Genomic DNA, 55,963 nt, shown 5'->3' on the forward strand with positions numbered 1-55,963 from the left:
TAGCCGGCATGCACGACCTCCGCGCGGGCCCGCAGGGCACGGCCGGTGGCCGGGCGCAGGTACTGGACGGAGAAGCCCCCGGTCAGCACGTGCGGGCGCGGGTCAGGGCGAGGGGGCCGGCAGGACCGTGCCCTGCGCGACCGCGCACAGCGTCTCCACGCCGTCGGCGTCAAGGGTGAGCAGGTCACAACGGACGACGGCCCGGCGCCGGCCGGCATGCACGACCTCCGCGCGGGCCCGCAGGGCACGGCCGGTGGCCGGGCGCAGGTACTGGACGGAGAAGCCCCCGGTCAGCACGTGCGGGCCGAGAACGGCACCGGCCGCGAAGGTGAGGGCGTTGTCGGCGGCGTAGGAGAGGACGCCGCCGTGCAGGAACCCGTTCTGCTGGTGGAGTTCCTCGCGGATGTCGATCTCCAGTGTCGCCCCGCCGTCCCCGAAGGCGGTCAGCCGGGCGCCGAGGAGTCTGCTGAAGGGCTGGCTGTCCAGGGCCTGCCGGGCGGTGTCGAGGTCGAGTGCGGGGGACGCGGACATGGGACGTGGGCTCCTCGAGGCGGTGGGTGGGTGACCGGGGCGGGGGTCAGGGCCTGTCGGTCTCCTCCAGCAGGCCGGCGTCGTGGGCGAGCAGGGCGATCTGTACGCGGTTGTTGAGGTCGAGCTTGGCCAGGATCCGGGAGACGTGGGTCTTCACCGTGGCCACGCTCATGTAGAGCTCCGCGGCGATCTCGGCGTTGGCCAGGCCCCGGCCGACGGCGACGGCGACCTCGCGTTCGCGGTCGTTGAGGTTCTCGATGCGCGCCCGCGCACGCGTGCGCCGCATGTCGGTTCCGGTGCCGGCGGCGTGGGCCATCAGCTGCCGGGTGACCGTGGGCGACAGCACCGGGTCACCGGCCGCGACCCGGCGCACCGCGGCGAGGATCTCGGCGGGCGGGGTGTCCTTGAGCACGAAGCCGGCGGCACCCGCGCGGAGCGCCCGCAGCACCTGCTCGTCGGCGTGGAAGGTGGTGAGCACCACGACCTGCGGGGCGTCCTCGCGGCGGCGCAGCGCCTCGGTCGCGGTGAGACCGTCGACCGTCGGCATCCGGATGTCCATGAGGACGACGTCCGGCCGGGTCCGGTCGACGAGGGCCTCGACCTCGCCGCCGTCGGCCGCCTCGCCGACGATCTCGATGTCGTCGGCGCCGCCCATCATGAAGGACAGCCCGGCCCGTACCAGCGGGTCGTCGTCGACGAGGAGCAGTCTGATGGCAGTCATGGGCGGTACGTAATCACGGCCGGGCGGGGCGGCGACACACGGGCGGTCCGATCCCGCCGGGGCCGGGGCGCACCGTCCCGGCCCCGGTACCGGTTCACGCCCACGGCAGCCGCGCCCGTACCTCGAACCCGCCGGCGAGGGTGGGTCCGTGCTCCAGGGTGCCGCCCGCCAGGGTGGCGCGCTCGGTGAGCCCGATCAGGCCCTGCCCGGCGCCGGGAACGTGCGGTACGCCGCCCTCCGGAGCGGGATTGCGGACGGTCACGGCGAGGCCCTCCCCGGGCCCTCCGGTGACCGTCACGGTGACCTCCGTGCCGGGGGCGTGCTTGCGGGCGTTGGTCAGGCACTCCTGGGCGATCCGGTAGGCGGTGCGGCCGACGGAGGCGGGGACGGCGGCCGGCTCGGTGACCCGCTGGTCGAGGGTCACCTTCATGCCGGCCTGCCGTGATTCGGCGATCAGGGTGTCGAGGGCCGCGAGCGTCGGCTGCGGCCGGCCCGCGTCGTCGGAGTCGCCGACCCGCAGCACGCCGATGATCTCCCGCAGGTCCTGCAGCGCCTCGTGCGCGCTCTCCCGGATCACCCCGGCCGCCCGTGCGATCTCCTCGCGCGGTGCGTCGGGCCGGAACTCCAGCGCGCCCGCGTGCACGCTCAGCAGCGTCAGCCGGTGCGCGAGCACGTCGTGCATCTCCCGTGCGATGGCCTCCCGCGCCAGCCGCTGAGCCTGGTCGGCCCGCAGCCGTGCCTCCGTCTCGGCCCGCCGGGCCCGGTCCCTGAGGCTCAGCATCAGCTGCCGTTTGGACCGGACGAACATGCCCCAGCCGACGACGGCGGCCGTCAGCACCACGAAGAGAACGAGCGCGGCGAGGTACGGCAGGTCCGGGTCGGGACGCCACCAGAGGTAGAGCGGCACCAACACCATCTGGGCAGCGGCCACCCAGGCCACGTACCGGAAGGGCCGGTGCACGGCGAGGGTGAAGAGGGCGATCAGGGCGACTCCGCCGGAGGTCTCCGAGACGAAGCTGACCGGAACCATGGCCGCGGCCAGACCGAACGGCCACCGCCGGCGCAGCCAGACCGCGGCGCAGGACAGCGCCCCGATCACCTGGTCGGTCAGGGCCAGCGGCTCCGGGACGGAGTCGTTGCCGGCGAGGCTCTCGGCACCCGCCAGACCCACCAGAACGGCCAGCACGAAGCAGGCGAAGTCGACGACCCAGTCGCGCGCGGTACGGCGGGGACGCCGCCCGGAGCAGTGCGCGTCGGGGTCGAGTTCGTGGATGAGGGCGGACGGGAAGAACCATCGTGGCCCCGTGAACACCGGGGCGGTCTGCGCCGCCTTGTCACCAGTCACGGTCGACAAATCTACGCAGAGGTCGCCCGGCGCATCGCGTCGCGGGACGGATCGGCTACCAAAGTCGCGGCACCGCAGACTTTCGGCGCTCCGGCAGGACCGGATCACGGTCCTTGGTCGGGCCGCGCCGCGCCCCACGGCCGATGCGGGCGGACGGTGCGCGGGGCGAGAGTCGGTGGCATGAAGCAGACGCTGGAAGTGCTGGGGTTCCTCGCCGGGGTGCAGGGTGTGGCGGGTCTGGTGAGCGAGTTCGCGGGCTGGGACTGGGGGATCGTCCACCGGTTCGGGTTCCTCGACGGCAACGAGCTCTTCGCGAGCATCGCCCTGCTGGTGCTGGGCGGCGCCCTGATCGCGGCCGCGGAGAGCCGGAACGCCCGCTGACCTGCCCCGGGTCCGCCGCCCTCAGTCCCGCTCCCCCGCTCCCCGCACCACCGCGACCGGGCAGTGCGCGTGGTGCAGCAGGGCCTGGCTGACCGAACCCAGGAGGAGCCCGGCGAAGCCGCCCCGTCCGCGCGCGCCGACCACGACGAGCTGGGCGGACCGGCTCGCCTCGATCAGTGCCTCGCGCGCGCCGCCGCGCACCGTCCGCTGCTCGACCACCACGTCCGGGTAGCGGTCCCGGTGGCCGGCCAGGGCCTCGGAGAGCAGACGTTCCTCCTCCTCGCCCAGCGCTCCCGGCGGGTTGGCGTACGGCTCCGACGCGTCCTGCGGCGGGGGCAGCGGCGCGTTCCACGGGGTCCAGGTGTGCAGTGCCACCAGCGGCGCCTTGCGCAGGGCGGCCTCGGCGAAGGCGAACTCCACCGCCTTGCGTCCGGCGTCCGAGCCGTCGACGCCCAGCACGATCGGGCCGTCGGCCGCCGGCTGCTCGCGCACCACCAGGACGGGACAGCGGCCGTGGGCCGCCAGATGCACCGCCGTCGACCCCACCAGCAGGCCGACGAACCCGCCCATGCCCCGGGAGCCGACCACCACCAGCTCGGCGCCGCGCGACTGTGCCTCCAGGACCGTCAACGGCTCACCGGTCAGCACGACCTGGTCGATCTCCACCTCGGGAGCCGCCGCGCGGGCCCGTTCGACCGCCTCGGCCATGAAGCGGTCGACCATGGTGCGCAGCCCGCCCTCCGGCGGCCCCATCGGCGACGGTCCCATGGGCACGTGCATCGCGGGCCAGAGGCATGCGTGCACCACCCGCAGCCCCGCCCCTCGCGACGCCGCCTCCCGCGCGGCGACCTCCGCCGCGGCGAGCCCCGACGCGGAACCGTCCACGCCCACGACCACGAGACCGTTCACCATGCCTCCTCATGCGGCTGGGTGTTCTTGCCACGTCCAGAATCCCCCGGCCGCCCTTGGCTGTCCTGGGGCCGTTGGGGCGCGGTGAGGGCCGAACGGCCCCTCAGCAAGGGCGGCGGGGCGGGGTGGGAGGTCGACGTCCGTTCGCCGCCGGTAACCGGGGCGCGGGGGCACTGGGATGGACGCATGACGCATCAGAGCTTGGTGAACGTTTCGGAGAAGACCCTGCTCGGGAAGGCGGCCCTGGTCACCGGCGGCAGCCGGGGGATCGGGGCGGCGACCGCGCTGCGGCTCGCGCGGGAGGGCGCGGATGTCGCGGTGACCTATGTGAACGGCAAGGAGGCGGCCGAGGAGCTCGTACGGGCCGTGGAGGCACTGGGGCGCCGCGCGGTGGCGCTGCGCGCGGACGCCGGTGACCCGGAGGACGCGGCCGGGGCGGTGACCGCCGCCGCGCGGGAGCTGGGCCGGCTCGACATCCTGGTGAACAACGCGGGCGTGGGCGTGCTCGGCCCGGTGGAGACGCTGTCCCTCGCCGATGTCGACCGCGTGCTCGCGGTGAATGTGCGCGGGGTGTTCCTGGCGTCCCGCGCGGCGGCCGCCGTCATGCCGCGCGGGGGGCGGATCATCACCGTCGGTACGTGCATGACCCAGCGTGTGCCGGGGCCCGGGGGGACGCTGTACGCGATGAGCAAGTCGGCGCTGGTGGGGCTGACGAAGGCGCTGGCGCGGGAGCTGGGTGAGCGGGGGATCACCGCGAACATCGTCCACCCGGGGCCGATCGACACGGACATGAACCCGGCGGACGGACCGTATGCGGCAGGGCAGGCGGCGATGACGGCGTTGGGGCGGTTCGGGGCGGTGGAGGAGGTGGCGTCGACGATTGCCCATCTGGCGGGGGCGGGGTATGTGACCGGGGCGGAGTTTGCGGTGGACGGGGGGCATGCGGCGTGAGTGGCGCCACGGGGGGCGCGTTACAGGTCCCCCCACGTACGGCGGCCGTTGTGGTGGCCGCCGTACGGGGTTGCTCCGCCGGCGTTGCCGGGTGCCTCCCCCACTCTCGACTTCTCCCCCACCCTCGGCTGCGCTCGGGCGGGGGGACCCCCATGAGCGGGAGGTACCCCCACCGCCCACCCTCCCCCGCTCTCGGCTTCGCTCGAGCGGGGGGACCCCCATCGCCCTGGGGGCACCTCCCAGGCCCTTGAGGCACTGGGGGAGGCACGACAGCCCGCAGCTACGCGGCATGGACTGCCCGCATCTGCGGCGGCACGGTTGCCCGCGGTTACGGCTGGTCGGTCAGGGTGCCGTGGAGCCTCAGGCGGGAGATGCCGCCGTCCGGGTGGATGTCGATGCGTGCGTGAGTGGCGAGCGCGGGGTCCGGGAGGACGAAGCGGTGGTTGGTGTCGGGCTGGAGGCGGGTGCGGGGCAGGATCTCCCGCCAGTCGCCGTCGTCTCCGTCCTTCACCGACACCGACGCCCAGCCGGCGCTGTTGCCCTTCAGATACGCCGTGTCGATCTCCAGCGCCCGGATCCGCGCCCGCCCCACCAGCCGGTAGCGGATCCAGTCGTGGCCGCGGTCACGGCGGCGCCGGGTCTCCCAGCCGTCGTCCATCTTGCGGGAACGGCCGGGCGCGATGGTGTGGGTGGCCGGTGAGTAGAAGCGGTCGGAGGCGTCCTCGACCCGGCCGCCGTTCTCCAGGGCGACGACGTCGAACGTGCCGAGCGCGGCCAGCCACGCCGGGTCCGGGACGACCTCGCCGTACACGCGCAGCCGGGCGATGCCGCCGTCGGGGTGCTGCTTGAGGCGCAGGTGGGTGAAGCGCTCCTCGGACGTCACGGCGAAGCCGTTGGCCGCGTGGCCGCCGACCGGGGTGCGCGGGACCAGCGTCGTCCACTTCACCTCGTCCGAGAGCAGCTCCTCCGGTGACGGGACGCCCGCCACACAGGTGCCCTCGACGGACACGGCCTGGGGGTAGTTGCCGCGGAAGTGGGCGGTGTCCACGACGATGCCGCGGACGACGCCGGGCGCGCCGAGCCGGATCAGCGCCCAGTCGTGGTCCTCGTCCGTCGGCCAGGGGTCCTGGGCGGAGGTGCCGCGGCGCCGCCGGGTCTCCCAGCCGTCCATGATCTTGCCCTTGTGCCCGAAGTGCTCGGGGTCGAACTCGGCGCGACCGGGCAGCAGGAGATTCTCACGCTGGGCGAAGAACTCGTCGTTGGCGGCGATGACACCGGCACCGAGCCGGCGGTCGGCGAGGTCGGCGTGGTGGGTGAAGGGGAAGTCGGCGGTGCGGTAGTCCGCGTACGGGTCGCCTCCGCTGTAGGGGTGTGCGTCGCCGGTGAAGCTCTCGATCGCCGTCACGGTGATCCGGTCCTGCCTTTCGGGTGTCGGTGTCAGTGGGTACGGGTGAGCAGTCGGCCCTTCGGTTCGGTGAACTCGCCGTCGGCCACGATGCGCCGCCCGCGCAGCCAGGTGGACCGGACGACGCCGTGGAGGGTCCTTCCCGCGTACGCCGTCACGCGGTTGCGGTGCTGGAGCGCCGCCGGGTCGACGGTGAAGGTCTCGTCGGGGGCGAGGACGGCGAAGTCGGCGTCGCGGCCGGGCGCGATGGCACCCTTGCGCGCTTCGAGGCCGGCCAGCCGGGCCGTTCGCGTCGACATCCAGCGCACCACGTCCTCCAGGCCGTGGCCGCGTCTGCGGGCCTCGGTCCAGACGGCCGGCAGACTGAGCTGGAGGCCGGAGATGCCGCCCCAGGCGGTCGAGAAGTCGTCCGTCTTGAGGTCGGCGGTGGACGGGGAGTGGTCGGTGACGACGCAGTCGATGGTGCCGTCCGCCAGGGCCTGCCAGAGCAGGTCCTGGTTTGCGGCCTCGCGGATGGGCGGGCAGCACTTGAACTCGCTGGCTCCGTCAGGGACTTCCTCCGCGGTGAGGGTGAGGTAGTGGGGGCAGGTCTCGACCGTGACCCGGACGCCGTCGGCCTTGGCCGCGGCGATCACGGGCAGCGCGTCGCTGGAGGAGAGGTGCAGTACGTGCACCCGCGCGCCCAGTCGTTTCGCCTGGTCGACGAGGTGGGCGATCGCGGTGTCCTCGGCGTCGCGGGGCCGGGAGGCGAGGAAGTCGGCGTACCTCGGGCCGCCGTGCTGCGGGGCGGCGGCGAGGTGGTGCGGGTCCTCGGCGTGCACGATCAGCAGGCCGTCGAAGGCGGCGATCTCCGCGAGTGAGCGGGCCAGTTGCTCCTGGCCGAGGTGCGGGAACTCGTCCACGCCGGAGGGCGACAGGAAGGCCTTGAAGCCGAAGACACCGGCCTCGTGCAGCGGGCGCAGGTCCTTGACGTTGTCCGGCAGGGCACCGCCCCAGAAGCCGACGTCGATGTGGGCCTTGTCGGCGGCGACGCGCTGCTTGGTGCGCAGGTGGTAGACGGTGGTGGTGGGCGGGAGGGAGTTGAGCGGCATGTCGATCAGCGTGGTGATGCCGCCGGCCGCCGCCGCGCGGGTGGCGGTCCAGAAGCCCTCCCACTCGGTGCGGCCGGGGTCGTTGACATGCACGTGGGTGTCGACGAGGCCGGGCAGCAGGACGTCGTCGCCGAAATCCTCCAGGCGTGCGCCCCCGGGGACGGGTGCGTCGTACGGCCGTACGGCCGTGATCGTGCCGTCGGTGACCGCGACGGACGCGGCGCGCGTTCCCTCGGGAGTGATGACGCGCGTCGAGCGCAGCACCAGTTCGGCGTCGGACACCCGAATCCTCCTGAACTTCCACCTGACGAAATTCAACGTTCTGTTGAAGGAGTCTTCCCCTCGACCCCCAGCCCGTCAAGGGCACACTTCCCGCAGGGAGGGGTCGACGGTCAACCCTGGACGATTCCACAAAGCGGAATTAGACTTTCGACAAGCAGAACGTAGCTACGCACAAGCAGGGAGTCAACCGACCGCCGGGTAGGCTTCTGCCCTTCCTGCCCGCCCCGAAAGGAACGCGCCCGTGCCGACGTCCAGCGCCAGCACCACCGACTCCGCCCGGTCCGCCGCCAGTGGCGGCGTGCAGTCCCTCGAGCGCGCCTTCGATCTGCTCGAACGGATGGCGGACGCGGGGGGCGAGGTCGGCCTGAGCGAGCTGTCCGCGAGCAGCGGGCTGCCGCTGCCGACGATCCACCGTCTGATGCGCACGCTCGTCGCGTGCGGCTACGTGCGCCAGCAGCCCAACCGCCGGTACGCGCTCGGCCCCCGGCTGATCCGACTCGGCGAGTCCGCCTCCCGGCTGCTGGGCACCTGGGCCCGGCCCTATCTGGCCCGTCTGGTGGAGGAGACCGGCGAGACGGCGAACATGGCGCTGCTCGACGGGGACGAGATCGTGTACGTGGCACAGGTGCCGTCGAAGCACTCCATGCGGATGTTCACCGAGGTCGGGCGGCGTGTCCTGCCGCACTCCACCGGCGTGGGCAAGGCCCTGCTGTCCGGCTTCCCGCCGGAGGAGGTGCGGGCGCTGCTGGGCCGCACGGGCATGCCGGCCGCGACGGACAAGACCATCACCACGCCGGAGGGCTTCCTCGCGGCGCTGGAGGACGTGCGCCGCCAGGGCTACGCGATCGACGACAACGAGCAGGAGATCGGCGTCCGCTGTCTCGCGGTCCCGGTGCCGGACTCCCCCACGGCGGCGGCGATCTCGATCTCGGGCCCCGCGGGCCGGGTCACGGAGTCGGCGACGGAGAAGATCGTCCCGGTGCTCCAGCAGATCGCGGTGGAACTCTCCCAGGCGCTCACCACCCCCGGAACGGCCCCCGGCGCCTGACCGCCCGGCGCCTCACCCGTACGGATGTGCGTCAACCGCGCGATGACCGGCCGAACAGGTCAACGGCCTCGCGGAGTTCGCGCACGCCCGGCCCCAGAGCGCTGACCGAGCCGATCGCCCCCGCGACCAGCAGCAGGCAACGGCGCAGCCGGGGAATGTCGGGATGGTCCTCGGCGGCCAACGCGGCCAGCGCGGCGAGTTCCTCCTCAGCAATGCTCCGGTCCCGGAACTCCGCCGGATGGGCGGCCAGTTGGCGGCGTAAGCGGGACACGGCGGAGCGCAGCTCCGTCACCCGCGGGTCCACCTGACTGCCGGGCACACGCCTCTGCTCCACGCTCCGCAACACAGTCCTCCCCCTGGCACGTCGTCGTGCGCGTCCACGGCCGGCCCCTCAGCACCCCGCCGGCCGGTGCGCGCCAGTAAACGCCACCCCGGGGCCTTTGCGCCAGTCCGCTGCGTCATCGACTTGTTCCGCAGCGTGACACCGTGGCCCGGGGCATCCATTCCCGCGCCGCCCCCTCATCGCCCGGCGGGTGGGGTATGCAGGACGCATGACGGACGACGAAGCTCAGGTCGCGGGAGTGCTGCTGGCGGCAGGCGGGGGGCGACGTCTCGGCGGGCGGCCCAAGGCCCTGCTCACCCACCGGGGGCGTCCACTGGTGGAGCACGCGGCGGCGGTCCTGCGCGCGGGCGGCTGCGCGCGCGTGCACGTGGTGCTCGGCGCGCGGGCGGACGAGGTGCGCGCCCGCGCCGCCCTGCCGGACTGCGTGCTCGTCGACAACCCGGCGTGGGAGCAGGGCATGGGCACGTCCCTGCGGGCGGGGCTGGACTCCCTGGCCGGCACGGGCGCGCGGGCGGCGCTGGTCTGCCTGGTCGACCAGCCGGGGATCGGCCCGGAGGCGGTCGCGCGGGTACTCGGCGCGTACGAGTCCGACCATTCCCTGGTCTCGGCCGCCTACGACGGCGTGCGCGGCCATCCCGTCCTGTTCGGTGCCGCCCACTGGCCGGGGATCGCCGCGACTGCGACCGGCGACCGAGGGGCACGCGCCTATCTGAAGGAGCACGCGGACCGGGTGGCTCTCGTCGAGTGCGGTGACGTGGCCGAGGGGTACGACATCGACACCGAAGCCGATCTGGCGCACCTGGAATGAGCCGGGATGGCACCGGGCGTCAGGTTCCCTCGACCCGGAGAATCTCGACATCAACAAAACATTGAACTTCCACCATGAGGAAACTACTATCCACTGATCAGAAGCGCCCGACGTCCGTACGGGCGTCCGCAGCCCTGCCCGGGCCGACCGGCACCCGGTGCCATGCACGCCGAAGGAAGTGACAGCTGATGTCCGCACCAGCGCCGTCCCCGCTGGCCATCGTCGACGCCGAGGTCCTGCCCCGGCAGGAGGAGGTCCTCACCGAGCCGGCGCTCGCCTTCGTGGCCGCGCTGCACCGGCGGTTCACGCCCCGGCGCGACGAGCTCCTCGCCCGCCGCGCGCAGCGCCGCGCCGAGATCGCCCGCACCTCCACGCTCGACTTCCTCCCGGAGACGGCCGCGGTCCGCGCGGACGACTCCTGGAAGGTGGCACCGGCACCCGCGGCCCTCGAGGACCGCCGGGTCGAGATCACCGGCCCCACCGACCGCAAGATGACCATCAACGCGCTCAACTCCGGCGCGCGGGTCTGGCTCGCGGACTTCGAGGACGCCTCGGCGCCCACCTGGGAGAACGTGGTCACCGGCCAGCTCAACCTGATCGACGCCTACACGCGCAGCATCGACTTCACCGACCCGGGGTCCGGCAAGTCCTACGCCCTGCGCCCGGATGAGGAGCTGGCGACGGTCGTGATGCGCCCGCGCGGCTGGCACCTGAACGAGCGTCACCTCACCGACGCCGACGGCACCCCCGTCCCCGGCGCGCTCGTCGACTTCGGTCTGTACTTCTTCCACAACGCCAAGCGGCTGATCGACCTCGGCAAGGGCCCGTACTTCTACCTCCCCAAGACGGAGTCCCACCTGGAGGCCCGGCTGTGGAACGAGGTGTTCGTCTTCGCACAGGACTACCTGGGCGTCCCCCAGGGCACCGTGCGCGCCACCGTCCTGATCGAGACGATCACGGCCGCGTACGAGATGGAGGAGATCCTCTACGAACTGCGCGACCACGCCTCCGGCCTGAACGCCGGCCGCTGGGACTACCTCTTCTCCATCGTCAAGAACTTCCGTGACGGCGGGCCGAAGTTCGTGCTCCCGGACCGCAACGCGGTCACCATGACCGCCCCGTTCATGCGTGCCTACACCGAACTCCTCGTGCGCACCTGTCACAAGCGCGGCGCGCACGCGATCGGCGGCATGGCGGCCTTCATCCCCTCCCGCCGGGACGCGGAGGTCAACAAGGTGGCCTTCGAGAAGGTCCGCGCCGACAAGGACCGCGAGGCGAACGACGGCTTCGACGGCTCCTGGGTCGCCCACCCCGACCTGGTCCCGATCGCCATGGAGTCCTTCGACCGTGTGCTCGGCGACCGGCCCCACCAGAAGGACCGCCTCCGCGAGGACGTCGACGTCAAGGCGGAGGACCTCATCGCCGTCGACTCCCTGGACGCCAAGCCGACGTACGCGGGCCTGGTCAACGCCGTGCAGGTCGGGATCCGCTACATCGAGGCCTGGCTGCGCGGACTCGGCGCGGTCGCCATCTTCAACCTGATGGAGGACGCGGCCACCGCCGAGATCTCCCGCTCCCAGATCTGGCAGTGGATCAACGCCGAGGTCGTGCTGGACAACGGCGCGCAGGTCACCGCCGAGCTGGCCCGCAAGGTGGCCGCCGAGGAACTGGCGGGCATCCGCGCGGAGCTCGGCGAGGAGGCGTTCGCGGCGGGCAACTGGCAGCAGGCCCACGACCTGCTGCTGAAGGTCTCCCTCGACGAGGACTACGCCGACTTCCTCACCCTGCCGGCGTACGAGCAGCTCCGGGGCTGAGCCCCGGGTGACGGCCGGGCGGCCCTCCGGAGCCGCCCGGCCGTCACCCCAGATGCGCCGACCAGTCCCGTTCCGCCGCCGGCTTTCCGTGCAGGTTTGGAACGCGTTTCAGCCAGTCCGGACGCCCCCGCTGCGTCCGGGCCGCCCGCCGGGCGTTCTCCTCCGCGAGTGTCCTGGCGGAGGGGAAGTCGGTGGGCAGCCAGGCTCCCGACGACCGCACGCGCGCGTGCAGGTACGCCACATAGGCCTCCCGTGCCTCGTCGGGCGTGGCGAACCGGGAGTCGCCCGCCAGCCAGTCCTCGGGAACCTCCGCGGCGACGGACCGCAACAGCTCCTCGGTCACCTTCGGCGCCAGCTCGGCGTCCGCCGCCCGCACATCGGGCCCGTAGTGCCCGAGGGCGTGGTGACGGAAGTCGTACGCCTTGGCCGGATCGGAGCCCTCCCAGCGGTGGTGGAAGACGAGCGCCGCCCCGTGGTCGATGAGCCACAGCCGTGCCGGTGCGACACCGCGCGTCGGCCAGACCACCAGATTGGAACTGTGGACCGTCCGGTCCACGTTCACCGTCAGGGCGTCGAGCCAGACGATCCGCCCGGCCTCCAGCGGATCGACGTCGAAGTCCTGGGCGACCTCCGGCGTGAGGTCCCGCGCGCCCGACAGGTGGTCCATGCCGAGATTGACGCCGGCGCTGGCGGCGTGCAGCTCCCGCACCTCCTGGTGCGGCTCGTCGGCCGCCACCGCCGGATCGAAGTGGACCAGCACCAGCTCCGGGAACCGCAACCCGAGCGCCCGCGCCAGCTCCCCCACGATCACCTCGGCGACCAGTGCCTTGCGCCCCTGCGCGGACCCGGTGAACTTGACGACGTACGTCCCGAGGTCGTCGGCCTCGACGACGGCGGGGACGGAACCGCCCGATGTCAGGGGTGCGACGTAGCGGGCCGCGGTGACCTCTCTCAGCATCCTGCGTGCGCCCCCTGCTTCCGGCCGTCGGCGTGACACCTGAAAAGGCATCGTAACCCGGGGCAACAACCGGAAAGAGCGCCGGCCGGCCCCGCGCAATACAGGGACGGCGCATTCCCCTGAATTCGGTGACGACGCAGGTCGAGAGCCTTCCGGCCCGTCCACTACTCGATCGAGCAGTGGCCACTACCCACCTTGGAGTCCTGGTGGTGTTGCTGCGGCGGAGGACGGATGGCCATGATACCGAGGGAAGACGGACGGCCTTCCGCCTACGCGCTCAAACCTACCTTCCGACAGGTGAATGATCGCATGTGGAGCAATGTAGAGGCCCGGACAACGAAAAACAACTCCGCCGACAACGCATTTCCAGCGCAAAAAGTACCGATCTCCTCACTGCTTCCCGCCGATTCCCCCCGGCTCACCGGGGAGAACCCCGAACACGTGGAATTACTGGCGGCGGCGCGTGATCTGCCCCCGATTCTCGTCCAGCGGAGCACGATGCGGGTGATCGACGGCATGCACCGGGTGCGGGCCGCGCTGCTCCGGGGCGAGGAGACGATCGCCGTCACCTTCTTCGAGGGCGACGACGGCGAAGCCTTCCTCCGTGCCGTCGACGCCAACATCAGGCACGGACTGCCGCTCTCCCTGGCGGACCGGGAGGCCGCGGCCCGACGGATCCTCGCGAACCGGCCGCAGTGGTCGGACCGCACCGTCGCGACCGCCACCGGACTGTCCCACACGACGGTGGGGGCGATCCGGCGCCGGTCCGGTCTCCCTGCCGCGCATGACGGCAGCCGGGTCGGAAGGGACGGACGGGCCCGCCCCCTGAACGCCGCGGCGGGCAGGCGCCGGGCGAGCGAGGTCCTCGCCAGGAAGCCCGACGCACCGCTGCGGGCCATCGCCAGGGAGGCCGGCATCTCGGTGGGGACGGCCCGGGACGTGCGGGAACGCCTGCGAGCGGGCCGGGACCCGGTCCCGGAGTCGCAGCGCCGCCCCGCCCGGGAGCCCGCCCCGTCCGCCGACGGCCCGGCGGAGTCGCCGCCGCAGGACGCGGGCGGTACCCGCCGGGGCCCGGACTGGCGCTCGGTGGTGGGCAGTCTGAGCAGGGACCCCGCGGTGCGCTACGCGCAGAACGGCCGGGCCTTCGTCCGGTGGGTCGACGGCCATGTGATCGAACCCGTCGAATGGTGCGAACTCATCGATGCCGTGCCGCCGCACTGGCAGCACTCCATGGCCGAACTGGCCCGGTCCTGCGCCGGGGCATGGCTGGAGTTCGCGCGGGAGCTCGAACAGAGGGCCCGGACGACGTCCGAGCCGGGAGTGGCGTGAGCGGGGTTCCGGCGGATGTCACGGGCGGTGGGCCCGGCGAGGGGGAAAGCGTGAACAATGCCAGCAACCGTCCGCACCTGACGCTGACACGCGCAGGGCACGACCACCGTCGGCCGGAGCGTTCGGACCGCCTGCGGGCCACCGGCCACGCCGCGCAGCCGGCCGTCGCGTGGCGCATCCTCGTCGTGGACAGCGACACGGCGAGCGCGGACGCCCTGGTGACGGGCCTGCTGCGGCAGGGTCACGAGGCGGAACGGGTGGCCACGGGCAGGGCCGCCCTGGACGCGTGCGGGGACGCCCACATGGTCCTCATGGATCTCGATCTGCCCGATCTCGACGGCCTCGAGGTCTGCCGGCGCATCCGCGCCGGCAGCGGCGTCCCCATCATCGTCGTCACCGCACGCGGCAGTGAACTGGACCGGGTCCTCGGTCTGCAGGCCGGAGCCGACGACTACCTCGTCAAGCCCTACGGCTTCCGCGAACTCGTGGCGCGCATCGAAGCGGTGATGCGCCGCAGCCAGGGCCGCGCACCGGCGGCGGATCCGCCGGTGATAGCGCACGGACCGCTGCTCATCGACGTCTCCGCGCGCCGGGTCAGCCTGGACGGCCGCCCGATCGACCTGACCCGCAAGGAGTTCGACCTGGTGCACCTTCTCGCCTCTCAGCCCGATGCCGTCCTGCCGAGGCAGCGGATCATGCAGGAGGTGTGGGGGGACGCGTGGTCGCGGCGGACCATCGACACGCACATCAGCAAGATCCGCAGCAAACTCGGTTCCCCGGAGTGGATCGTGACCGTGCGCGGCGTCGGCTTCCGGCTGGGCCGGCGGCACGCCGCGTACGGCGCCCCGGAGCCCGGCGCCGCACCCGAGGTCTGAGGCCCGCCGCTCCCGGCGAGGGCGGCGCGGCTACGGAAGGACGGCGACGGTCGCCGCGTAGCACAGACCCGCCCCGTAGCCCACGAGCAGGGCGAGGTCTCCGCTCCGGGCCTGCCCCGAGGACAGCACCGCGTCCAGGGCCAGCGGGATGGAGGCACCCGAGGTGTTGCCCGCCGTCACGATGTCCTTGGCCACGACGGTGGACTCCGGCAGTCCGACCCGCCTCGCGATGGTGTCGATGATCCGGACGTTCGCCTGGTGCGGGATGAAGACGTCCACGTCGGAGGCCGTGATCCCCGCGGCGGCCAGGGCCCGCTTCGCGACGTCCGCCATCTCGTAGGCGGCCCAGCGGAAGACGCGCTGGCCCTCCTGCTTCAGATACGGGAAGGGCTGGTCGCCGATGCCGTCCCTCAGCGCGTCCCACGGCAGGCTCTGCTCGATCGCGTCCGCCTGGGACCCGTCCGCGCCCCAGACCGCCGGCCCGAATCCGGGCTTCGAGGAAGGGCCGATCACCACGGCCCCGGCGCCGTCGCCGAAGATGCAGGCCGTGGAACGGTCCCGCAGGTTCAGCAGGTCGGTCATCCGCTCCACGCCCACGACCAGGACGTGGCCGCCGCGGCTGCGGACGGAGTCGGCCGCGAGCACGACCCCGTGGACGAAACCGGCACAGCCCGCCGACACGTCGAAGGCGGCTGCCTGCGCGGCGTCGATCCGGTGCGCCATCTCGGTCGCGATGGCCGGCGTCTGCTTGAGATGGGTGAAGGTGGCGGCGATGACGCAGGTGATGTCCGCGGTGCTGAGACCCGCGGCCGCGACGGCCTTCAGAGCGGCCTGCTCCGCCATCACGCCCAGGGTCTCGTCCGGGCCCGCCCACCGCCGAGTGACGATTCCGGTACGGGACCGCACCCAGTCGTCCGAGGAATCGATGAGCCGGCACGCCTCCTCGTTGTCGACGATACGACGCGGGCGATACGAGCCCACTCCCATGATCCTCGCGTAACGGGCGCCTTCGGGGGCGTCGAGTTCTGGTTTCACCGTGCTCCTCCACGAACGATTTCCACGGAATTTCTTCGCGGGCCGGCCTGTGGGAGAATTCTCTTTCACGGTCATGGAACCGAGAAGAGCCGCGCATGCAATTCGAGGTCAGGAAACGTCAATTCCGTGCGCACTGCCGGCGGGGTTTCCGGGAAATGTCAGAGAAGCGTCAACTCCGGGAAACGCCGCACCCGTTTGGACCGTGGGCGCCGGCCGGTGGGCCCGCAGCGCCGTCCGCAGAGCGTCCGCGACCTGTTCGACCTGGCGCGTGGTGAGCTCGGCGTGCATGGGGAGGGCGAGATTGCGCCGGAACAGGTCCGCCGAGACGGGGCAGGCGTGCTTCGACGCCCCGTACGCGGGCAGCAGATGGGAGGCCCACGCACCGTGTCCGCAGCCGATGCCCCGCGCCCGCAGATCGGCGGTGACCGCGGCGCGGTCCACTCCCGGGTCCAGCGTCACCACGTACGACTGCCATGCGTGGCAGCGGTTCTGCGGCACATGCGGCAGCGCCAGCAGTTCCTCGTCCGCGAGCAGAGCCGCGTACTGGGCGGCCACGGCGCGCCGGCGCCGCAGCAGCTCGTCCGTCCGGGCCAGCTGCACCCGCAGGATCGCGGCGGCGACGTCGGAGGGCCGGCGGTCCTGGGCGAGGTCGCCGGAGGCCGGCGCCGGGAGGCGGGCCTCGTCGGCGGGGCCGGTGAGGGCTGCCGGCAGCCGGGTCCGCGCGGCGGCCCCGAGGACGGGATCGCGGGTCAGCAGTGCGGCGCCCTCACCCCGCACGGCCCCCTGGTGCCCATGGGGCGACAGACAGGCCACCGGTGCGAGAGCGCCCGCCGGGCGTCCCTTGTAGCTCGCGCCCGCCGCGCAGGTGGCGTCCTCGACGAGGAACAGGCCGTGGTGGTCGGTGACCCACCTCAGTTCCGTGTAGTCGGCCGGCAGGCCGACGGTGTCCACCGCGATCACGCCCACGGTCCGCGGGCCGATCAGGTCCGCGACCGCCCAGGGGTCGACGGTGCCCGTATCGGCGCGCACGTCGGCGAGGAGGGGTACGGCACCGGCGTCGCGCACCGCGTGGGCGGGGGCGGGGAACCCGTAGTCGGCGACGACGACCTCGTCGCCCGGCTCGACGCCGAGCCCGAGCAGGGCCAGCCCGAGCGCCGCGGCACCGTCGCTCACCACGAGCGCGTCGGCGGCCCCGTAGCGGCCGGTCAGCTCCGCCTCCAGCTCCCCCGCCGGCCGGCCTGCCTGCCCGTCGGCGCCGAACACCTCGGCGACGGCGGCCAGTTCTCGCTCGCCACGACTCGCCTGCACCAGTGGAATCACCTTCATCACCCCGTTCCCTTGGCCCACGCCTCGATGAGCTCGGTGGCCTGGTCCGCGTTGAGTCTCGGATCGCACAGGGTGGTGTAGTGCCGCAGCAGTCCGTCCTCGTTCTCCACGGGCCCGCCGATGCACTCGGTCACGTCGTCGGCCGCGACCTCCATGTGGAGGCCCGCGGCGTGCTGCCCGAGCCCCTCGACGATGTCGCGGAACCGCAGCGCCTCCGCGATCACATGGGACAGATGGCGCGTCTTGAGGCCGAGCCCGGATGTCACCGTGTTGCCGTGCATGGGGTCGCTCAGCCACACCACCGGGTGTCCGGCGTTCGCCACCGCCCGGACGAGGGGCGGCAGGGTCTGCCGGATCCGGTGATGGCCCATCCTCGGTATCAGGACGAGACGGCCGGGTTCGCGCCGCGGGTCGAGCACCTCGCACACCCGCAGGACCTCGTCGGCCGTCGCGGTCGGTCCGATCTTGCACCCCACCGGGTTGACCACGGCGGAGAGCAGGGCGACATGGGCCTGGTCCGGCCGGCGGGTCCGCTCCCCCACCCACGGCAGGTGGGTGGAGCCCAGATACAGCCGGTCCGTCTCGGGGTCGCGGCGCACCAGCCGGGACTCGTAGTCCAGCACCAGGGCCTCGTGGCTCGACCACGGCCCGTCCGCGGCAAGCGGCCGCCCGTCTCCCCGGCGGTGCGTCCGCATCGCCCGTTGCACGGCGGAGGCGGCCTCGTACGCCCACACCATGCGCCGCGGGTCGGGCTGCCGGGTCTGCGGCACGGCGAGCTCGGAATTGATCATGTGTCCCCGGAACGAGGGGATCACCAGCGCGCCGTGGGTCTCGGTCGGCTGTGACCTGGGCTTGGCGAACTGCCCTCCCATGCGGCCGACGCGCAGCACACGCCGGCCGGTGAGCTCGCTGAACCGGCTCCCCAGCCGGTCGATGACCTGGAGTTTCTGAGCCGTGTGCCGGGGGGTGCACTCGTAGAGGCTCTCCGCGCAGTCGCCCAGCTGGAGCAGGAGCGCGTCGGTCGTCAGCAGGTCCGCCAGCGACCACCGCAGCTGCTGGATCTCGGCGGCCGTCACCAGGGGCGGAGCAGACTCCAGGAAACGGCATGACGCCTCGTGGGCGGCGTGCTCCCGCCACTGTGGTTGTTGCGCCGCCGGCTTGCCCTCCCACGGCCCGCTGTGGTTGACGTCCGCCGTAACGCCTGATGGCTGCATGTGTGCTCCTGTCGAGGATCAGCACCGCCCAGTGGAGGAGTGCGGATGATGTGTCCGGTCACCCGGCACCCCTGACCCGCCGGATCACGGCGGCCGGGTCCGGGTGCGGCTTGTTCCCGCGCCAGGCCACGTGGTGGTCGGGCCGCAGGAGGACGAGGTCCCGTTCCCAGATCTGCCGGGCGCCGGCATCGGTGACCACGGTGTGGGCGACCGGGAGTCCCTGGGCGGCCGCCGCGTCGAGGAGCGGCTCCGCCCGGCCGTCGCCGGCGAAGTCGACCAGGGTGAAGGAGTGTGCGTAACGGTCGAGGATCGGGGTGCCACCGCCCAGGAGGAAGCCCGGCGGGCGGCCTCCGGGCCAGGTGGTCGGCGTGTACTCCCGGGGGCTCCACGCGGGTTCGGGGCCGTCCTCGTGGCAGATGACGGGCGAGTCGTGGTAGCGCTGGCCGAGTTCGATCCCCCGGTACTCGTTCTCACCCCGCTCGGCGTCGAGGTAGGAGCCCACGGCGGCCGGCGGGGCGCCCTCACGCAGCAGCGTCCCCGCCTTCAGATGGACGCCGAGGTGCCGGTGCGAGGTGTGCAGGGTGCGCAGGCCCACCGGGTGGCGTTCCGCCTGGTAGCTGTCGAGCAGGGCCGGGCCGCCGAAGCCCTTGACGAGAGCAGCGGTCTTCCAGGCCGCGTCGACCGCGTCGCCGATGCCGGTGTTCATCCCGTAGGCGCCGGTCGGGAACATGCGGTGGGCGGAGTCGCCGGCGAGGAGGACCCGTCCAGCGCGGTAACGGTCCGCGATCATGAATCCGGGGCGCCAGCGCGACGTCAGCAGCACCTTGTCGATCTTGAGCTCGGTGCGCATCGTCTCCCGCAGGAAGGCCGCCGGGTCCGTCGGGGGCGTGTCGAACTCATCCGGCTCCATGCCGTTGACGTGGGCCGTCCAGGTGTCGACCTCGTCCTGGGCGATGATGACGTACCGGAAGGCGAAGTAGTGCCAGAACCGGCCGTGCCGGTGCAGGGTGTCCAGGTCCCGGCTCTTGAAGTGCACCATGAAGGCACCGGGGAGCGCGGGTACGTCGAAGCCCTGCTCGCCGATGCCGGTGACCTCGCGGACCCGGCTCGACGCACCGTCGCAGCCGATGACGTAGCGGGACCGGAGCCGGACCTCCTCGTCGGTCATGACGTCGACCAGACGGCTGGTCACCCCCTCGTCGTCCTGGGTGAGGGTGTCGAACCGCAGGCCGCAGCGCAGGTCGACCAGCGGTTCGCGCCGGCAGTGCGCGCGCAGCACCGGCTCCAGCTCGATCTGGGAGATGCGCTGGCCGGGCTCGGCGGGCTGGGTGCCGTCGTTCCGCTCCGCGATGCGCCGCCGTTCCTCGTCCACCGAGGGAAGCCGCCAGGTGGTGATCGGCTCACCGGCGAGGCCCGTCGACCAGATCACGTCGGCCCGGTGTCCGGGAGCGACACCGGCCGCGCGGATGTCGTCGGCGAGGCCGAGCCGGCGGAAGAACTCCATGCTGCGGCTGTTGACGTAGTCGAGCTTGGGATGGACGGACGTCTCGAGACCCTGGTCGACGAGCACACAGGGGACGCCCTGGCGGGCGAGCGCCAGGGCGGCGACCATCCCGATCGGGCCCGCGCCCACGACCAGTACCGGTACCGGCTCCACGATTGCCCTCCAAGCGCGCTGGGTCGGTTCGACCGCTCCACGCGGTCCGTGGTCGGTCGGTGTGCTGTGCTGTGCTGGGTGTCCTGCTCGGCCGGACCCGCCCGTGATCACGCTCCCGGTGGGCGGACGCGGCGGTCAGTACGCAGTCTCGGATCGGTGCTCCGCGCGGGCATGACCCATTCACGGGATTTCCGCCGGCCGGGGACGGCATGGCGCGCGCCACCCGTCCGAACGGCGTGAACGTGTGATGGTCCGAGGTGGCGGACGGCGTCGATGGTGACGGCATGATGTCGTTGCCTCAGACCGAGTCAGTTCCCCGGACCGAAGCGTGGACGTACGACGACTTCACGAGCCCGGAGCTCGACCCCGCCCGCTGGACGATCATGTCGATCACCGGAGCCGACGGTGCGCGGCACGAGTACCGGGACCGCAACGCCCGGGTGAGCACGGGAGACGGGCGGTTCGAGCTGACCGTCAACCCGTTCACCCGCTTCCACGACACCGACCCGCGGCAGAACAACGCCAAGCAGATGTACCGGTCGGCGCGGCGGTTCGCCGTGCCGCGTTCCGGTGTGCTGACGTTCGAGGTCGAGATGGGGGTGCGGACCTACGGTCAGGTCCCCCACGACCTGCTCGACGCCTTCGGCACCGTGAACGTCTTCGATCTCGCCACCGGTGTGGTGCTGAACGCCGCCGCGACGAACGACACCGTGTACGCGGTGATCGAACGACTGGCGCTGCCGGGCGTCGCCGAGCCGCACGAACACTTCATCCACCGGGTGGTGCTGGACGTGCCGACGGAGCCGGGGCAGCCGCACCGGTACGCCATCGGCTACCGGGCCGGCACGTCGGAGGCGGAGTTCCACGTCGACGGCCGGCTCGCCTACTGGGCGCGGCTTCCGGTGCCGGTGACGGGCTTCCATGCCGGTATGGCCCTGTTCTCGGCCCGTGATCTCTCGCGCCACACGCGCGCGGAGCGGGAGCACGGACAGGGCGCGACCGGCCGGTGGGGTCCGTGGCGTGTCACGGACGGCGTCAGATGAGCACTTCACCGCCATCGATGTTGAGGTTGACGCCGTTGATCGCGCGGTTCTCCAGCAGGAACCTGATCGCGTGGGTGCAGTCCTCCATCGTCACCGGCCGCTTGGTGAGCGCGCCCGCCGCGGCGGCCTCGCGCGCGGCGGGCTTGTCGCTCCAGAACGGCGTGTCCGAGACGATGCTCGGGTGCAGGGCGTTGACCCGGACCGGCGAGAGTTCCACCGCCAGCGTCCGCACCAGCGCGCCGATGCCGCCGTTGGCGGTCGTCACGGACGTGGAGCCGGGGTAGGGCCGGTGACTGGCCAGGCCGCCGATCAGGACGGCGGCGCTGTCGTCGGTCATCCGCGGGGCGAGGGTGTGCAGCACCTCCGTGTAGCCGGTGAGCTTCACCGTCAGCAGCCGGACGGCGTCGGCCGGACGGTAGGCGCGCACCGTGTTGTGGTCCCGGTCGAGTGCCGCGAGCACCAGCCGGTCGACCCGCCCCACATCGGCGAGCGCGTCCGCGATCTGCTCCGGATCGGCCAGCTCCAGGGCGAGTCCGCGGGTGCGCCCGCCGATCTCGTGGGCGACGCTCTTGGTGCGCTCCTCCGAACGGCCGGTGATGATCACGTCGTCGCCCCGCTCGGCGCAGGACTGGGCGAAGTGCCGCCCGATTCCCGACGTTCCGCCGATGACGACGACATGGGTGCGCTCGGACATGGACGTGTACCTCCGTGGATGGGTGAGGGTCGGGGTGGACGCGGGGCGCTTCAGGCCCCGAGTGCGGCCAGCACGTCGGCCGCGGTCAGCGGCACGGCGCAGCGGCCGGCGGCGTAGCGGAGCGCCATGAGGTGGTCGTCCAGCGTGAGGTCGGCCAGGGCGTCCGCCACGAGGAAGGGCTGGATGTCTCGGCTGAACGCGTCGCAGGCGGTGACGAGACAGCCCATGTGCGCGTAGACACCGCAGACGACGAGCTGGTCCCGTCCGGACCGCCGCAGCCGTTCCTCCAGGTCGCTGCGGAAGAACGCGCTGTAGCGCCACTTCGTGAGCACCGTGTCGCCGGGCTCCGGGGCGATGTCGTCGACGATGCCGCGGTCGTGCTCCTCGGCAGCCATACCGGGGCCCCACAAGTCGTGCAGCAGTCCCCGGTCCTTGCGGCTCATTCCGCCCGGCTGCGCCGTGTACATCACCGGCACCCGGGCCGTGCGCGCCGCGGCGAGCACCTTGGTGACGTTGCCGAGGAGGTCGGTCAGCGGCGACCGGCCGGCCGGGAAGGGGCGCAGGAAGTACCGCTGCATGTCGTGCACCAGGACGACCGCGCGCTCCGGGTCGGGCCGCCAGGCCACCGCCGTGGTGGGCAGTTCGCTCCGACCGGGCATGCGGTACGGCGCGATCGGGTTCATCGCCATGGTCCGTCTCCTGAAGTCCGTCGGGCGGCGTCACACATGCAGGGCGGCGCCGCCGTCCACGTAGAGGTCGTGCATCGTCACGTGACCGGCCTGGTCGGACACGAGGTACGCGACGGCGTCGGCCACGTCCTGCGGCCGGGCCAGCTTGCGCAGCGGGATGCCGACGCGGTACGCGCTCGGCGAGCCCTCGATCACCTGCCGGGTGTCCCCGCCCTCGCCGAGCATGGCGCGCAGCATGGGGGTGTCCGTCGAGCCCGGCGAGACGACGTTGCACCGGATGCCGTAGTCGGCGAGCTCCAGCCCCAGGCACCGGGTGAACTGTGCCGACGCCGCCTTGGACGCGGCGTACGCGGACATCTCGGTGCGCGGCACACCGGCGGCGTTGGAGGCCACGGTCACGATCGCTCCGCCGCGGCGGACCATCATGCGCCGGGCCACCGCGCGGGACACGTGGAACACCCCGGAGGCGTTGACCGAGAAGATGTCGTTCCACTGCTGGTCCGACAGCTCGACCGCGCGGCCGGTGTGCAGCACGCCGGCCGCGTTCACGAGGATGCCGATGGGACCCAGCTCGTCCTCGACGCGCCGTACCAGTGCCTCCACCGGCTCGCTGTCGCTCACGTCCGCGCGGTAGGCACGGACGAAGGCGCCCTCGGCCTCGAGCTTGGACACCACGGTGGCGAGCGTCTCGGCATCGCGGTCCACGGCCGCGACATGCGCTCCCGCGCCCGCGAGCGTGCCCACGACGGCGGCACCGATGCCCCGCGCCGCTCCGGTGACCAGGGCGACCCTGGATTCGATTCCGGTCAGTTCCATCATCAACTCCTGCTGCTCGTGGCGGCCTGTTCGGCGTCGTATCCGAACAGCCACTCGTGCTGCTCCAGCCCCGGGGAGGCCTGGGTGGAAGCGTCGCGACGGCGTTGTGCGTCTCCGTCGGCGAGGTGGAAGGTCGTCCCGTTGGCGCGGGACTGCTGCTGAATGCGGGTGGTACGGGGCAGGCGGATCCGCTCGTAGCGGCTCAGGGCCGCGCCGAGGCCGTCCGGGCCGGCGTCGGCGAGGCATGACGCCAGCACGACGGCGTCCTCGATCGCCTGGTTGGCGCCCTGCGCCTGGAAGGGGAGCATCGGATGGGCGGCGTCCCCGATGACGGCCACCCGTCCGGTGCTCAGCCGGCCGAGGCTGTCCCGGTCGTGCAGGGCCCATCGGCTGACCGTGTCCGCCGCCTCGATCAGCCGGGTGACGTCCGGGTGCCAGCCCGTGTACGCGGCCGCCAGTTCGGCGCGGTCTCCCGGCGCCGACCAGGACTCCTCCCGCCAGTACGACGAGGAGACGGTGGCGCCGAAACTGACCTGGCGGCCGGAGGACACGGGGTAGCACACGCAGTGCTGGTCCGGTCCGAACCACAGCCGCACCCGGGGGTCGGCGGTGAGGTGGGACACCCGGTCCGCCGGCACCAGACCCCGGTAGATGGTCTGCCCGGAGTACCGCGGCCGGTCGGCGGCTATCCGGTCACGGGTCACGGAGCGGATGCCGTCCGCTCCCACGACCAGGTCCGCCGCCACCGCCGTACCGTCGGACAGGTGCAGCCGCGCCTCGTGGGCGCTCTGCGTCACCGCGACGAGGCGGGCGCCGAGGTGCACCCGGTCGGGCGGCACGCGGGAGAGCAGAACCTCGTGCAGATGGGCGCGGTGCACGGTGTAGTACGGCGCCCCGAAGCGCCGGCGGCACGGATCGCCCAGGTCCGTCCGCTGGAGCAGGCTTCCGTCGTCCCAGCGCCGCATCTCGATCGCCCGCGGCGCCACCGCGACGGCGGTCAGACGGTCGTCAAGGCCCAGCCGGTGCAGCAGCCGGGTGGCGTTGGGCGTGATCTGCACGCCGGCGCCGACCTCGGTCAGCCGTTCCGCCTGCTCGTAGAGGTGGCAGTCGACACCGGCCCGGCGAAGGGCGAGGGCGAAGGTCAGACCGGCGATTCCGGCCCCGGCCACGGCCACCCGTATCTGCGGCATGTCGTCCGCCTCAGTAGTAGAGGAGCGCTTTGCCCCAGTCCTCGTCGGGGCCGAACAGGCTGCGCGGTTTGACCACGTCGGGCATGGCCGTCAGCGCGTCGTGGGGGATCAGCGTCCCCGGGGGCAGGCCGGTGACCTCGCTGTCCACTCCGAAGGCGGACCGTACCGAGGCCGTCAGTTCGGCGACGGCGGCCCGGCGGTGCTCCTCGGCCACCTCGATCTCGATGCGCAGGGCCGACGGTGTCGCCCGCGCCCGCCAGAACAGCACACCGTGGGAGTCCGGGAGGGAGAAGACGAGTTCCTCCAGCCGGTGCTGGGTGACGGTCGCGTCGCCGACCCGGTAGCCGAAGGCGGCCCTGCCGAGCACCTGGACGGTGGGCAGGTTCCAGCCGCAGTCGCAGTCGTCGTAGGAGACCCGCACGTTGTCCTCGAGGTTGTAGCGCAGCAGGGGCATCGCCTCCCGGAACAGCGGCGTGACCACGAGCTGGCCCTCGCCCTCCGCACCGACCTTGCCGGTGGCGGGGTCGTACACCTCGAACAGCGCGCGGTCCGCCCACAGGTGCATCCGGCCGCGCGGGCACTCGCCGGCGAGGCTGCCGGTCTCCGTGGAGCCGTACTCCTCGATCACCGGCACCCCCCACAGGCGGCTGATGCGCCGGCGGCGGGCGGTGGTGAGCGGCTCGCCGCCGACGAACAACGCGCGCAGCGCGGGGAAGTCGGCACCCGGCCGGTGGCCGGCGGCGGTCGCCGCGACGGCCCAGATGAGGCACTCGGTCGGTACCGACCAGGTGAGGGTGACCCCGAGGTCGTGCAGGGTGCGGACGACACGGGCGTACGGCATGGCCAGCGACCGGTTGTCGCCCGGAACCACCGTGGCCCCGCACAGCCGGCCGGCGGCGTGCGCGAGATGCCCCGTCAGCAGCAGCGCGTAGGGGGTGCGCACCAGGAAGACGTCGTCCTCGGACATCCCGATCCACTTGCGGGCGAAGCGCTCGGCCAGGTCGGTCCAGTCCTCCGCCGTGTAGTACGAGGGCGTGGGGCGTCCGGCGGTGCCGCTGGACTCGTGGTAGGTGGCCAGCCGCTGCTTGGGGACGGCGAGCATCCCGAAGGGGTAGTTGTCCCGCAGGTCCTGTTTGGTCGTCAGCGGCAGGGCGGCGAGATCGGCGGCGGTGGCGGGCAGGGCAGCCGCGTCCAGTACCTTGCGGTAGAACGGCGAGCGGGCGGCCCAGGTGACGGTCTGCGACAGCTGCTTCTCCTGGATGCGCCGCAGTTCCTCCGGCCCCTGCCACTGACCGAGACGAGGCAGACGCGCGAGCGAGTCGTTCACCACTTCTCCTCTCCTAGCAGTCGATGTGCGTTGTCCCAGGCGATCTGCCGCCACTGCTCGGGTGGCAGCGGCAGCACCTGGAACTTGGCCAGCTCCACGGCCGGGTGCTGGAGCGGATATTCGGAGCCGAACACCACCCGCCCGGCACCGAGCCGGCTCACCGCCGCCTCGGCCACGCAGGTGTAGCCGCCGGACGTTTCGAGCCAGATGTTGGGTTCGTCCCGGATCAGTTCGAGCGCGTGGAAGTCGATGTTGCCGATGCCGCTGTGCCCGAGCACGAAGCCGACGTGCGGGTACCGGCGGGCGAGGGCGACCAGGTCGGCCACTTCCGCACCGGGCCGGGCCAGGCACACCACGTACACGGGGTGGGCGAACTCGGCGGCCACTTCGACCAGTTCGGCCACCCGGGGATCGGCCAGGCCGACTCCGTGCACCGCGGGCGAGATCTCCAGACCCCGGAACTCGGCTGCCCTGGCCCGGTACGCCTCCGGTGAGCGGTGCGGGTTGGCGAACCAGAACGGCACCAGGCGTCCGTCCGTGCCCGCGCAGGCGTCCAGCACCGCGTCGTTGTCGGCGTCGGTCTCGACGTGCCCGCCCTCGACGAGCTGGCGGGCCAGCCGGTCCAGGTCGATGGTGCCGCCCGCGCACACCACCGCCCGCGTCAGTCCGCAGGCGTCCAGCGTCGTCAGCAGCCGTGCCACGGCACCGGGCCGGGGAGCGAGACGTACGTGGAAGTCCAGTACGGGTTGAGCGGCCATGGCGGTCACCTCCCGCTCCCCTCGCGGCCCTTGCTCACTTCTCGATGCAGAACTCGTCGATCGGGTAGCCGACGTGCCGCTGCTCGACCGGCAGGCAGCCGAGCACCTTCGTGCCCTCCGTCAGCTCCGTGACGTTCAGCACCGTGCCGCCCGGTCCGAGCACCCGCACGTGCCAGTCGTCCTGGACGATGAGGTTGACCTTCACGCCCGAGGGCGCGACCGCGTCGATGGCGAGCAGGGGCCGTGTCTCGATCTTGACCCGGCCCACGGTGACGATCCGGGACTTCCCCTTGGCGTCGACGGCCATCACACGGCCGCCGGAGCGGAGCTCGCTGAGGTAGTTGGTGCGCCCGTCGGCGGAGAGCGTGTACGAGTGCAGCGCGCCGGCGTTGACCCGGAACGGCCTGGTCGGCATGTACGGCAGCGGATGGGTCTCGCTGCAGCACAGGATCATGCCGGTGGAGTGCGAACCGACGAGGATCCCTTCGTCGAGGCCGAAGTTCGTGCAGGTGTCGACGCAGGCACGCTCGCCCATCCCGACCCGGCGGATGCCGGTGACCTCCAGTTCGACCAGATCCAGGTCCGCGGCCTTGCTGACCGCGGCGGCCTTCAGCTCGGTGGCGTCGCCCACGGTGCGCGGGGCGAGCATCACGCCGTCGGAGCCGTGCTCGAGGACACCGAAGACGATCTCCGCCTCCTCGACGTCGGCGACCTGGGTGACGATGCTGCCGTTCGCTCCGGCGGCGGCGGCCAGCACGATCTCCAGCGGGATCTTGGTGGGGTCACGGAAGTACAGCAGGCTCCACCTGTCGTGGCGCGCGGCGCGGCAGGCGTCCTCGAGGCTGTCGGCGTCCGTGATCTCCACGAACCGGCCGAACTCCACATCGGGGTACTGCTGGGCGAGTTCGGCGGGCTCACCGTGCCGGCCCGGCTCGACGACGACGAGGTCGGCGGGCGTCAGCTTCTCGGGCAGCGGCAGGTTCTGCGGGAACAGGACCTTCTTCACCGTGGGGGGCAGCGTCTCCAGATCGGCGGGATCGGCCGCCACGACGGCGTCCACCCGCTGGTGGACCGCCTCCTCGATGATGGCCTCCTTGGCGCCGTTGACGTTGCGGATGTCCAGCCAGCACAGCTTCACAGGTATCTCCTCGGCGGAAGGTCGCGGAAGTCGCAGAAGGTCGCGGAAGGTTCTGGGGGTTCAGGAGGTGAGCGCGAGCCGGTCGTCGACGCCGTCCCGGTCCGGGACGTGGGGCGTCTCGTGCACCAGCCGCGCGATCGTGGCCGCCATCCAGCCGGGCCGGTCGGCCTGGAAGACGTTGCGTCCCATGGCCACGCCGGCCGCGCCACCGCGCAGCGCGTCGGACACATGGGCCAGCACGGTGTCGGTGTCGTCCGAGCGCGGGCCGCCGGCCACGATGACCGGGATGGGGCAGGCGCGGACGACGTCGGCCATCTGCTCGGGGGTTCCGGCGTAGTCGGTCTTGACGATGTCCGCGCCGAGGTCCGCGGCGAGCGTGGCGGCGTGCGCCACGAGCTCGGGCGCCCGGGAGTCGGGGATCTGCGGTCCGCGGGCGTACACCATGGCCAGCAGCGGTACGTTCCACCGGTCGCACTCCCCCGCCACGGCCGCCATGTCGGCGATCTGCCGGGCCTCCTGGGGCGACCCCATGTTGACGTGCACGCTGACCGCGTCGGCGCCCAGCCGCAGCGCCTCGTCCACGTGGGCGACCAGGTACTTCGCGTCGGGGTCGGGAGCGTGCCTGGTGCTCACGCTCAGATGCACGATGAGCGACATGTCGCGGAACCAGCCGTGGCCGACGTGTCGGAGGCTGCCCTTGTGCAGCACCACGGCGTCGACGCCGGTACCGGCGAGCTCACCGAGCAGGGGGTCCAGACCGCCATGGCGCAGCGGTCCGTCCGTGACGGAGTGGTCGAGCGGTACGACGAGCAGTCGCCCGTCGCCCTGTCGGAAGAGGCGCCGCAGTCGCAGACTGCGAGCGAACGGCGCGTTGTGTACAGCCACTGTGCCCTGCCTCTCTCAAGCGGTGGCGGAACTTCCGGGGGCCGTCAGGGAGGTGACGTCCGCCGGTTCGGGCCGGTCCAGGTGGAACTCGCGGTGCAGCGTCTCGACGGCGTCGACGACGCGTTCGCGCGGTACGACCACGGAGAGCCTCATCTGGGACGTGGCGATCCAGCTCGTCGGGATCCCGGCGCCGGCCAGCGCGGACATCAGCCGGGCGGTGTACTCGGGACGGCTGAGCAGGCCCATGCCGACCACCGAGACCTTGCCGACGTTCTCGTCGAAGCGCACACCCCCGCCGAAGGCGGCCGTCAGTTCGTGCAGTGCGGCCCGCACGGCTTCGGCCTGGCTGCGGCGGATCGTGAACCCCATGCGGAACTCGTTCTCGTGCGGGCCCGATCGGGCGACCAGGTCCACCACCGTCCCCTGCGCGGCCAGCACCTCGAACACGTCCGGTGCCAAGTCCCGGTGGATGTCCCGGCAGTGCACCAGCACGCGGGCGACGTCGGTGTCGTGGGTCACCGCCATGACGGCCCGCCGCGTCTCCAGCGGGGCGGTGTCCTGCCGGTCGGCGACGATGGTTCCGGGCTCCTGCGTGGAGGCGTTGCGGACGTGCACTTCGACCCCTTCCATGGCGGCCAGTTCGATGCAGCGGGTGTGCAGCACCCTCGCGCCCGCGAAGGCCATCTCCGCCATCACACCGGGCGGCACCCACGGCAGGCGGCGTGCCGCGGGCAGGGTGCGGGGATCGGCGCTGAACACGCCGTCGACGTCGGTGTAGATCTCGCACACCGAGGCGCCCAGCCGTGCCGCCAGCGCCACCGCGGTCGTGTCGGAACCGCCCCTGCCGAGCGTGACGACGTCCCCGCCGGAGGCCACTCCCTGGAATCCCGTGACCACGGCGACCTGACCGCCGCTCAGGGCCGACCGCACCCGGGCGGCCCCGATGGACGAGATGAGCGCGTCCCCGTGCCGGTCCGTGCCCCTGATGCCGGCCTGGTGCCCGGTCAGTGACACGGCGGGCACTCCCGCCCCGTTCAGGGCGAGGGCCATCAGCGCCGCCGACTCGGACTCGCCCACGGCGAGCAGCTGGTCCAGTTCCCGGGACGGACCGGCGGCGCCCACGTCCGCCGCAAGCCGCAGCAGGTCGTCGGTCCTGCTGCCGCGCGCCGAGACGACCACGGCCACCGCCGATCCGCGGCTCCGCGCCGTCGAGATGCGCACGGCCGCGCGGCGGACGTGGTCGAGCGTCTGCAGGGAGGTACCGCCGAATTTCTGGACCAGCACGTCCACAGCCGATGTCACCGCCCCTCGTGGAATGTCGCTCCGGATTGCCGAACCGACAGTAGGCGGGCGGTCGGGCCGGGCCCACTACTCGCCCGAGTAGTGGCCCCGCATTCAGCGGTTCACGCCATGCGGCGGGGCGCAACCGGAATCACGCGATGGCGGCTTCACGTCATGTACTGCGCCTTTCGCCGCCGCAGTATCCGAAGGGGTCATACGGTCTCACCGAAGGGGAGCGATATGCACGGGACCGATTCGAGTACGGACAGCCACCCGGACGTTCCGGCCGACCCTCACGACGTACTGGCCGGCCTCGGCGCGGGCGGACGCGCCTTCGCCCTCCTCTACCGGCCCGGCTCGAAGCCGGACGCCCGTGTGGAGGTCCTCACCGGCGAGGTCGAGGCCGTGGCCGGCCTCGCCGAGCTGCCCCTGCCCGGCGAGGGCGCGGACGGCGCGCGGCACGAGCTGCTCGTCGCGGTCCCGTACCGGCAGATCACCGAGCGTGGCTTCGCCTGCCGCGACGACCGGGCCCCCCTGCTGGCCATGCGGGTCGCCGAGCAGACCACGCTCGGTCGCGAGGAGGCACTGGCCGCCCTGCCCGGGCAGGACGTACGGGTCACCGGCGCCGGCTTCGACATCGGCGACGACGACTACGCGGTCGTCGTCGAGCGGGTGCTGCGCGAGGAAATCGGGCAGGGCGCCGGTTCCAACTTCGTCATCAGGCGCTCCTTCACCGCGCAGTTGGAGGACTGCTCCCTGCGCACCCGACTCGCCGTCTTCCGGCGGCTGTTGACGGGTGAGCTCGGATCGCACTGGACGTTCCTCTTCCACACCGGCACCACCACCTTCGTCGGAGCGTCACCGGAGCGGCACGTCGGCATGGCCGGCGGCACCGTCTCCATGAACCCGATCAGCGGGACCTACCGGCATCCCCCGTCCGGCCCGGAGGCCTCCGGGCTGCTGGCCTTCCTCAACGATCGCAAGGAGGCCAACGAGCTCTACATGGTCGTGGACGAAGAGCTCAAGATGATGGCGCGCATGTGCACCGCCGGCGGCCGGGTGCACGGTCCCCGTCTCAAGGAAATGGCGCGCCTGACCCACTCGGAATACGTACTGACGGGGGACAGCGGACTCGATGTCCGCGACGTGCTGCGGGAGACCCTGCTCGCTCCGACCGTCACCGGCAGCCCCCTCGAGAACGCCTTCCGGGTCATCGCCCGCCACGAGACCACGGGACGGGGGCACTACGGCGGCGTCCTCGCGCTCGTCGGCCGCGATGACGCGGGCAGCCGTACGCTCGACTCGGCGATCATGATCAGGACCGCCGAGATCGACGGCGACGGCCGCCTCCGCATGGGGGTCGGGGCGACCCTGGTCCGCGACTCCGACCCCGGTTCCGAGGTGGCCGAGACCAGGGCCAAGGCCGCGGGCATGCTCGAGGCGCTCGGCCTCGCACCGCCCGGCGGTGGCGGTGGCGGCCCCGATCCCGCGAGGAGGGCCGCGTCACCGGCCGACGACCCCCGGGTGCGCCGTGCGCTGCTGAGTCGCAACGCCACCTTGTCGCGGTTCTGGCTCGCCGGCGCGCACCGGGACGGACCGGATCCCGCGCTGGACGGACGACGGGTGCTGCTCGTCGACAACGAGGACACCTTCATGGGGATGCTCGGCCATCAGATGCGCGCGCTCGGCCTCAGGGCCACGCTCACGCGCTTCGACCGGGCCCCCGGTCCGGAGGGGTACGACCTCGTCGTCGTCGGGCCCGGCCCGGGCGACCCGCGCGACACGGCCTCCCTGCGCATGCGCACGCTCCGCGCGCTCACCCGCGATCTGCTCTCCGGCTCCGTGCCCTTCCTGTCCATCTGTCTGGGCCATCAGATCCTGGCCTCGGAACTGGGTTTCGACCTCGTCCGGCGCACGGTGCCCAACCAGGGCGTGCAGCGGCGGATCAACTTGTTCGGCCAGTCCGAGCTGGTGGGCTTCTACAACACGTACGCCGCCCGTGCGGAGCACGACTTCGTCCCCGGGACGGACCGGCGCAAGCCCATCGAGGTCAGCCGCGACCCCGGCACCGGTGAGGTGCACGCGCTGCGCGGCACGGGTTTCCGCTCCGTGCAGTTCCACCTCGAGTCGGTCCTCACCCAGCACGGCCCGCGCATCCTGCGTGATCTGCTCGTCCCGCTGTTCGGCGAAGCGGGCGACTCCGGTCTGGAGCGGGTCTACGCCCAGCACGTGGGCGGGACCCGGTGAGCGGGCGGGCGGCGCCCGCGGGCGAGAGCCGGCACCGGGCCGCGGGCATCGCTCTACTGGTGATCCATGTGCTCCTGGTGCCGTTCTACCTGGCCGCCGGCTCGGCGAAGCTCGCCGGTTCGGAGAAGATGATCGAGTTCTTCGACCAGATCGGGGCCGGGCACTGGCTGCGGTATCTCACCGGCACCTGCGAGGTGCTGGGGGCCCTCGGCCTGCTCGTGCCGCGTCTGTCGGGTGCGGCCGCGCTCGGGCTGACGGGTCTGATGACCGGCGCGGTGATCACGAACCTCGTCGCCGGCACGCCCTCGGTGCTGGCGCTGGTCCTCCTTCCGCTCGTCGCCGTGCTCGCGTGGGGACGCCGGGACAGCACCCTGGAACTTCTGGGACGGCGGTGACCCGGGCCGGCGGCACCGCTCGGGGTGCCGTCGGCCGCTATCCATGGCCCGCGTGCCCGTCGGCGAAGGGTGTGGTGACTCCGTCGTAGGAGACGTGGAACATCATTCCCTGCTCCGCGTGGGGCAGGTTGTGGCAGTGGTTCATCCAGATCCCCGGGTTGTCGGCCTTGAAGGCCACCTCCCAGACCTCACCCGGCCGCACGTCGAACGTGTCCATCCACAGGGGACTGCCCGAGGAGCGCGATCCGTCCCTGGACAGGATCAGCACGGGATGGCCGTGCAGATGCCAGGGATGGGTCTCCAGGCTCCGGTTGACGACGGTGAACCGGACGACGTCGCCCTCGGCGACCAGCATGTCGGGGATGGACGGGTGCCCCCTGCCGTTGACCGCCTGCGCGTAGGAGGGCCGGCCGTCGACCATGGCGACGGCGCGGTCCAGGACCAGTGTGAAGTCCCGGTCGGCGGTGTCCGGATCGAACGGGAGGCGGGCGGGTGTTCCGTACCGCAGGAGGTCGAGCTCCGGCCAGTCGGAGGTGTCCTCGGCCGCCGGTTCGCGTTCGGCGTCGCCGGGGCGCAGCCACAGCCCCGTTTCGCCGTCGTCGTCGAGCACCAGCGCGACGGACGTGTCCGGCATGACGAACACCAGGTCGTAGCGCCCGCCGGCGGGGAGCCGCAGGCTCATGTCGCGGACGGTTTCCGGCCGGTTGAGGTCGCGGCCGTCGACGGCCGCGACCTTGAAGGCGGTCCCGGCGAGCGCGACACGGTGCGGATCGGAGTCGGTGTTGACCAGACGCAGCCGTACCGCCGTACCGGGCGCCGCGGCGTGTTCGGCGCGCCCGTCGCGGTCCCCCACGACCACGGCGCCGGCGAAGGTGTGCACGGGAAGGACGAGGTCGAGCTGCTCCCGGCCGCCGTCCCGCTCCGCTTCTCGCGGTGTGACGACGAGTGTTCCGTACAGTCCCTTGCGCACACCGGGGTCCGACGCCTCGTGGGTGTGGTACCAGTACGTGCCCACCTGGTCGGCGCGGAACCGGTGGACGAACTCTTCGCCGGGGCGCACCGCGTGCTGCGTCAGGCCGGGCACACCGTCGTCGCCGCACGCCACGTCGTAGCCGTGCCAGTGCAGTGTGACGCCGTCCCCGATGTCGCTGTTGCGCAGCGTCACCTCGATGACGTCGCCCTCGGTGGCGGTGATCTCCGGGCCTGGCAGCCGGCCGTTGTAGGTCCACGCGTCGATCTCACGTCCGGAGTCCAGGCGTACGGTGGCCGTCTTCGCGGTGAGCACGTGCCGGCGCACCGCGCCGCCGGGGGACGGGGTTCCGGGGCTGCGCAGATCCGCCACGGACAGGGCCGTACGGGAGCCGGACGAGGGCCCGGGTCCGCCACCGGTGACGATCGGGTCGGGGGATCTGAACATCAGACCGACGCCGGTGCCCCCGGCGCCCAGGGCCGCCGCCCCCACGGCGGTGTTGACGAACCGTCGGCGGGAGAGGGCGGGCCCCCGGACCGGATCCGGTTCCCTCCCCTCGTCCTGTGCCTCCCCGGTCATGACCCGTGCGGTCAGCAGGGCGCAGAGGGCCACGGACGAGACCGCGATCAGCGCGGTCGGCCAGGTCAGGGGGTACCCCGCGACGAAGGTCACCACGAGGCCGGCCAGCGCGGCATAGGCGGCGGTGAGCAGCGAGACGGCGCAGCTCGCCGGCAGGCGCTCACCGGTCGTCCTCCGGCCGGCCCACAGGCGGGGCCCCGCGACGAGCACCCCGGCGGTGCCGGCGACGCAGAGCATCGGCAGTCCCAGGAGCACCTTCTCCGCCACGAACCACCAGCCCCGGCCGGCCAGGAGCGACACGGTCGCGATCCGGGCGAGCGTGACGAGGACGGCTGCGGCGAGCAGTCCCAAGGCCGGCCGGTGGCGCCGGAGGGCCGCCGCGACGCCGGTCCCGAACCACGAGGCGACACCCGCCAGGGCGACGCCGTGGTCCAGGAGGATCAGCCGGGCCGTGGTCACGGCGCCGGCCTGGCGGCACCGGCGGTCCGGTCGGCGGACGCGGAGGAGTTCGCCAGGCTGCGCGCCTCGCGGAGGATCCTGCCGGCCACGCCCATCATGATCAGGCCGTTGACCGCGTGCAGGCCGAAGACCAGTTGACCCGCGGTCGAGGTGTCTCCCGTGTCACCGAAGGCCTTGGCGAGGACCGCGATCAGCGGCTGTGCGACCGCCAGCCCGGCGAGCAGACCGGACAGGCCGATGAGCCGGCCGGGCACGCGGGCCACGGCGGCGGCCAGCGTCGTCACGAGAGCGAGGAGGACGACCATGTAGCCCAGCGCACGGTGCGGCCGGAAGGCCTCGTCGTTGGGTGCGGTGTCGAACGCTCCGCTGCCTGCCAGGAAGAACTGCACCACGACGGCGAGCATGAGCACTGCCGCCAGTCCGGCTATGGTCTTACGCATCGAAGAGCGCCCTTCGGGTTGTCGGGGTAACGGACGTGCCTGGTTCCGTCGGCGGGTTCACCCAGGAATCGTCGCTTCGACGCTCCGGGGCGTCCTCGGACGGCGGACGGCCGCGCATACGCAGATCTGCGTATGCGGCGAGGGCCTGAACGCGCACTTCGCCGTAGCCGATCACGGGCGGGCGGGCATGCGGCGCCGCCCGCCCCGGCAGTATGATCCCGGGCATGCGCGCAGCAGACCCGTCCCCGCTCGACCGTGGCCCGATCAAGGTTCTGCTCGCCGACGACGAGCGTCTCGTGCGATCCGGATTCAAGGTCCTGATCGACGTGGAGGACGACATCGAGGTGGTCGCAGAGGCCACCAACGGTGCCGAGGCCGTCGAACAGGCCCGTGCGACCCGTCCGGACGTCGTGCTCATGGACATCCGCATGCCGAAGGTCGACGGGATCCAGGCCACCGAGCAGATCATCAAGACGCACGGGCTTCAGCATGTGCGGGTCCTGATCCTCACCACGTACGAGACCGATGCGTACGTCTTTGAAGCGCTGCAGGCCGGCGCCAGCGGTTTCATGCTCAAGGACGCCGGGCCGGCCGAACTTCTCCATGCCATCCGGGTCGTGGCCGCCGGGGATGCGCTGCTCGCTCCGCGGATCACCCGGCGTCTGATCGGCCAGTTCACCTCGCAGCGGATCGCCGCGCAGGCCGCCGAGGACCGGCTGTCGGTCCTGACCCAGCGCGAACGCGAGGTGCTGGCCCTGGTGGGTCAGGGGCTGAGCAACGACGAGATCGGCTCCGAGCTGTGCCTGAGCCCGGCCACCGCGCGTACCCATGTGAGCCACGCGATGGCGAAACTGGGTGCCCGGGACCGCGCCCAGCTGGTCGTCATCGCCTATCGCACGGGGCTGGTCACCCCCTAGAACCCGTCGCTGGGACACCGCGTGGAGTCCGGCGGCGGACCGCCGGACTCCCACGGGGGCAGGAGCGGCGACCGCTCAGACCCCGCTGGGGCTCCCGCGGTCCTGCCCGCCCGCGCCGCCGGCGGTGACCGGGGACTTGCGCCGGGGGACGGTCGCGCCGGTGAAGGCACGGACCTGCAGTTCGGCGAAGCCCGCGTCGTTGCGCTCGTCGCTGGTGACCGTTCCGACGTAGCCCAGCAGGAAGGCGATCGGCGTCGAGAGCAGTCCGGGTTCGATGTCGAAGAGCTTGAAGTTCAGGTCGGGGAACATGGCGGTGGTGGGGTCGCCCGACACCCCGTTGGAGAACACGATCATGAAGAGCGTGACCGTCATACCTCCGTAGACCGTCCACTTCAGGCCCCGGGTGTTGAAGCGCCTCCAGTAGAGGGTGTACAGGATGGCCGGCAGTACGGTGGCCGCCCCCAGGTCGACCACGGTCGGAATGAAGATGTGGGTGAACAGCGGCACCATCGCCCCGCCCACCACGATGGAGACGAGCCCGATGATCAGCACGTTGCGCCGTATCTCCTGCAGCTCGGCGGCCGGTTCCGGCCGCCTGCCGCGGGCCGCGTTGATGTCCTTGGTGAAGGATGTCACCCCGTTGATCAGCAGTCCCGCGAAGACGGCGGCGACCGAGATCAGCGCGAGTCCGCCGAAGATGCCGGACAGCCAGGAACCGCCCAGTTCGTCCGCGAGCTTGGGGAAGGTGATGTCACGGTGCTCGGACCGCATGCCGAAGTTGTTCGCCCCGAGGACCGCGACGGCGCCGAAGCCGAGGATGGCCAGGCACTGGTAGAAACCGACGGCGATCACGGAGGCCCAGCCGGCCGACTGGCGTGCCGCCCGCGCGTTGGTCGCCACGTAGAAGCGCATGAACACCCAGGGCATTCCCATGCCGCCGACGGCGATGCAGAAGAGCTTCGACATGTGCACCCACGGGTCCTGGTCCGACAGCGGGGTGGATCCCTCTCCGAACTGGCGTCCCGGGTCCAGGAGTTCGAAGCCACGCGCGTCCGGCTTCGCGTTCGCCTGCGCGTCGTTGAGCAGCCCGAGCACGTCCATCTTGTACTTGGCCAGCACCACCACGGTCAGCACCAGCACGAAGGCGGCCATCAGGACCGTCTTGAGCGCGAGCATCCGGGTGACGCCGAGCATGCCGCCCATGTACACCCACGCGATGACGACCAGGCCCACGACGAGGACCACGAGGCCGCCCAGGAGCATGTTGGGTTCGCTGCCGGTGTCGAACATCCGGACGGCGACCTGGCCGACGGCGGCCAGCATGGAGACCATGAACATGGTGTAGGTCGTCAGCGTGATCACCGCCGACGCGATCCGTGCGGGCCTTTCGCGGGCACGCAGCACGAACAGGTCGCCGATCGTGTGTCCGCCCACGTTCCGCATCGGCCCTGCGTAGATCAGCACGCCGAGCACCGAGCCGATGGTGAAGGCCGTCGTCATGAGGAGGGCGTCGAAGCCGTTCAGCGCGATGTGCCCGACCATGATGATCACGGTCGAGTACATGATGAAGGCGCCGAGGTGCGCGAGTGTGTTCTGCAGGGCGGGGACCTTGCGGTCGGCGAGGAGGAAGCCGTCCGGAGTGCGGGTGCTCTCGCGCGCCGTCCGCACGACCACGGTCACCACGATCGCGAGGACGACGGTGACGGCGACGGATATCGCGGGCGCCGCCCAGGTGTTCTCCACCGGGGGCATGTGAGGCATCGAGAGGAAGCCGGTCATCGCAGGTCTCCTTCCAGGTCCGCCCGGACCCGCTCACCGAGGGGATCCAGCCGCCTGCGGGCGAATCGCATGTACGCCGAGGAGACCGCCACCACCAGGTTGAACGAGACGAACACGAACAGCAGGCCCACGTTGATCGGGCCGACGAGGTCCTGCCGGTAGAAGCCCGGCGCGAAGGCGGCGAGCAGGATGACGAGGAACCACCACCCGTAGAAGATGCCGCTCACCCAGGCGGTGAAGGTATGCGATTGACGCCTCAGCTCCCTGAATTCAGGACTGTTGTGCAGCGAGACGTAGCGGTCACCGTCCGCTGTCTGGTCGAACGTGCCCATGACACCTCCGCGATCGGGAACGCCGTAGTGACGACGACGTCTTGTGTGCGCGGTACAGATGCTCGGGCCCGGGCGGCCGGCGGCACATGGCCCATTCACGGGATTCCCGCGCGCCGTGACCGAATGGCGCGCCACTGCACGGGGTGGACGCGGCCTATGCTCTGGCCGTCAACGTGCCCGTGGCGGGCGGCCGTTCCCGCTCGCCGCGCACTCCGCCGACAGCCGCCGCAAGGAGATGCCGCATGACCGGTAACGCAAGCGAGGGCGCCCTGGCGAGCGTCCGCTACATCGTCGACGACGTCCAGGCGGCGATCGACTTCTACACCACCCATCTCGGCTTCACCGTGCTCACCGCCTTCCCGCCCGCGTTCGCCGACGTCGTACGCGGCCCGCTGCGGCTGCTGCTGTCCGGCCCGACCAGCTCGGGAGCGCGCGCCACGCCCGCGGACGCCGCCGGCTGCGGGCGCAATCGCATCCACCTGGTCGTCGACGACCTCGAGGCCGAGCGGGAACGACTGCGGCAGGCGGGCGCGGAGTTCCGCAGCGACATCGTCTCCGGGCCCGGCGGACGCCAGTTTCTGCTGGCCGACCCCGCGGGCAACCTCGTCGAGCTGTTCACTCCGGCGGACCGCCGCTGAGCGTGCGAGGGCACCGGGTGGACGACGCCGCCCCGGCCGCCACATGGGTGGCGGCCGGGGCGGGACCAGGGGGTGTCCGACACATGAGCGCGGCCGCGACGCCGCGGGCATGTGTCAGAACCCGCTGGAGGACCGGGCTCCGGCCGGTCAGGCGGTGCGGCGCGAACGGGCCAGTGCCAGACCGCCGATGACCATGCCGACCACCGCGAGCACCACGGCGACCATGGCCCCGCCCTGCCCGTTGCCGGTGCCAACGTCCGCGTCGGAGCCCGCCAGCGCGACCCCTGCGACGACGGCGCCGACCAGACCGAGGCCCAGAGCGGCGAACGCCGTGCCCGGCCCCTTCCGCCCGTCGGCACGGCCGGCCGAGCGCAGCGCCAGCACGCCGGCGACCACGCCGGCCAGGGCCAGCAGCAGGGCCACCGTGGACACGCCCCGGCCGCCGCCGCTGTCGTCCTGGGCGATCGAGACCTGAGCGGCCGCTGCCGGTGCGGCGAGTGCCGGCAGGGCGATCAGGGCTGCCGGTACGGCGAGGAACAAGCGTCGGAGGGACATCGGACTTCCTTTCGAAGTGCTGGGGGGTGTCGGCGACTGCGCCGGACGTGCGGGGTGCCGGTCCGGATCCAACGGGGCGAGGGATCCGGACCGGCGGGGGGTCACACCTTGACCCCTTCCTCGACCTCGGCGGGGGATTCCGAGGCCGTCTTCGGTGCCCGGCGTCCGGGCATCCACCAGTTGGCCTTGCCGCACAGTTCCATCACCGCCGGGACGAACACCATCCGGACGATGGTGGCGTCGATGAGCACGGCGACCGCCATGCCCAGGCCTCCCTGTTTGACCGCGACATCGGGCCCCAGCAGGGAGGTCGTGAAGACGGCGATCATGATGGCGGCCGCGGCCGTGATCACCTTGGCGGTCCGTGCCAGGCCCCGGGCCACGGCCTCGCGGGTGTCACCGGTTCGCTCGTACTCCTCGCGGACGCGGGAGATCAGGAACACCTGGTAGTCCATCGACAGGCCGAACAGGACCGGGAACATCATCATCGGGACCCAGGTGGTCACGGGCATGGTGGTGGGGAAGCCGAGCGCCGGGCCGAACCATCCCCACTGCACCACGGCGACCACGACGCCGTAGGCGGCACCGATGGACAGCAGGTTCATCACGGCGGCCTGCAGGGCGATGGTGACCGACCGGACCAGCGCGATGAGCAGCACCATGGACATCGCCACGACGACCGCGATCATCAGGGGCAGGCGCGAGCCGGACTCCTCGGCCACGTCGATGGTGCTGGCGTTCGGTCCGCCGACGAGGACGTCCTCACCGCCGGGAGTCCCGGGCAGCACGTCGTCACGGAGCTCGTGCACCAGATCCGCGGTCGCCTCGTCCTGATAACCGGTCGTGGGGAAGGCGGTGAAGGTGGCGGCCTTCCCGTCCTCACTGACCCGGGGCGGCGTGGCGTAGGCGATGCCCTCCGTCTCGCTGACCGCTCGGACGACGGGACCCAGATCGGCGTCCTGGGAGTCGACCTCGGTGGCGAAGACGAGGGGAGCGCCGTAGCCCGGGCCGAAGCCGTCGGCCAGGATCTCGTAGGAGATGTAGCTGCTCCTGTCGTGGGGCTGCACGCTGGCGTCGGGCTGGCTCAGCCGCATCGACAGCATGGGGATGGCCAGCACCAGCAGGCTCGCGCCGGCCAGGAGCGCGGCGATCAGCGGCCTGCGCTGCACCACGCCGGCCCAGCGCTCGGCGAACGTGGGGCGCGCCTCGGACGGCGCGCTCGCCGCACGCTCCCGGCGGGAGGCGCGACGGGGCAGACGCAGCGAGTTGATCCTGTATCCGGTGAAGCCGAGGAACGCCGGCAGCAGCGTCACCGCGGCGATCATCGTCACCAGCACCGTGAGCGACGTGGCGACGGCCACCCCGGTCATCAGCCGCTGTCCCATGACGACCAGGCCCATCAACGCGATGACGACGGTCGTGCCGGCGAACAGCACCGCGTGACCGGCGGTGGTGATGGACTTGACCGTGGCGGCCTCGGGGTCGTCACCGTCCCGGAGCGCGTCCTTGTAGCGGGTCACGATGAACAGGGCGTAGTCGATTCCGACGCCGAGCCCGATCATCGCGCCGAAGACCATGGTGAAGTCCGGCGCGGGGACCAGGTGCGCCACCAGTTTCATCAGCGCCAGCCCGCCCACGATGGCCAGGAGCGCGGTGACGATCGGCAGGCCCATGGCCACCAGCGACCCGAAGGCGATGAAGAGGATCACTGCCGCAGCCAGGATGCCCACGCTCTCGGCCGGGCCCTGCGGGGGTGTCTCGGCCTTCTCCGCCATGTAGCCGCCCAGCGCGAGCGTGACGCTGTCGTCCGAGGCGTCCTTGACCAGGTCCACCAGGGGCTTGACCTCGGTCTTCTCCACCTCCTTGTCGCTCAGCGGGATGGTCGTGCGCGCGATGCGGCGATCCTCCGTCACCAGTTTGTCGTCCTGGTACGGCGAGACCACCGGCCCGGTGACGGCCGAGTCGGCGAGCCCGGCGATGGCCTTCTCGATCTTCTGCCGGGCGGCGGGATCGTCGATCCCCTTGTCGGCCCTGATCGCGAGGGTGAGCCTGTCACCCTGTTCCTGCGGGAAGTGCTGCGCCATCAGCTTCTGCGCCTTGGCCGACTGCGAGTCTCCGCCGGAGAAGTCGTTGTCGGGGGCGGCGCCGTAGCCGAAGCCGACGAACGCCACGGCGATCACACCGATGACCCACGTCAGGAGTACCAGGCGGCGGCGGCGGAAACAGAAACGCCCCAGTCCCGCCAGGGCCCCGTCCGCACGTGGAGACTCGGTAGTCGTCATCATCTGCTCCTCAGTCGTCGAGCCTCGCGGCACGGCTCGCACTCTCGGCATGGGTGAGGTCGGTCGGTCACAACGGTGATCGTGCCGTGCGTGGGGCGGCTTTGGCCTCTGACGACGGATGGCGGTGCCTACGCAATCGGGCGTAACCGGCCGCGGCGCGCCGCGCCTTTCGACGTAGTGGGTCGCGCCTCGGAGCGGAGCGTCACGCGGGGCCCCGGACAGTAGGATCGCCGCATGAGAATCCGCCCCGGGTCGTCCTCCCTGCGGGTGCTGACCCAAGATCTGCTGCTCGCGCTCTTCGTCACCGTGATGCAGGTGCAGGGCACGGTCGTCCTCGCCGCGTCCAGGGGGACGGAACAGCGTCCGCTCTCCGACTTCGGACACCTCGGGTTCGCCCTGCTGGTGGTGGGCGGCCTCGTCGTGGCCGTCCGCCGTTTGTGGCCGGTCGCGGCATTCGCCACGGCCGCGGCCGCCAGCCTGGCCTACTACCTCATCGAGTTCCCCGACGGGTACGGCTGGCTCGGACTCCTGGTCTGCCTGTACAGCCTCGCCGCCTACGGTGACGGGCGCCGGTCGTTGGCGATCGCCGGCACGGGTACCGCGGTCCTGGCCGCCGGGTGGCTGTACGCGGCGGCCGACGTGGAACCGCGCGAGGCCATCGGCTGGGTGTTCTTCCGCATCGGTGTGTCGGTCATGAGCATCGCTCTCGGCGAGTCCGTCCGGTCCCGGCGGGTCATCGCGGCCGACGCGCAGCTGCGTGCGGAGCTGGCGGAGCGGACCCGCGAGGAGGAGGCACGCGCCCGGGTCGACGCCGAGCGGCTGCGGATCGCACGCGAGGTCCACGACACCGTCGCCCACGCCATCGCGATCATCAACGTGCAGTCCGGGGTCACCGCGCACGTGCTCGACAAGCGGCCGGAACAGGCGCGCGAGGCGCTGCGGACCATCGAGGAGACGAGTTCCCGGACGCTGCGGGAGATGCGCGCCATCCTCGGCGTGCTCCGGGGCGACGGCGACGATCCCGTGCCGCACGCGGGTCTGGAACAGATCGACGACCTCACCACCGAGGCGCGCGCCGCCGGACTGGACCTCACGCTGGAAGTGGACCCGCCCGAGGAGCCGTTGCCGAGCGCGGTGGACAGCGCCGCCTACCGCATCCTCCAGGAGTCGATCACCAACATCATCCGGCACGCCGGTCCGACCCGGGTGACGGTCGCGGTGAACCCGGGGATCGACCATCTGGAGATCCGCGTCACCGACCAGGGGAGCCCGGCTCCGCGTGGCGCCTCCGTCTCCCGGCCGTCCCTCAACGGCGCGGGCAAACAGGTCAAGGGCGGCCGCGGAATCCTCGGAATGCGCGAACGCTGTCAGCTGCTCGGCGGGGACTTCCATGCCGAGCCGACGCCCGGCGGTGGGTTCGAGGTCACCGCACGCCTGCCCCTCGCGCCCACCGGGTCGCGCCTTTGACAGAGTGGCGGTGACAGTGCCCTGGAAGCGGCGGCTTCCAGGGCACATTGTCGTTCGCGGCGCCGGCTGCGGACAATACCCGCCCGCCTCCAACATGAGTAGTTCCGACTACCAGAAGGAGCAGTGGCCGGGCGCGGGGCGAATCAACTAATTTCAGTGCGACAGAGATCAAGTTACCGTGCGGTCAACTCTTGCGCCCGAACGAACCCCCCGTTCTTTCCGCCGGCGACCTCTGAGGACTCGCAAGTCGACTGAATGGAGAATTCCGGTGACCCATGCACGGCGGCCGCGAAGTCGGCGTCTGAGGTACGCGATGGCCATCGCCACCGCCACCGCCCTGACCGGAACACTGACCAGCGCCGTAACCGCGTCCCCCCGGCAGGCGGCGGGCTTCGACTTCGATCACGGGAACGCCGTGACCGGGATCATCTACATGAAGCTCGCCGCGGTGTCACGCGCGAACAACACGGGCAGCAGTCCGGTGAACAGGGACTCCACCATTCTGCTGGAGGTGCCGTGGTTCGACGCGATCGCCCCGTATCACCCGACAGCGGTGGGCATCTTCTCGGACCTCGGCCGGCGACCGAGCTCCGAACACACGACACGCAACAAGAACATCGCCGTCATGTACTCCGCCTTCACCTCGTTGAACGTGCTCTACCCGGAGCACAAGCCCAAGTGGCGGGAGATGATGGAGTCGGCCGGTCTCGACCCCGACGACACGGAAGCCGACCCGGCCACGCCGAGCGGCATCGGCATTCTGGCCGCCAAGAACGCCTTCGCGGCCAGGAAGAACGACGGAACCAACCGCGACGGCTCGGCGGGCGGCCGTCGGTACAACCGGCAGCCCTACGCCGACTACACGGGATACAAGCCGGTCAACAGCGCGGAAAAACTCCGCGATCCGTCCCGCTGGCAGCCGAACACGTTCCAGAAGAACGGCGTCTTCACCGTCCAGAAATTCGCCACCCCGCACTTCGGCCGGGTCAAGCCGTTCACGTACGACAGCCCCAGCCGGTTCAAGGTCTCTCCGCCGTGGAAGAGCAACCACCGCAACCACTTCGCCTACAGGCGGCAGGCCGACGAGGTTCTCCGGGCATCGGCGCACCTGGACGACCGCCGGAAAATGACCGCCGAACTCTTCAACAGCAACTTCGACACCTTCGGACTCGTCGGTACGGTGCCGGTCATCGTCGGGGGCAAGTACGACGTCGAGAAGACCATCCACTACACCGTCGTACGCGACATAGGGTTCTACGATCTCGCCATCGCCACCTGGCACTTCAAGCGCAAGTACGACTCGGTGCGGCCGTTCAGCGCCGTGCGTCATCTGTACGGGAAGAAGAAGGTGACGGCATGGGGCGGCCCCGGCGAGGGGACCGTCAACGACATCAGCGGGAACGAGTGGCGGGCCTACCTGGACGCCTGGCCCGCCGACCACCCGGTCAAGGCGCCCGACCACCCCGAGTACCCCTCCGCGGAGGCTGCGGAATGCCTGGCCTTCGCCCACCTGACACGGCGTTTCACCGGTACGGACGCGCTCAACATCTCCCACTCCGTCACCAAGGGCTCCTCCTTCGTCGAGCCGGGAACCACCCCGGGCCAGGACATGACGCTGCGCTGGAGCAACTTGACGGATTTCGCCCGCGACTGCGGTGAGAGCCGCCTGTGGGGCGGCCAGAACTTCCGCGCCTCCATCGAGGCCGCCGCCCAGTACGCTCCGCGGATCGGCGACCTCGCCTACGAATACGTCCAGCGCAAGGTCAACGGCGGCTGACCCCTGCCCGTCGCCCACAGCGGACTGCCGGCGAAGCCCGAGGGCTTCGCCGGCAGTCCGCTGTCGTCCGTCCGTTCCGCCGACGCGGCGTGAACGGCCGCTAGGCCACTTCCCTGAGCAGGGTCGCCGTGCCCTGCACCCGGTGGCGCACATGCCCCAGCGCGAGGAGCACGGGGGCGTCGGTCAGGACGGGGATGTGGTAGGGGAACGGCCGGGGGCCGACCATGTCCGGCGGGCCGCTGTAGCCGCCGTCCGCGTTCTGGTGGGAGAGCAGCCAGGACAGGGCGCGCCCGACGGGCGGCGACGCGGTCCCGTAGCAGAGGATGATCAGCCCGTAGGCGGTGCTGATCGGGTCGCTGGGATCGCCGGGCTGCATCCCCCAGCCGCCGTCGGGGTTCTGCGTCCCGCGCACCGAGTGCTCGATCCGTTCGGCCATGCGGGCCGTGCGGTGGTCGTCCGGGCCGGCGGTGCAGGCCGCGAGACGCGCACGGAACATCGCGTGCAGCCTGCTGCGGCTCCACCCCGGCTCGAATCCGCCGTCCGGCAGCTGGCTGTCGGCCAGGAAGCCCAGGGCACGCTGCCGGGCGGACCTGGTGGAGGGGTGCGGGGCGAGCGCGTTGACGGCCGCGGCCGTCATGCACGGCTCGGAGGCGGCACCGGCGACATAGGTGGGGAAGCCTCCGTCGGCACCCTGGACGGCGAGCAGCGCCCGCATCCCGCGCCGTACGGCGGCAGCGTGGCCGACGGGGTCGACGCCGTGCAGGAACTCCAGGATGCAGGAGGTGCAGTCGACGTCGTTCTGCGCCACCCGGGGGCCGAAGGACCAGCCGTCCGCGAGCGGCTCGCCCCGGGACAGGGAGACGCACAGGGAGCGCTGCGACTCGTCGACCTCGTGCGCGACGAGCGCGTCCGCCATGGCCCGCTGCACGCCCGGTCGTGAACCGGCCGCGGCGAGCGCGATGCCCGCGGTGGACGTGCACCAGTGCTGGAGGTCCACGACGAACGGGAAGCCGCCGTCGTCACGCTGGTACCGCAGCAGGGTCTGCAGACCGCTGCGGACGGTCCCCTCCTGCCCCGGCACGCCGGCGAGCCCGTGCAGCGACAGCAGGTGCAGCAGCACATAGCCCTCCCACACCGTCGTCGCCGGGCGCACGGCGACGACGGTCCGCAGCGCGGCGGCGCTCGCCCCGTTGCTGACGCCCGTGGCGTTGGCGAGGACCAGCGTGACGGCGGCCTGCTGCACGGCGGCCCAGGAGTGCACGGAGTCCGTGGGGGGAACCTCGTCGGCCGTCGGGGCGGCGTCGGGCGGCACCGGGCAGCCGAACAGCGACAGCACGGCGTACAGCATCCTGCGGCGGCGGGCGGAGATGAACGCCGGTGCGGCGCCGAGCAGCGCCTCGGTCAGCTTGCCGACGATGTCGGCGTCCGCGGCGGAGGCCCGGTCGGTGGCGCGCCCGACCGCCAGCGTCGCGAGGACCCGGTCGAACTCCTGCGGGGAGTCGAGGTGTTCCTGGAGGAAGGCGAGCACCCGGTCCCGGGCCGGCGAGTCCGCACCCGTGCGCGTCATCAGCGACAGCGCCAGCGCGGATTCCAGCACCCGGCTGTGGCACTCCCCGCGTATCGCTCCCTCGTCGTCGACCTGACCGCTGACATGCGTGACCAGACGCGATGTGGCCTCGCGCAGCTGCTCGGGGTCGATGTCCGCGGGCCACGGAATGAGGGCCCGGTGCAAGGTGTTCATGGGTCTCATGGCGCACTCCTGTCTGGATGCCTGGTGGTCGGTGGGGGAATCGAGAATTCCTGCGATCCGGCCCTTTCCGGGCATGGCCGACCGAACGCAGCTCTCGGCGGTGAATGTTCACGGCGCCGAGAGCTGCGCGAAAATCTGTGTTCCGATCAGATGAAGGCCACGGCCCCGGGATTCCACTTGTAATGCGTCTCGAGCTTGTAGTACTCCCCTTCCGCGGCCGCCGCGACGCCGTACACGAATTTGCGGTCCGCGCCGCCGTAGGGAACGCTTCGGGCGAATTTCTCGAGCTGTGGCTCGACGGGCACGGGGAGGCTCGACAGATCCGTGGTCGTCACGCCGAAGCAGAAGCGCTCGATCACCGGAGAGTCCCAGTTCAGGGTGATGTACAGCCCGAACGCCCGGCTGCCGAGGCCGAGCATCCGGTCGCTCGGCTCCGGCAGCCCGATCTCACGGAGCATCTGCCGGACGCGGTCGGCTTCGAAACACTCCGCGGGCACGTCGTTGAAATACACGTTCACGGTTCTGTGCAGGTAGTCGACCGCGACGAAGGCGACCTTGTCGTCCAGGCCGTGACGGACGAAGAACTCGAAGTTTCCGGCGAGGCTGCGCGGCATGGCCGGAATATGGGCGAGTTCCGACAGCTTCTGCAGGTCCTCGGGCGCGAATCCCGCATAGACCTTCGTGAAGCCGCTCACCACACCGAAGTCGATGCCGTACCCGTCGATCGTGAAGCGCTCCTCGATGTCCGCGAGCAGTTCTCCGACGGGGTGGTCCGTTTTCGGGGTGAGCCCTTTCGACAGGGCCTGCGGGTACGGGTTGCGGTCCTTCGGGTGCGTGATGAAGCGGCAGTCGACGTCGCCCGCGTGCCGCGGGCCGGTCGCCATCCTGAAGGCCAGCGGCATGGCATGCGCGAACGCGTCGCCGTACGCCGACAGAATGGGCCAGACCTTGTCGCGCGAGCAGGCCATGCCCAGCCGTCCCGCTGTTTCCGCGACGGCGGAGTAGATCTCGTCCGCCTCGGAGGTTTCCGACATGTACGACTCCAAGCAAGTGAGGCATGCGCTCGCATGCGACTGATGGGCGCGGCGGAGGCCCTACCGCGCCGCGTAGACGCGCTGATGACCGAAGAGCCCGGCGAGCCGGTAGGGCCCGGTGGTCTCCTCCGGCACGGGGTGGTCTCCGCCGTCGGCGGGGAAGGACCGCTCGTGGAGTTCGCGGTACCTGGGGTAGTCGATCTGCTCCCGACGGCCGACGGCCTCGCGGTGCGCCTCGGAACGCAGGTGCGCGCGGTAACCCGGGACGACCGTGCCGGCGAAGAACTCCGCGACGCTGCCGGACCCGTAGCTCAGGAAGCCGATGGCCTCACCCGTGAGATCGTCGGCGTGGTCGAGCAGCGAGGCCAGTCCGACGTACATGGACGCGGTGTAGCTGTTGCCGATCTCGACGTTGTAGACCGTCGTGAGCCCGGTGGCGCGGGTGATCTCGTCCTCGTCGGCGGCGTGGCCGTTGTACTGCAGCAGATGCCGGTGCGCCTTGTGGGCCATCTTCGTGAACGGCTGGTGGTAGCAGAAGGCGTGGAACTCGTCGAGCTTGCGGCCGCCGCGCTCGGTGTAGTCCTTCCAGGCGCCTTCGACGGCCTGCAGGTAGGCGGAGATGGACTTGCGGCCGTCGACCAGGGCGGTGGTGAGATAGTTCGGCCGCCAGAAGTCCATGATGTCGGCGGTGAACATCCCCGACCCGTCCTCGATGCGCACCAGCGCCGGGTCCGCACCGATCAGCATGGCCACCGCTGCCGCGCCCTGCGTGGCCTCGCCGGGGCTGCCCAGCTCGTACCGGGAGACGTCGCCGGCGATCACGAGGACCTGCTCCGACGGGTCCCGGTGCACCAGCCCCATGGCGAACTGCAGGGCCGCCGTGCCGCTGTAGCAGGCCTGCTTGAGCTCGACGACCCGGGCGGCGGACGGCAGCCCCAGCAGCGAGTGGACGTAGATCCCCGCCGCCTTCGACTGGTCGACGGACGTCTCGGTCGCGAAGACCACGGTCCGGATCCGGTCGGAGCCGTGCCGGGCCACGATGGGGGCGGCGGCGTCGGCGGCCATCGTCACGATGTCCTCGTCCGCGGCCGGCACGCTCATCGCGCGCTGGCCGATGCCCCGGTGATACTTGGCGACGCCCGTGCCGTTGTGGGCGGCCAGCGTCTCGTGCGTGAGGGCGTACTGTCCCGTGGCGACCGAGAGGTCGTGGATCCCTATGGTGAGGTCACCGGGCATCACTTGCCTCCGATCTTCGACGCCGCGTTCCTGCGTTCCAGATGGACGTGCGCCCGCATCAGCTCACCGGGATTCGTCTGGGCCGCCATCAGGGAGAGCTCGCCGCACAGCACCGTCGCGGCCGCGATGACCGCGAGACGGCGCGCGTTGTCGCCGGGTTCGCGCACCTCGCGGCAGCCGAGCCGCTCCAGGTTCTCCTCGACGAAGTCGAGGCCCTTGCCGTTGCCGACCGTCCCCACGATCAGGTTCGGCAGGGTGCAGGAGAAGTACAGGTCGCCGTCCCGGTCCTCGGCCACGGTGACGCCCTGGGAGCCCTCCACGATGTTCGCCGCGTCCTGGCCCGTGGCCAGGTAGAAGCCGAGCAGCATGTTCGCGTAGTGGGCGTTTGCGGAGCGGATGCCGCCGGCGAGCAGGGTGCCGATCATGTTCTTGCCGACGTTCAGTTCGGCCATCGCGCCGGCCGTCGTGCGCAGCGACTTGTGCACGACGTCGCGGGGCAGCAGGAGTTCGGCGACGACCCTCTTGCCCCGCCCGAGGATGCCGTTGACCGCGGTCGCCTTCTTGTCCGTGCAGTAGTTCCCCGAGATGGAGCCGTAGGTGATCCCGGGAATGGCCTGCAGGATGTGGCTGAGCAGCGCGTCGGCGGCCAGCGTCGCCATGTTGTGCCCGGACGCGTCGCCCGTGCTGAACTCGAAGCGGAGGAACAGCAGGTTGGCCGCGATCTCGTGGTGGAACCCGATGAGTTCGACGAACCGGCCGCAGGTGCGCACGACGTCACGGAGTTCGTCCAGGCGCGCGTCGACCTCCAGGGCGGCCATGTGGGCGGTCTGCGCGTCCTCGGCCCGCACGAAGACCGAGCGCGTCATCCGCTCGTCGACCAGGGTGGTGACGATGCCCTGTTCGACCATGGTGGACAGTCGCGCGCCGCGGCCGACGGAGGGCCACAGCGGTGACTCGTACGTGGCGAGCGGGACGTGGGTCTCGAGCTCGGCGACGTTCCCCGAAATACGCAGGGGACCCACCCATTTCATGGGAACGCCGGCGACCGCATGGGGTTCGGTCATCGGGAACCTCCGATCGTCTCGTGGTGCGTGCTGGAGGAGTTGGTGCGGTAGGACCGGGAGCGGGTGGCCAGCCACCGGGTCTCGATCCCCCGGTCGGCGCAGAACGCGCGCAGGTCGCCGTGGACGAGCACGTCGCAGTGGGCGAGGTCGGCGGGGGTGGACGCGCCCAGCGCGGTCATCAGGGCCGTGAGCTGGTCGATCCACGAGGTCAGCAGGGAGATCAGGGCCGGAGGACCGCCGTCGAGCACGGTCCTGAGGAACAGGCCGGACGCCCCGACGGCGGAGGCGCCGAGCGCCAGTGCGCGCGCCACGTCGAGCGGATGACGGACACCGCCGGAGGCGAGCACCGGAAGACCGACGCCCTGGGCGTCCAGGAGGCAGGCCGGTGTGGACTGTCCCCAGCCGTTGAGGTACGCGTAGTCGGGCCGGTCGCGCCGGTCGTTCTCGATCCGCGCGAAGTCGGTGCCTCCGCTGCCGGAGACATCGGCCACCCGCACGCCCATCTCCTGGAGCCGCAGCAGGGTCTCGCGGCTGAGCCCGAAGCCGACCTCCTTCACGATCAGCGGGACGTCGACGCCCGCCGCGATCTCCTCGATCCGCGGCCCCCAGGCGGCGAACGAGCGGTCGCCCTCCGGCATCACCGTCTCCTGGATCACGTTGACGTGGATCTGGAGGGCGTCGGCCCCCAGCAGCTCCACGGCCCGGCGCGCCTTGTCGACGGTGGCGTTGGCGTTGATGTTCGCCAGGATGAAACCGCCGGGGTTCTCCTTGCGCATCACGCTGAAGGTGTCCGCCACCGACGCGTCGGCGAAGTACGGGCTCATGGATCCCGTCGCGATGGAGACGCCGGTCTCGCGGGCGGCGATGGCCAGGTCACGGTTGATCTCACCGGTCTTGGGGCTGCCGCCGGTCATCGCGTTGATGTACAGCGGCACCTGCCACTCCATACCGCCGAAGCGGGTGACCGTCGAGACGTCCGAGCGGTCGATGCCGGCCAGCGCGTGATGCACGAAGGACACGTCGTCGAACTGGTTGTGCCCGCTGCGCCGGCGATGCTGCTCGGTGGCGAACCGCACGTGCGCGTCCTTGCGCTCAGCGATCATGCTGGGCTCCCTTTCGTCGGCTGGATCTGAATCGGCAGCGGGAGCACGCCCGCGGCTTCCCACCGCTCCCGCAGCCGCGACACCCGCGACGCCTCGGCGGCCTCCAGGAACGCGATGCCGCAGTCGCCGCCCCCGGCACCCGAGGGCTTGGCGGCGCCGCCGACGGCCTCGGCGACGTCGCACAGGGCCGTCAGCACCGGGGTGAAGATGCCGAGGCGGACGGCGCCGTCGAGGTCGGCGAGCATCCGGCGTGCGCTGCGGATCCGGTGCAACAGCTCGTCGTCGTCCCCTCGTTCGAGGGCGCGGATCGCGGCCTGTGCGCAGGCGTCGCTGCGGCGGACGAAGTCCCGCCGGACCGCGCTGCCGCGCCACTCCCCCGACTCCAGACGGCCTGTCAACGAGGCGGTGCTGGCCGGCTCTCCCGTCCAGCCCACCTCCAGCGCGAGCCCGCGGGGCGGCGGCAGCCGGCGCACCGAGAACCCGGGCCACGGCTCCCGGAGGGCGTGCTCGACGCCCCCGCGCCGGGCCAGGGCGAGCACGGCTGCCCGGTCCGGCGCCCGGTACGCGACCCAGCCGCCCCAGACGCTCGCGGCGAGATCACCGCCGGAGGAGCGCGGGTCGCGCCGTGCCGTGGCCAGCAGCGCGAGCCGGAAGCGGGCATCGGGTGACAGTTCCAGGCCGTAGTACGCGGCCACGGCGGACACCGTGGCGACCGTCACCGCGCCGCTGGAGCCGAGTCCGAACTTGGTTCCGTCACGGTGCAGGCTGCTGGTGATCGCCACGCGGATCGGTGGCGCGCGCCGTCCGCGCTCGGCCAGCAGCCCGTCGACCACGTCGATCGCCGACACGACGTGGCCGAGACGGTCCAGGATCCGCGGCCCGGTGTCGGCGTCGGCGTCCGTGTCGGTGTCGGTGTCGGTGTCGGCCCCGGACCAGGTGAGTCCGTCGGCACCGCGCCGCAGGCGCGCCTCTCTCGGCGAGAGGTCCGACTCGATCACGACCTCGGCCCCGTCGGCTGCCGAGACGGTGACGCCGACGTGGCGGTCGACCGCCACCAGGACCGCCGGGTGCCCCGGCTCCAGCACGGCGTACTCACCGACCACGAACAGCTTGCCCGGGGCGTACCGGGTGACCGTCCCGGTCACCGCTCGGCCTCCGTCGTCAGCCGGGCGCCCGGCCCGCGCCGCGCGGTGAACACCGAGCAGCCGGGGGCGGCCCGGCGCACCGCCTCGGCCACCCGGTCGGCGTCGGCGGGGTGGCAGAGGACCTTGACGTTGGGGCCGGCGTCCATCGTCGCGTACGCCGGCACGCCGTCCGCACGCAGCCGCAGCACTCCGTCGAGCACGGCCACCGTGGCCGGGGAGAAGTAGCGCACCGCAGGCCGCGCCGCCAGCATCGTCGCATGCATGCCGAGGGCGTTGCGCTCGGCGATCTCCCCGACCGCAGGCAGATCACCCCGCCGCAACGCCGCCCTCATCTCGGTCAGATCCGCCGTGCAGGACGTCGCCCACGCGCGGTAGAGGGGCGAGGTCTGGACGGTCCGCCGCATGGCGTCCCGGCTGGACACGGTCTTGGCTCCCGCGTCGACCACCGCGATCACCAGTGCCGGGTCGAAGTCCGTGTCCGGCACCGGCTCCGCGTAGGAGCCGAAGTCCGCCGCCGTGCCGATGCCCCGGCCGGCGTGACAGACCGCGAAGCCGCCGAACATCGACCGGGAGGCCGAGGCGGAACCCCGGCGGGCCAGCCGGGACAGCACGGTGCGATCGAGATCGAGCCCGTAGGCGGCCGCTCCGGCCAGGGCCAGGGCCGCGAAACCGCTCGCCGAGGACGCCAGTCCGGCCCCGGTGGGAACGGAGTTGCGGGTGTCCACGACGGCCGGCTCGGAGCGTCCCGACCGCCGGCGGAGCAGGTCGAGGAAACCGACGACGCGCCGGCGCACCTCGCCCTCCGCGGGGGAGCCGTCGAGTGTGACGCTGTCGGCCGGTGCCCCGGGGTCCGGCCGGACCGTGGTGGTCGTCGGGAAGATGTCCAGGGTCATGGACAGGCTGTCCGCGTACGGGATCATGAGCCGCTCGTCGCGCTTGCCCCAGTACTTGACCAGCGCGATGTTCGGATGGGCCACGGCCGTCGCGCCACCGCCCGGTGCGTCGGCGGCCGGCCTGACCGGCTCCGCCCGATGGTCAGTCCGCATGGTGCGCATTCCTTCCTGCCGGCACGGTCCAGGTCCGGACGGCGCCCGCTTCCCGGAGGGCGCTCACGACGGCCGCCGCCCGCCCGGGTTCGTCGGCGAGCGCGATCATGCAGCCCCCCAGGCCGCCGCCGCTGAGCTTGGCGCCCAGGCCGCCCGCGTCGAGCGCGGCCCCGACCAGGGCGTCGATCCGCTCCGTGCTGATCCCGAGCTCGCGCAGCAGCCGGTGGTTCTCGGTCATCCGCGTGCCGAAGTCGGTCCACCGGCCGTGCGCGAGGTCGTGCACGGCCTCGTTCGTCAGGTCCGAGACCTGGCCGACGAACGCCTCCTTGGTCCGCGGTTCGCGCTCGAACCTGCGCCGCAGCAGCTCCACCGCTTCCCAGGTGCCGCCGCTCACCCCGCTGTCCGCGATGACGAACACTCCGCCCGGGGCGGAGGACGCGTCGGTGCCGGCGCGTTCCTCGGCCTCCTCCCGGGAAGGCGCCGAGCCGTCGGGCAGGGGCAGCTCCCGCGCGGTGCCGGAGCGGAACAGCAGGGGGGAGGTCGCGCCGGTGGCGACGGCGTCGATGCCGCTCGCCCTGCCGTGCGTCACCTTCTCGGAGGCCTGTACGAGAGCGAACGTCGCCCCGGCGTCGAGACGGCGGCCGAGGAGGTCCGCGAGCGCCAGGACCGCCGCCCGGGCGCAGGCCGCGCTGGAGCCGAGCCCACGCCCCTGCGGGATCGAGCAGTCGATGAGCACATGCGCGCGCGGGCCGTCCGCGACGCCGGCCCATTCCCTGAACTCCGCGACCAGGCGCAGCAGTCCGCTCGAGGACGACGGAATCCGTGACGTGGCCCCCGGACCGGCCAGTTCGAAGGTCACCCCGTCCGCGCCGGCGTCGCCGGGGCGCGGCGTCGCGCTCGCGACGACCGGCAGCTGGGGCACCGGGACGGCCAGTGCGGGAGCGCCGTACACGACGGCGTGTTCACCGAGCAGGATGGCCTTGCCGTGGGCACGTCCGACGCCGGGGCGCCGGTCCCCGGGGGACGGCTCGTCCACGAGGTCCGTCCGGTCGCCGACGGTGCGCTGTGGTGTCGCCGCCATCAGTGGACCCGCTGCGTCACCTTGGTCGCCATGGCGGCGAGCTGCTGTTTGGCCAGACCGGTGGCGCTGCTCGCCTCCAGCACCGTGACGGCCTGGTCGGCGCGGCGCTGGATCTCCCGTTCGATGTGCTGCACGGCGCCGACGTCCGTGAGGACGGCACGTGCCCGGGCGAGGTCGTCGTCGGTCAGGTCGGTCCCGATCGTCGCCCTGAGGAAGGCCGCCGCCCGCGGGTCGCGCGCGTCCGCGCGCTTCAGCGCCGTCGCGAGCAGCACCGTCCGCTTGCCCTCGCGCAGGTCGTCCCCCGACGGCTTGCCGGTGACCGCCGGGTCGCCGAACACGCCCAGCAAGTCGTCCCGCAGCTGGAAGGCGATGCCGATGTCGGCGCCGAACGCCCGGTAGGCGGCGACCAGCGCGGCGTCCGCGCCGGCGATCGCGGCGCCGAACTGCAGCGGCCGTTCCACCGTGTACGAGGCCGTCTTGTACTGGTCGACCAGGAGCGCCGCGTCGACGTCCTCCTCCTGGCTCGCCTGGCTGATCAGGTCCAGCAGCTGGCCGTACATCACCTCGTACCGCACCGCGGACCACACCGGTCCGAGCCGGGTCTGCGCGTCCGCCGGAAGCCCGGAGGCACGCACCATGACGTCGGACCAGACCAGGGCCAGGTCCCCGACGAGGATGGCGGCGCCCGCACCGAACAGCCCCGGATCGCCGGAGAAGCGCCGCATCCGGTGCCGCTCGGCGAAGACCACGTGCGCGGCGGGATGGCCCCGACGTGTCTCGGAGGCGTCGATGATGTCGTCGTGGATCAGTCCCGACGCGTGCAGCAGCTCGAATCCCGCGCAGGCGCGCAGCACGGCCGGGGCGACCGGGTCGTCGGGGTCGCCGCCGGCGCCGATCCAGCCCAGCCAGGCGAACGTGGGGCGGATGCGCTTGCCGCCGCGCAGGACGTAGTCCTCCAACTCCCCGACGGTCGCCGCGAAGTCCTCGCCGAGCGACGCGGCCTCGGCTCGGCGTTCTGCGAAGAAGTCACTGATCGCGGCATCAATGGCGGCCGGCTCCACGGCTGTTCCGAGATAACTCACGGTCATGCTTTCATCTCCCGGTCGAGGCGTCGGTCACTCTCGTAGTCATAGGGCTCGGACTTCCGCGAATTCGCCGACGGTCACGTCGAACACGGAGCGGCTTCCGGCCCATTCCGGACGCACGTCGTCCCGCACGAAAACAAGGAAACCCTGAAAATGGTTCGCCAATGTCGCTGCCCTGATCGTCGGCGAATCGCAACGACACGAACCGTAATGACGAAACGTCTGTGCTGCCCACTACTCGGGCGAGTAGTGCGAATGCAACCAGCTATTCCCCGAACGCGGGGACCGTCCCGTATAACTGAAGCGGCCACGCTGATCGCTCGACTCGATCACGGGTGGACGACAGGTGTGCAACCGGCCGCTCCGGACAGTTGCACACCGCGTTGCGCCTGACGGAAAGCTGCTGGGACGGCTCTGCAGAGCAACACGGGGGGAATCATGAATCCATTGGCGGGGCGCGAGCGGATCCTGTCGGTCCTGGGCTCCCACTTGGACGCCACGACGCGGGGGTCCGGGAGCTGCGTCGTGGTGGAGGGCCCCTTCGGGGTGGGCAAGACCCAGTTGCTGCAGGCCGCGGCCCTGGAGGCGGCCGAACGCGGTCTGACGGCGGTCGTGGGGCGCTCGGGCGGCGTAGACGAGCCGGCCACCCCCGTGCACCTGCTGATCAACTTCTTGCGGAGGGCCCTGCCCGGCGCGGACGGACTCGACGAACTGGAGCGTGCGGACGGCAATCCCTTC

At 71.8% G+C, this 55,963-nt stretch carries 51 protein-coding genes and 1 pseudogene (1 of these 52 running past the window's edge); 15 read left to right on the plus strand and 37 right to left on the minus strand.

The window, feature by feature from the left end:
- The 4 genes and pseudogenes from ACZ44S_RS04930 to ACZ44S_RS04945 form a co-directional block, all read right to left on the minus strand.
- Positions 1–95 (minus strand): annotated as a pseudogene (locus ACZ44S_RS04930) (thioesterase); the annotation flags it as partial.
- A gap of 7 nt (positions 96–102) precedes the next feature.
- Positions 103–531: a PaaI family thioesterase gene (locus ACZ44S_RS04935; protein ID WP_466924434.1), complete on the minus strand. Its 429-nt coding sequence runs from the start codon at positions 529–531 to the stop codon at positions 103–105.
- A gap of 46 nt (positions 532–577) precedes the next feature.
- Positions 578–1,252, minus strand: a complete 675-nt coding sequence (locus ACZ44S_RS04940; protein ID WP_466924437.1) for a response regulator — start codon at positions 1,250–1,252, stop codon at positions 578–580.
- Between the two features lie 94 nt (positions 1,253–1,346).
- Positions 1,347–2,597 carry a sensor histidine kinase gene (locus tag ACZ44S_RS04945; protein ID WP_466924439.1) on the minus strand — a complete coding sequence of 417 codons (1,251 nt, stop codon included), beginning with the start codon at positions 2,595–2,597 and terminating at the stop codon, positions 1,347–1,349.
- Between the two features lie 180 nt (positions 2,598–2,777).
- On the opposite strand from ACZ44S_RS04945, the gene ACZ44S_RS04950 reads away from it, so the two are divergent.
- Positions 2,778–2,978, plus strand: coding sequence for a hypothetical protein (locus tag ACZ44S_RS04950; RefSeq protein WP_466924441.1), 201 nt, complete (start codon positions 2,778–2,780; stop codon positions 2,976–2,978).
- Positions 2,979–2,999: 21 nt separating this feature from the next.
- On the opposite strand, the gene ACZ44S_RS04955 is transcribed toward ACZ44S_RS04950, so the two are convergent.
- Positions 3,000–3,890, minus strand: coding sequence for a universal stress protein (locus tag ACZ44S_RS04955; protein WP_466924443.1), 891 nt, complete (start codon positions 3,888–3,890; stop codon positions 3,000–3,002).
- 183 nt (positions 3,891–4,073) lie between these two features.
- Between ACZ44S_RS04955 and ACZ44S_RS04960 the strand changes: the two genes are divergently transcribed.
- Positions 4,074–4,838: an SDR family oxidoreductase gene (locus ACZ44S_RS04960; protein ID WP_466924445.1), complete on the plus strand. Its 765-nt coding sequence runs from the start codon at positions 4,074–4,076 to the stop codon at positions 4,836–4,838.
- A gap of 328 nt (positions 4,839–5,166) precedes the next feature.
- Here ACZ44S_RS04960 and alc read toward each other — a convergent pair whose 3' ends face one another.
- Together alc and allB are read right to left on the minus strand one after the other, a co-directional pair.
- Positions 5,167–6,243, minus strand: a complete 1,077-nt coding sequence (gene alc / locus ACZ44S_RS04965; protein ID WP_466924447.1) for an allantoicase — start codon at positions 6,241–6,243, stop codon at positions 5,167–5,169.
- Between the two features lie 32 nt (positions 6,244–6,275).
- Complete coding sequence (gene allB / locus ACZ44S_RS04970; RefSeq protein WP_466924450.1) at positions 6,276–7,616, minus strand: allantoinase AllB; 1,341 nt, start codon at positions 7,614–7,616, stop codon at positions 6,276–6,278.
- Between the two features lie 241 nt (positions 7,617–7,857).
- On the opposite strand from allB, the gene ACZ44S_RS04975 reads away from it, so the two are divergent.
- Complete coding sequence (locus ACZ44S_RS04975; protein ID WP_466924452.1) at positions 7,858–8,664, plus strand: IclR family transcriptional regulator; 807 nt, start codon at positions 7,858–7,860, stop codon at positions 8,662–8,664.
- Positions 8,665–8,695: 31 nt separating this feature from the next.
- On the opposite strand, the gene ACZ44S_RS04980 is transcribed toward ACZ44S_RS04975, so the two are convergent.
- Positions 8,696–9,010, minus strand: coding sequence for a DUF5955 family protein (locus ACZ44S_RS04980; RefSeq protein ID WP_466924455.1), 315 nt, complete (start codon positions 9,008–9,010; stop codon positions 8,696–8,698).
- 205 nt (positions 9,011–9,215) lie between these two features.
- On the opposite strand from ACZ44S_RS04980, the gene ACZ44S_RS04985 reads away from it, so the two are divergent.
- Both ACZ44S_RS04985 and aceB read left to right on the plus strand, forming a co-directional pair.
- Entirely contained in the window at positions 9,216–9,815 is a 600-nt protein-coding gene (locus ACZ44S_RS04985) for a nucleotidyltransferase family protein (RefSeq protein WP_466924457.1), read from the plus strand.
- 188 nt (positions 9,816–10,003) lie between these two features.
- Positions 10,004–11,629 carry a malate synthase A gene (gene aceB / locus ACZ44S_RS04990; RefSeq protein ID WP_466924459.1) on the plus strand — a complete coding sequence of 542 codons (1,626 nt, stop codon included), beginning with the start codon at positions 10,004–10,006 and terminating at the stop codon, positions 11,627–11,629.
- A 43-nt stretch (positions 11,630–11,672) separates the two neighbouring features.
- Here aceB and ACZ44S_RS04995 read toward each other — a convergent pair whose 3' ends face one another.
- Positions 11,673–12,587, minus strand: a complete 915-nt coding sequence (locus ACZ44S_RS04995) for a HipA family kinase (RefSeq protein WP_466924462.1) — start codon at positions 12,585–12,587, stop codon at positions 11,673–11,675.
- A gap of 441 nt (positions 12,588–13,028) precedes the next feature.
- Between ACZ44S_RS04995 and ACZ44S_RS05000 the strand changes: the two genes are divergently transcribed.
- Together ACZ44S_RS05000 and ACZ44S_RS05005 are read left to right on the plus strand one after the other, a co-directional pair.
- Complete coding sequence (locus tag ACZ44S_RS05000; RefSeq protein ID WP_466924464.1) at positions 13,029–13,916, plus strand: ParB/RepB/Spo0J family partition protein; 888 nt, start codon at positions 13,029–13,031, stop codon at positions 13,914–13,916.
- 50 nt (positions 13,917–13,966) lie between these two features.
- On the plus strand, positions 13,967–14,791 hold the full coding sequence (locus tag ACZ44S_RS05005) for a response regulator transcription factor (protein ID WP_466924465.1): 825 nt from the start codon (positions 13,967–13,969) through the stop codon (positions 14,789–14,791).
- 30 nt (positions 14,792–14,821) lie between these two features.
- On the opposite strand, the gene ACZ44S_RS05010 is transcribed toward ACZ44S_RS05005, so the two are convergent.
- From ACZ44S_RS05010 to ACZ44S_RS05025, 4 genes are all read right to left on the minus strand, one after another.
- Positions 14,822–15,826, minus strand: a complete 1,005-nt coding sequence (locus ACZ44S_RS05010; protein WP_466924467.1) for a beta-ketoacyl-ACP synthase 3 — start codon at positions 15,824–15,826, stop codon at positions 14,822–14,824.
- Between the two features lie 108 nt (positions 15,827–15,934).
- The gene (locus tag ACZ44S_RS05015) at positions 15,935–17,152 is read right to left on the minus strand and encodes a DegT/DnrJ/EryC1/StrS family aminotransferase (RefSeq protein WP_466924470.1); all 1,218 of its coding nucleotides are present in this window, start codon (positions 17,150–17,152) and stop codon (positions 15,935–15,937) included.
- Positions 17,152–18,366: a 3-deoxy-7-phosphoheptulonate synthase gene (locus ACZ44S_RS05020; RefSeq protein WP_466924472.1), complete on the minus strand. Its 1,215-nt coding sequence runs from the start codon at positions 18,364–18,366 to the stop codon at positions 17,152–17,154. The genes ACZ44S_RS05015 and ACZ44S_RS05020 overlap by 1 nt, the downstream gene beginning before the upstream one ends.
- Positions 18,367–18,424: 58 nt before the next feature.
- The gene (locus tag ACZ44S_RS05025; RefSeq protein ID WP_466924474.1) at positions 18,425–20,023 is read right to left on the minus strand and encodes an FAD-dependent monooxygenase; all 1,599 of its coding nucleotides are present in this window, start codon (positions 20,021–20,023) and stop codon (positions 18,425–18,427) included.
- A 284-nt stretch (positions 20,024–20,307) separates the two neighbouring features.
- Here ACZ44S_RS05025 and ACZ44S_RS05030 point away from each other — a divergent pair, with 284 nt between their 5' ends.
- Entirely contained in the window at positions 20,308–21,066 is a 759-nt protein-coding gene (locus ACZ44S_RS05030; RefSeq protein ID WP_466924476.1) for a DUF6081 family protein, read from the plus strand.
- Here ACZ44S_RS05030 and ACZ44S_RS05035 read toward each other — a convergent pair.
- Genes ACZ44S_RS05035 through ACZ44S_RS05075 form a run of 9 tightly spaced genes read right to left on the minus strand, consistent with a single transcriptional unit; the run spans position 21,059 to position 29,865 of the window.
- A complete protein-coding gene (locus ACZ44S_RS05035; RefSeq protein ID WP_466924479.1) occupies positions 21,059–21,760 on the minus strand; it encodes an SDR family NAD(P)-dependent oxidoreductase in 702 nt (233 codons plus the stop codon). The two genes, ACZ44S_RS05030 and ACZ44S_RS05035, sit on opposite strands and share 8 nt — an antisense overlap.
- A gap of 50 nt (positions 21,761–21,810) precedes the next feature.
- Positions 21,811–22,449 (minus strand): isochorismatase family protein, encoded by a 639-nt coding sequence (locus ACZ44S_RS05040; protein ID WP_466924481.1) that lies wholly within the window; start codon positions 22,447–22,449, stop codon positions 21,811–21,813.
- A 30-nt stretch (positions 22,450–22,479) separates the two neighbouring features.
- Entirely contained in the window at positions 22,480–23,265 is a 786-nt protein-coding gene (locus ACZ44S_RS05045; protein ID WP_466924484.1) for a 2,3-dihydro-2,3-dihydroxybenzoate dehydrogenase, read from the minus strand.
- Between the two features lie 2 nt (positions 23,266–23,267).
- Complete coding sequence (locus tag ACZ44S_RS05050; protein WP_466924486.1) at positions 23,268–24,455, minus strand: FAD-dependent monooxygenase; 1,188 nt, start codon at positions 24,453–24,455, stop codon at positions 23,268–23,270.
- 10 nt (positions 24,456–24,465) lie between these two features.
- A complete protein-coding gene (locus ACZ44S_RS05055; protein ID WP_466924488.1) occupies positions 24,466–25,782 on the minus strand; it encodes a phenylacetate--CoA ligase family protein in 1,317 nt (438 codons plus the stop codon).
- Entirely contained in the window at positions 25,779–26,540 is a 762-nt protein-coding gene (locus ACZ44S_RS05060) for an amidohydrolase family protein (protein ID WP_466924490.1), read from the minus strand. The genes ACZ44S_RS05055 and ACZ44S_RS05060 overlap by 4 nt, the downstream gene beginning before the upstream one ends.
- A gap of 34 nt (positions 26,541–26,574) precedes the next feature.
- A complete protein-coding gene (locus ACZ44S_RS05065; RefSeq protein WP_466924492.1) occupies positions 26,575–27,678 on the minus strand; it encodes a 3-dehydroquinate synthase II family protein in 1,104 nt (367 codons plus the stop codon).
- Between the two features lie 60 nt (positions 27,679–27,738).
- Positions 27,739–28,563, minus strand: a complete 825-nt coding sequence (locus ACZ44S_RS05070) for a 2-amino-3,7-dideoxy-D-threo-hept-6-ulosonate synthase (protein ID WP_466924495.1) — start codon at positions 28,561–28,563, stop codon at positions 27,739–27,741.
- Between the two features lie 15 nt (positions 28,564–28,578).
- Positions 28,579–29,865, minus strand: coding sequence for an aspartate kinase (locus tag ACZ44S_RS05075; RefSeq protein WP_466924497.1), 1,287 nt, complete (start codon positions 29,863–29,865; stop codon positions 28,579–28,581).
- Positions 29,866–30,084: 219 nt separating this feature from the next.
- Between ACZ44S_RS05075 and ACZ44S_RS05080 the strand changes: the two genes are divergently transcribed.
- Both ACZ44S_RS05080 and ACZ44S_RS05085 read left to right on the plus strand, forming a co-directional pair.
- Complete coding sequence (locus ACZ44S_RS05080) at positions 30,085–32,091, plus strand: anthranilate synthase family protein (protein WP_466924500.1); 2,007 nt, start codon at positions 30,085–30,087, stop codon at positions 32,089–32,091.
- Positions 32,088–32,486, plus strand: coding sequence for a DoxX family protein (locus ACZ44S_RS05085; RefSeq protein WP_466924503.1), 399 nt, complete (start codon positions 32,088–32,090; stop codon positions 32,484–32,486). Before ACZ44S_RS05080 ends, ACZ44S_RS05085 begins: the two co-directional genes overlap by 4 nt.
- 37 nt (positions 32,487–32,523) lie before the next feature.
- Here ACZ44S_RS05085 and ACZ44S_RS05090 read toward each other — a convergent pair whose 3' ends face one another.
- Both ACZ44S_RS05090 and ACZ44S_RS05095 read right to left on the minus strand, forming a co-directional pair.
- The gene (locus ACZ44S_RS05090) at positions 32,524–34,494 is read right to left on the minus strand and encodes a multicopper oxidase family protein (RefSeq protein WP_466924506.1); all 1,971 of its coding nucleotides are present in this window, start codon (positions 34,492–34,494) and stop codon (positions 32,524–32,526) included.
- Positions 34,491–34,934 carry a DUF6220 domain-containing protein gene (locus ACZ44S_RS05095; protein ID WP_466924509.1) on the minus strand — a complete coding sequence of 148 codons (444 nt, stop codon included), beginning with the start codon at positions 34,932–34,934 and terminating at the stop codon, positions 34,491–34,493. The genes ACZ44S_RS05090 and ACZ44S_RS05095 overlap by 4 nt, the downstream gene beginning before the upstream one ends.
- Before the next feature lie 224 nt (positions 34,935–35,158).
- Here ACZ44S_RS05095 and ACZ44S_RS05100 point away from each other — a divergent pair, with 224 nt between their 5' ends.
- The gene (locus ACZ44S_RS05100; protein WP_466924512.1) at positions 35,159–35,851 is read left to right on the plus strand and encodes a response regulator transcription factor; all 693 of its coding nucleotides are present in this window, start codon (positions 35,159–35,161) and stop codon (positions 35,849–35,851) included.
- 75 nt (positions 35,852–35,926) lie between these two features.
- Here ACZ44S_RS05100 and ACZ44S_RS05105 read toward each other — a convergent pair whose 3' ends face one another.
- Both ACZ44S_RS05105 and ACZ44S_RS05110 read right to left on the minus strand, forming a co-directional pair.
- On the minus strand, positions 35,927–37,630 hold the full coding sequence (locus tag ACZ44S_RS05105; protein ID WP_466924515.1) for a solute symporter family protein: 1,704 nt from the start codon (positions 37,628–37,630) through the stop codon (positions 35,927–35,929).
- A complete protein-coding gene (locus ACZ44S_RS05110; RefSeq protein WP_466924518.1) occupies positions 37,627–37,962 on the minus strand; it encodes a DUF485 domain-containing protein in 336 nt (111 codons plus the stop codon). The genes ACZ44S_RS05105 and ACZ44S_RS05110 overlap by 4 nt, the downstream gene beginning before the upstream one ends.
- A gap of 242 nt (positions 37,963–38,204) precedes the next feature.
- Here ACZ44S_RS05110 and ACZ44S_RS05115 point away from each other — a divergent pair, with 242 nt between their 5' ends.
- Positions 38,205–38,600, plus strand: a complete 396-nt coding sequence (locus ACZ44S_RS05115; RefSeq protein ID WP_466924521.1) for a VOC family protein — start codon at positions 38,205–38,207, stop codon at positions 38,598–38,600.
- 147 nt (positions 38,601–38,747) lie between these two features.
- Here ACZ44S_RS05115 and ACZ44S_RS05120 read toward each other — a convergent pair whose 3' ends face one another.
- Complete coding sequence (locus ACZ44S_RS05120) at positions 38,748–39,155, minus strand: DUF6223 family protein (RefSeq protein ID WP_466924524.1); 408 nt, start codon at positions 39,153–39,155, stop codon at positions 38,748–38,750.
- Positions 39,156–39,256: 101 nt separating this feature from the next.
- Positions 39,257–41,437, minus strand: a complete 2,181-nt coding sequence (locus tag ACZ44S_RS05125; protein WP_466924526.1) for an MMPL family transporter — start codon at positions 41,435–41,437, stop codon at positions 39,257–39,259.
- Positions 41,438–41,671: 234 nt separating this feature from the next.
- On the opposite strand from ACZ44S_RS05125, the gene ACZ44S_RS05130 reads away from it, so the two are divergent.
- Positions 41,672–42,904: a sensor histidine kinase gene (locus ACZ44S_RS05130; RefSeq protein WP_466924529.1), complete on the plus strand. Its 1,233-nt coding sequence runs from the start codon at positions 41,672–41,674 to the stop codon at positions 42,902–42,904.
- Positions 42,905–43,217: 313 nt separating this feature from the next.
- Entirely contained in the window at positions 43,218–44,681 is a 1,464-nt protein-coding gene (locus tag ACZ44S_RS05135; protein ID WP_466924532.1) for a DUF6851 domain-containing protein, read from the plus strand.
- A 100-nt stretch (positions 44,682–44,781) separates the two neighbouring features.
- Here the strand turns inward: ACZ44S_RS05135 and ACZ44S_RS05140 are convergent, their stop codons facing one another.
- The 9 genes from ACZ44S_RS05140 to ACZ44S_RS05180 all read right to left on the minus strand — a co-directional run bounded on the left by ACZ44S_RS05140 (position 44,782) and on the right by ACZ44S_RS05180 (position 55,228).
- Complete coding sequence (locus ACZ44S_RS05140) at positions 44,782–46,431, minus strand: prenyltransferase/squalene oxidase repeat-containing protein (RefSeq protein WP_466924535.1); 1,650 nt, start codon at positions 46,429–46,431, stop codon at positions 44,782–44,784.
- A gap of 146 nt (positions 46,432–46,577) precedes the next feature.
- Positions 46,578–47,465 (minus strand): aromatic prenyltransferase, encoded by an 888-nt coding sequence (locus tag ACZ44S_RS05145; RefSeq protein WP_466924538.1) that lies wholly within the window; start codon positions 47,463–47,465, stop codon positions 46,578–46,580.
- 60 nt (positions 47,466–47,525) lie between these two features.
- Positions 47,526–48,701: a hydroxymethylglutaryl-CoA synthase gene (locus ACZ44S_RS05150; protein ID WP_466924541.1), complete on the minus strand. Its 1,176-nt coding sequence runs from the start codon at positions 48,699–48,701 to the stop codon at positions 47,526–47,528.
- Positions 48,701–49,765, minus strand: coding sequence for a hydroxymethylglutaryl-CoA reductase (locus tag ACZ44S_RS05155; protein WP_466924544.1), 1,065 nt, complete (start codon positions 49,763–49,765; stop codon positions 48,701–48,703). Before ACZ44S_RS05155 ends, ACZ44S_RS05150 begins: the two co-directional genes overlap by 1 nt.
- Complete coding sequence (gene fni / locus ACZ44S_RS05160) at positions 49,762–50,868, minus strand: type 2 isopentenyl-diphosphate Delta-isomerase (protein ID WP_466924547.1); 1,107 nt, start codon at positions 50,866–50,868, stop codon at positions 49,762–49,764. Before fni ends, ACZ44S_RS05155 begins: the two co-directional genes overlap by 4 nt.
- On the minus strand, positions 50,865–52,013 hold the full coding sequence (locus ACZ44S_RS05165) for a phosphomevalonate kinase (protein WP_466924550.1): 1,149 nt from the start codon (positions 52,011–52,013) through the stop codon (positions 50,865–50,867). The genes fni and ACZ44S_RS05165 overlap by 4 nt, the downstream gene beginning before the upstream one ends.
- Entirely contained in the window at positions 52,010–53,059 is a 1,050-nt protein-coding gene (gene mvaD, locus ACZ44S_RS05170) for a diphosphomevalonate decarboxylase (RefSeq protein ID WP_466924553.1), read from the minus strand. The genes ACZ44S_RS05165 and mvaD overlap by 4 nt, the downstream gene beginning before the upstream one ends.
- Positions 53,049–54,140 (minus strand): mevalonate kinase, encoded by a 1,092-nt coding sequence (gene mvk / locus ACZ44S_RS05175; protein ID WP_466924555.1) that lies wholly within the window; start codon positions 54,138–54,140, stop codon positions 53,049–53,051. The genes mvaD and mvk overlap by 11 nt, the downstream gene beginning before the upstream one ends.
- The gene (locus ACZ44S_RS05180) at positions 54,140–55,228 is read right to left on the minus strand and encodes a polyprenyl synthetase family protein (protein ID WP_466924558.1); all 1,089 of its coding nucleotides are present in this window, start codon (positions 55,226–55,228) and stop codon (positions 54,140–54,142) included. Before ACZ44S_RS05180 ends, mvk begins: the two co-directional genes overlap by 1 nt.
- Positions 55,229–55,663: 435 nt before the next feature.
- Between ACZ44S_RS05180 and ACZ44S_RS05185 the strand changes: the two genes are divergently transcribed.
- Positions 55,664–55,963, plus strand: the beginning of a protein-coding gene (locus ACZ44S_RS05185) for an AAA family ATPase (protein WP_466924561.1). It continues 2,289 nt past the right edge of the window; 300 of the gene's 2,589 nt are visible here — the first part of the coding sequence; it begins with the start codon at positions 55,664–55,666; its stop codon lies beyond the right edge, outside the window.

This window comes from Streptomyces malachitofuscus, assembly GCF_055571035.1.

What these genes read in the sequence shown, in the direction of transcription:
- ACZ44S_RS05015 (WP_466924470.1), bottom strand. Translation starts at nt 17,152, where the DNA reads ATGAAGGTGATTCCACTGGTGCAGGCGAGTCGTGGCGAGCGAGAACTG.
- fni (WP_466924547.1), bottom strand. Translation starts at nt 50,868, where the DNA reads ATGATCGCTGAGCGCAAGGACGCGCACGTGCGGTTCGCCACCGAGCAG.
- ACZ44S_RS05120 (WP_466924524.1), bottom strand. Translation starts at nt 39,155, where the DNA reads ATGTCCCTCCGACGCTTGTTCCTCGCCGTACCGGCAGCCCTGATCGCC.
- mvk (WP_466924555.1), bottom strand. Translation starts at nt 54,140, where the DNA reads ATGGCGGCGACACCACAGCGCACCGTCGGCGACCGGACGGACCTCGTG.
- ACZ44S_RS05125 (WP_466924526.1), bottom strand. Translation starts at nt 41,437, where the DNA reads ATGACGACTACCGAGTCTCCACGTGCGGACGGGGCCCTGGCGGGACTG.
- ACZ44S_RS05020 (WP_466924472.1), bottom strand. Translation starts at nt 18,366, where the DNA reads ATGCAGCCATCAGGCGTTACGGCGGACGTCAACCACAGCGGGCCGTGG.
- ACZ44S_RS05110 (WP_466924518.1), bottom strand. Translation starts at nt 37,962, where the DNA reads ATGGGCACGTTCGACCAGACAGCGGACGGTGACCGCTACGTCTCGCTG.
- ACZ44S_RS04955 (WP_466924443.1), bottom strand. Translation starts at nt 3,890, where the DNA reads ATGGTGAACGGTCTCGTGGTCGTGGGCGTGGACGGTTCCGCGTCGGGG.
- ACZ44S_RS04950 (WP_466924441.1), top strand. Translation starts at nt 2,778, where the DNA reads ATGAAGCAGACGCTGGAAGTGCTGGGGTTCCTCGCCGGGGTGCAGGGT.
- ACZ44S_RS05105 (WP_466924515.1), bottom strand. Translation starts at nt 37,630, where the DNA reads ATGACCGGCTTCCTCTCGATGCCTCACATGCCCCCGGTGGAGAACACC.
- ACZ44S_RS05180 (WP_466924558.1), bottom strand. Translation starts at nt 55,228, where the DNA reads ATGACCGTGAGTTATCTCGGAACAGCCGTGGAGCCGGCCGCCATTGAT.
- ACZ44S_RS05130 (WP_466924529.1), top strand. Translation starts at nt 41,672, where the DNA reads ATGAGAATCCGCCCCGGGTCGTCCTCCCTGCGGGTGCTGACCCAAGAT.
- ACZ44S_RS05115 (WP_466924521.1), top strand. Translation starts at nt 38,205, where the DNA reads ATGACCGGTAACGCAAGCGAGGGCGCCCTGGCGAGCGTCCGCTACATC.
- ACZ44S_RS04960 (WP_466924445.1), top strand. Translation starts at nt 4,074, where the DNA reads ATGACGCATCAGAGCTTGGTGAACGTTTCGGAGAAGACCCTGCTCGGG.
- ACZ44S_RS04995 (WP_466924462.1), bottom strand. Translation starts at nt 12,587, where the DNA reads ATGCTGAGAGAGGTCACCGCGGCCCGCTACGTCGCACCCCTGACATCG.
- ACZ44S_RS04935 (WP_466924434.1), bottom strand. Translation starts at nt 531, where the DNA reads ATGTCCGCGTCCCCCGCACTCGACCTCGACACCGCCCGGCAGGCCCTG.
- ACZ44S_RS05100 (WP_466924512.1), top strand. Translation starts at nt 35,159, where the DNA reads ATGCGCGCAGCAGACCCGTCCCCGCTCGACCGTGGCCCGATCAAGGTT.
- ACZ44S_RS05095 (WP_466924509.1), bottom strand. Translation starts at nt 34,934, where the DNA reads ATGCGTAAGACCATAGCCGGACTGGCGGCAGTGCTCATGCTCGCCGTC.
- ACZ44S_RS05155 (WP_466924544.1), bottom strand. Translation starts at nt 49,765, where the DNA reads ATGACCGAACCCCATGCGGTCGCCGGCGTTCCCATGAAATGGGTGGGT.
- ACZ44S_RS05040 (WP_466924481.1), bottom strand. Translation starts at nt 22,449, where the DNA reads ATGGCGATGAACCCGATCGCGCCGTACCGCATGCCCGGTCGGAGCGAA.
- ACZ44S_RS05150 (WP_466924541.1), bottom strand. Translation starts at nt 48,701, where the DNA reads ATGCCCGGTGACCTCACCATAGGGATCCACGACCTCTCGGTCGCCACG.
- ACZ44S_RS05080 (WP_466924500.1), top strand. Translation starts at nt 30,085, where the DNA reads ATGCACGGGACCGATTCGAGTACGGACAGCCACCCGGACGTTCCGGCC.
- ACZ44S_RS05050 (WP_466924486.1), bottom strand. Translation starts at nt 24,455, where the DNA reads ATGCCGCAGATACGGGTGGCCGTGGCCGGGGCCGGAATCGCCGGTCTG.
- mvaD (WP_466924553.1), bottom strand. Translation starts at nt 53,059, where the DNA reads ATGCGGACTGACCATCGGGCGGAGCCGGTCAGGCCGGCCGCCGACGCA.
- ACZ44S_RS05030 (WP_466924476.1), top strand. Translation starts at nt 20,308, where the DNA reads ATGATGTCGTTGCCTCAGACCGAGTCAGTTCCCCGGACCGAAGCGTGG.
- ACZ44S_RS05145 (WP_466924538.1), bottom strand. Translation starts at nt 47,465, where the DNA reads ATGTCGGAAACCTCCGAGGCGGACGAGATCTACTCCGCCGTCGCGGAA.
- ACZ44S_RS05035 (WP_466924479.1), bottom strand. Translation starts at nt 21,760, where the DNA reads ATGTCCGAGCGCACCCATGTCGTCGTCATCGGCGGAACGTCGGGAATC.
- ACZ44S_RS05135 (WP_466924532.1), top strand. Translation starts at nt 43,218, where the DNA reads ATGGCCATCGCCACCGCCACCGCCCTGACCGGAACACTGACCAGCGCC.
- ACZ44S_RS05045 (WP_466924484.1), bottom strand. Translation starts at nt 23,265, where the DNA reads ATGGAACTGACCGGAATCGAATCCAGGGTCGCCCTGGTCACCGGAGCG.
- ACZ44S_RS05060 (WP_466924490.1), bottom strand. Translation starts at nt 26,540, where the DNA reads ATGGCCGCTCAACCCGTACTGGACTTCCACGTACGTCTCGCTCCCCGG.
- aceB (WP_466924459.1), top strand. Translation starts at nt 10,004, where the DNA reads ATGTCCGCACCAGCGCCGTCCCCGCTGGCCATCGTCGACGCCGAGGTC.
- ACZ44S_RS04940 (WP_466924437.1), bottom strand. Translation starts at nt 1,252, where the DNA reads ATGACTGCCATCAGACTGCTCCTCGTCGACGACGACCCGCTGGTACGG.
- ACZ44S_RS04985 (WP_466924457.1), top strand. Translation starts at nt 9,216, where the DNA reads ATGACGGACGACGAAGCTCAGGTCGCGGGAGTGCTGCTGGCGGCAGGC.
- ACZ44S_RS05140 (WP_466924535.1), bottom strand. Translation starts at nt 46,431, where the DNA reads ATGAGACCCATGAACACCTTGCACCGGGCCCTCATTCCGTGGCCCGCG.